This is a genomic window from Geomonas diazotrophica, assembly GCF_018919385.1.
Classification (GTDB): domain Bacteria; phylum Desulfobacterota; class Desulfuromonadia; order Geobacterales; family Geobacteraceae; genus Geomonas; species Geomonas diazotrophica.
Genome location: NZ_JAHLMF010000019.1, coordinates 1 through 57,671, shown reverse-complemented (window position 1 = coordinate 57,671; position 57,671 = coordinate 1). Strand labels below are relative to the sequence as shown.

At 63.7% G+C, this 57,671-nt stretch carries 44 protein-coding genes and 1 tRNA gene (1 of these 45 running past the window's edge); 27 read left to right on the top strand and 18 right to left on the bottom strand.

Going from position 1 to position 57,671, the window contains the following annotated elements; genetic code table 11:
- Positions 1–2,448 carry the 3' portion of a PocR ligand-binding domain-containing protein gene (locus KOM00_RS18655; RefSeq protein ID WP_216500526.1) on the top strand. It extends 720 nt beyond the left edge of the window, so 2,448 of the gene's 3,168 nt are visible here — the last part of the coding sequence; its start codon lies beyond the left edge, outside the window; it ends in the stop codon at positions 2,446–2,448.
- A 24-nt stretch (positions 2,449–2,472) separates the two neighbouring features.
- Here the strand turns inward: KOM00_RS18655 and KOM00_RS18650 are convergent, their stop codons facing one another.
- Positions 2,473–2,799: a hypothetical protein gene (locus KOM00_RS18650; protein ID WP_216500525.1), complete on the bottom strand. Its 327-nt coding sequence runs from the start codon at positions 2,797–2,799 to the stop codon at positions 2,473–2,475.
- A 190-nt stretch (positions 2,800–2,989) separates the two neighbouring features.
- Here KOM00_RS18650 and KOM00_RS18645 point away from each other — a divergent pair, with 190 nt between their 5' ends.
- Together KOM00_RS18645 and KOM00_RS18640 are read left to right on the top strand one after the other, a co-directional pair.
- Entirely contained in the window at positions 2,990–3,712 is a 723-nt protein-coding gene (locus KOM00_RS18645) for a YkgJ family cysteine cluster protein (RefSeq protein ID WP_216500524.1), read from the top strand.
- Positions 3,713–3,768: 56 nt separating this feature from the next.
- On the top strand, positions 3,769–4,119 hold the full coding sequence (locus KOM00_RS18640; RefSeq protein WP_216500523.1) for a toxin: 351 nt from the start codon (positions 3,769–3,771) through the stop codon (positions 4,117–4,119).
- A gap of 63 nt (positions 4,120–4,182) precedes the next feature.
- Here KOM00_RS18640 and KOM00_RS18635 read toward each other — a convergent pair whose 3' ends face one another.
- Both KOM00_RS18635 and KOM00_RS20765 read right to left on the bottom strand, forming a co-directional pair.
- On the bottom strand, positions 4,183–6,801 hold the full coding sequence (locus KOM00_RS18635) for a CHASE domain-containing protein (protein WP_216500522.1): 2,619 nt from the start codon (positions 6,799–6,801) through the stop codon (positions 4,183–4,185).
- A gap of 123 nt (positions 6,802–6,924) precedes the next feature.
- Positions 6,925–9,534, bottom strand: coding sequence for a response regulator (locus KOM00_RS20765; protein WP_236027073.1), 2,610 nt, complete (start codon positions 9,532–9,534; stop codon positions 6,925–6,927).
- 289 nt (positions 9,535–9,823) lie between these two features.
- Here KOM00_RS20765 and KOM00_RS18620 point away from each other — a divergent pair, with 289 nt between their 5' ends.
- The 3 genes from KOM00_RS18620 to KOM00_RS18610 all read left to right on the top strand — a co-directional run bounded on the left by KOM00_RS18620 (position 9,824) and on the right by KOM00_RS18610 (position 11,569).
- A complete protein-coding gene (locus KOM00_RS18620; protein WP_216500521.1) occupies positions 9,824–10,306 on the top strand; it encodes a VOC family protein in 483 nt (160 codons plus the stop codon).
- Positions 10,307–10,386: 80 nt separating this feature from the next.
- On the top strand, positions 10,387–10,692 hold the full coding sequence (locus tag KOM00_RS18615) for a hypothetical protein (protein ID WP_216500520.1): 306 nt from the start codon (positions 10,387–10,389) through the stop codon (positions 10,690–10,692).
- 37 nt (positions 10,693–10,729) lie between these two features.
- Positions 10,730–11,569, top strand: a complete 840-nt coding sequence (locus tag KOM00_RS18610) for an SDR family NAD(P)-dependent oxidoreductase (RefSeq protein WP_216500519.1) — start codon at positions 10,730–10,732, stop codon at positions 11,567–11,569.
- 9 nt (positions 11,570–11,578) lie between these two features.
- Here the strand turns inward: KOM00_RS18610 and KOM00_RS18605 are convergent, their stop codons facing one another.
- The 6 genes from KOM00_RS18605 to KOM00_RS18580 form a co-directional block, all read right to left on the bottom strand.
- On the bottom strand, positions 11,579–11,833 hold the full coding sequence (locus tag KOM00_RS18605; RefSeq protein WP_216500518.1) for a DUF6504 family protein: 255 nt from the start codon (positions 11,831–11,833) through the stop codon (positions 11,579–11,581).
- A gap of 3 nt (positions 11,834–11,836) precedes the next feature.
- Positions 11,837–12,274 carry a phosphate-starvation-inducible PsiE family protein gene (locus KOM00_RS18600; protein ID WP_216500517.1) on the bottom strand — a complete coding sequence of 146 codons (438 nt, stop codon included), beginning with the start codon at positions 12,272–12,274 and terminating at the stop codon, positions 11,837–11,839.
- 70 nt (positions 12,275–12,344) lie between these two features.
- On the bottom strand, positions 12,345–12,851 hold the full coding sequence (locus KOM00_RS18595) for a peroxiredoxin family protein (RefSeq protein WP_216500515.1): 507 nt from the start codon (positions 12,849–12,851) through the stop codon (positions 12,345–12,347).
- 139 nt (positions 12,852–12,990) lie between these two features.
- Positions 12,991–13,572, bottom strand: coding sequence for a PEP-CTERM sorting domain-containing protein (locus KOM00_RS18590; protein WP_216500513.1), 582 nt, complete (start codon positions 13,570–13,572; stop codon positions 12,991–12,993).
- 173 nt (positions 13,573–13,745) lie between these two features.
- Positions 13,746–15,191 carry a lipase maturation factor family protein gene (locus KOM00_RS18585; RefSeq protein ID WP_216500511.1) on the bottom strand — a complete coding sequence of 482 codons (1,446 nt, stop codon included), beginning with the start codon at positions 15,189–15,191 and terminating at the stop codon, positions 13,746–13,748.
- 150 nt (positions 15,192–15,341) lie between these two features.
- Positions 15,342–16,766, bottom strand: a complete 1,425-nt coding sequence (locus KOM00_RS18580; RefSeq protein WP_216500509.1) for a phytoene desaturase family protein — start codon at positions 16,764–16,766, stop codon at positions 15,342–15,344.
- Between the two features lie 682 nt (positions 16,767–17,448).
- Here KOM00_RS18580 and KOM00_RS18575 point away from each other — a divergent pair.
- From KOM00_RS18575 to KOM00_RS18565, 3 genes are all read left to right on the top strand, one after another.
- The gene (locus tag KOM00_RS18575) at positions 17,449–18,213 is read left to right on the top strand and encodes a PDDEXK-like family protein (RefSeq protein WP_216500508.1); all 765 of its coding nucleotides are present in this window, start codon (positions 17,449–17,451) and stop codon (positions 18,211–18,213) included.
- Positions 18,214–18,221: 8 nt separating this feature from the next.
- Entirely contained in the window at positions 18,222–18,851 is a 630-nt protein-coding gene (locus KOM00_RS18570) for a hypothetical protein (protein WP_216500507.1), read from the top strand.
- 214 nt (positions 18,852–19,065) lie between these two features.
- Positions 19,066–19,938, top strand: coding sequence for an FtsZ/tubulin family protein (locus KOM00_RS18565; RefSeq protein ID WP_216500506.1), 873 nt, complete (start codon positions 19,066–19,068; stop codon positions 19,936–19,938).
- A 163-nt stretch (positions 19,939–20,101) separates the two neighbouring features.
- On the opposite strand, the gene KOM00_RS18560 is transcribed toward KOM00_RS18565, so the two are convergent.
- The 3 genes from KOM00_RS18560 to KOM00_RS20850 all read right to left on the bottom strand — a co-directional run bounded on the left by KOM00_RS18560 (position 20,102) and on the right by KOM00_RS20850 (position 24,677).
- Positions 20,102–20,398, bottom strand: a complete 297-nt coding sequence (locus KOM00_RS18560; RefSeq protein WP_216500505.1) for a MoaD/ThiS family protein — start codon at positions 20,396–20,398, stop codon at positions 20,102–20,104.
- A 274-nt stretch (positions 20,399–20,672) separates the two neighbouring features.
- Positions 20,673–23,570 carry an FAD-binding and (Fe-S)-binding domain-containing protein gene (locus KOM00_RS18555; RefSeq protein WP_216500504.1) on the bottom strand — a complete coding sequence of 966 codons (2,898 nt, stop codon included), beginning with the start codon at positions 23,568–23,570 and terminating at the stop codon, positions 20,673–20,675.
- 18 nt (positions 23,571–23,588) lie between these two features.
- Entirely contained in the window at positions 23,589–24,677 is a 1,089-nt protein-coding gene (locus tag KOM00_RS20850; protein ID WP_216500503.1) for an enolase C-terminal domain-like protein, read from the bottom strand.
- A gap of 361 nt (positions 24,678–25,038) precedes the next feature.
- On the opposite strand from KOM00_RS20850, the gene KOM00_RS18545 reads away from it, so the two are divergent.
- From KOM00_RS18545 to KOM00_RS18525, 5 genes are all read left to right on the top strand, one after another.
- Positions 25,039–25,719 carry a response regulator gene (locus KOM00_RS18545; protein WP_216500501.1) on the top strand — a complete coding sequence of 227 codons (681 nt, stop codon included), beginning with the start codon at positions 25,039–25,041 and terminating at the stop codon, positions 25,717–25,719.
- On the top strand, positions 25,716–27,467 hold the full coding sequence (pnpS, locus tag KOM00_RS18540; RefSeq protein ID WP_216500499.1) for a two-component system histidine kinase PnpS: 1,752 nt from the start codon (positions 25,716–25,718) through the stop codon (positions 27,465–27,467). Before KOM00_RS18545 ends, pnpS begins: the two co-directional genes overlap by 4 nt.
- Before the next feature lie 132 nt (positions 27,468–27,599).
- Positions 27,600–30,452: a cation-translocating P-type ATPase gene (locus KOM00_RS18535; protein WP_216500498.1), complete on the top strand. Its 2,853-nt coding sequence runs from the start codon at positions 27,600–27,602 to the stop codon at positions 30,450–30,452.
- Complete coding sequence (locus tag KOM00_RS18530) at positions 30,449–31,099, top strand: potassium channel family protein (protein WP_216500496.1); 651 nt, start codon at positions 30,449–30,451, stop codon at positions 31,097–31,099. Before KOM00_RS18535 ends, KOM00_RS18530 begins: the two co-directional genes overlap by 4 nt.
- Before the next feature lie 12 nt (positions 31,100–31,111).
- Positions 31,112–31,786, top strand: a complete 675-nt coding sequence (locus KOM00_RS18525) for a potassium channel family protein (protein ID WP_216500494.1) — start codon at positions 31,112–31,114, stop codon at positions 31,784–31,786.
- Here the strand turns inward: KOM00_RS18525 and KOM00_RS18520 are convergent.
- A complete protein-coding gene (locus tag KOM00_RS18520; protein WP_216500493.1) occupies positions 31,783–34,797 on the bottom strand; it encodes an ABC transporter substrate-binding protein in 3,015 nt (1,004 codons plus the stop codon). The genes KOM00_RS18525 and KOM00_RS18520 overlap by 4 nt on opposite strands.
- Positions 34,798–34,842: 45 nt before the next feature.
- Positions 34,843–35,235 carry a PilZ domain-containing protein gene (locus KOM00_RS18515; RefSeq protein WP_216500491.1) on the bottom strand — a complete coding sequence of 131 codons (393 nt, stop codon included), beginning with the start codon at positions 35,233–35,235 and terminating at the stop codon, positions 34,843–34,845.
- 429 nt (positions 35,236–35,664) lie between these two features.
- Between KOM00_RS18515 and KOM00_RS18510 the strand changes: the two genes are divergently transcribed.
- The 10 genes from KOM00_RS18510 to KOM00_RS18465 all read left to right on the top strand — a co-directional run bounded on the left by KOM00_RS18510 (position 35,665) and on the right by KOM00_RS18465 (position 53,573).
- Positions 35,665–36,042, top strand: a complete 378-nt coding sequence (locus KOM00_RS18510) for a DUF1294 domain-containing protein (protein WP_216500490.1) — start codon at positions 35,665–35,667, stop codon at positions 36,040–36,042.
- Positions 36,043–36,129: 87 nt separating this feature from the next.
- On the top strand, positions 36,130–37,773 hold the full coding sequence (locus tag KOM00_RS18505) for a PAS domain-containing sensor histidine kinase (RefSeq protein ID WP_328758788.1): 1,644 nt from the start codon (positions 36,130–36,132) through the stop codon (positions 37,771–37,773).
- 298 nt (positions 37,774–38,071) lie between these two features.
- Positions 38,072–39,967, top strand: a complete 1,896-nt coding sequence (locus KOM00_RS18500) for a methyl-accepting chemotaxis protein (RefSeq protein WP_216500488.1) — start codon at positions 38,072–38,074, stop codon at positions 39,965–39,967.
- Between the two features lie 158 nt (positions 39,968–40,125).
- Complete coding sequence (locus KOM00_RS18495; RefSeq protein ID WP_216500487.1) at positions 40,126–41,739, top strand: ammonia-forming cytochrome c nitrite reductase subunit c552; 1,614 nt, start codon at positions 40,126–40,128, stop codon at positions 41,737–41,739.
- Positions 41,740–42,018: 279 nt separating this feature from the next.
- Entirely contained in the window at positions 42,019–42,627 is a 609-nt protein-coding gene (locus KOM00_RS18490) for a CheR family methyltransferase (RefSeq protein WP_216500485.1), read from the top strand.
- A 3-nt stretch (positions 42,628–42,630) separates the two neighbouring features.
- On the top strand, positions 42,631–43,227 hold the full coding sequence (locus KOM00_RS18485) for an MBL fold metallo-hydrolase (protein ID WP_216500483.1): 597 nt from the start codon (positions 42,631–42,633) through the stop codon (positions 43,225–43,227).
- A 75-nt stretch (positions 43,228–43,302) separates the two neighbouring features.
- Positions 43,303–47,004: an MCP four helix bundle domain-containing protein gene (locus tag KOM00_RS20945; RefSeq protein ID WP_216790995.1), complete on the top strand. Its 3,702-nt coding sequence runs from the start codon at positions 43,303–43,305 to the stop codon at positions 47,002–47,004.
- A gap of 57 nt (positions 47,005–47,061) precedes the next feature.
- Complete coding sequence (locus KOM00_RS18475) at positions 47,062–47,424, top strand: STAS domain-containing protein (RefSeq protein WP_216500480.1); 363 nt, start codon at positions 47,062–47,064, stop codon at positions 47,422–47,424.
- The gene (locus KOM00_RS18470) at positions 47,421–49,532 is read left to right on the top strand and encodes a chemotaxis protein CheA (RefSeq protein WP_216500478.1); all 2,112 of its coding nucleotides are present in this window, start codon (positions 47,421–47,423) and stop codon (positions 49,530–49,532) included. Before KOM00_RS18475 ends, KOM00_RS18470 begins: the two co-directional genes overlap by 4 nt.
- A 174-nt stretch (positions 49,533–49,706) precedes the next feature.
- Entirely contained in the window at positions 49,707–53,573 is a 3,867-nt protein-coding gene (locus KOM00_RS18465; RefSeq protein WP_328758781.1) for a PocR ligand-binding domain-containing protein, read from the top strand.
- Positions 53,574–53,720: 147 nt separating this feature from the next.
- Here KOM00_RS18465 and KOM00_RS18460 read toward each other — a convergent pair whose 3' ends face one another.
- Both KOM00_RS18460 and KOM00_RS18455 read right to left on the bottom strand, forming a co-directional pair.
- Positions 53,721–54,683, bottom strand: coding sequence for a Tim44 domain-containing protein (locus KOM00_RS18460; RefSeq protein ID WP_216500476.1), 963 nt, complete (start codon positions 54,681–54,683; stop codon positions 53,721–53,723).
- Positions 54,684–54,711: 28 nt separating this feature from the next.
- Positions 54,712–54,987, bottom strand: a complete 276-nt coding sequence (locus tag KOM00_RS18455) for a ribbon-helix-helix protein, CopG family (protein ID WP_216500474.1) — start codon at positions 54,985–54,987, stop codon at positions 54,712–54,714.
- A 418-nt stretch (positions 54,988–55,405) separates the two neighbouring features.
- Here KOM00_RS18455 and KOM00_RS18450 point away from each other — a divergent pair, with 418 nt between their 5' ends.
- The 3 genes from KOM00_RS18450 to KOM00_RS18440 all read left to right on the top strand — a co-directional run bounded on the left by KOM00_RS18450 (position 55,406) and on the right by KOM00_RS18440 (position 56,648).
- A complete protein-coding gene (locus KOM00_RS18450) occupies positions 55,406–55,951 on the top strand; it encodes a class I SAM-dependent methyltransferase (RefSeq protein WP_216500472.1) in 546 nt (181 codons plus the stop codon).
- 95 nt (positions 55,952–56,046) lie between these two features.
- Complete coding sequence (locus tag KOM00_RS18445) at positions 56,047–56,424, top strand: response regulator (protein ID WP_216500471.1); 378 nt, start codon at positions 56,047–56,049, stop codon at positions 56,422–56,424.
- Between the two features lie 149 nt (positions 56,425–56,573).
- Positions 56,574–56,648, top strand: a tRNA-Gly gene (locus KOM00_RS18440).
- Positions 56,649–56,928: 280 nt separating this feature from the next.
- On the opposite strand, the gene KOM00_RS20845 is transcribed toward KOM00_RS18440, so the two are convergent.
- Both KOM00_RS20845 and KOM00_RS18435 read right to left on the bottom strand, forming a co-directional pair.
- Positions 56,929–57,054, bottom strand: coding sequence for a hypothetical protein (locus tag KOM00_RS20845; protein ID WP_268899015.1), 126 nt, complete (start codon positions 57,052–57,054; stop codon positions 56,929–56,931).
- Between the two features lie 153 nt (positions 57,055–57,207).
- Positions 57,208–57,348, bottom strand: coding sequence for a hypothetical protein (locus KOM00_RS18435; RefSeq protein ID WP_216500470.1), 141 nt, complete (start codon positions 57,346–57,348; stop codon positions 57,208–57,210).
- Positions 57,349–57,671: the final 323 nt, after the last annotated feature.

Here is a 57,671-nt window from a genome sequence, read left to right as displayed (position 1 = left end):
CTGTACCAGAAGTGGTTCGGCGTCTACGAAACCAAGGAGCCGACCTTCCAGGACGTGTTGAAGTACCTGCTTCCCTTCGCGCTCCTGGTAGCGTGCCTCGCCACCTATTTCTTCTACAGGCGCAGCTGCGAACGCAAAGCGTCCGAGGCCGCCTTGCGCGAGAGCAAGCTGCGCCTGGACACCATCCTCGACAACGTCGGCGCCTACATCTTCATAAAGGACACCCAGTACCGCTACACCTACGCGAACCGCCAGGTCTGCGAACTGTTCGGCCAACCCGAAGACAGGATCGTGGGGAAGACCGACGCCGCGTTCTTCTCCCCGGAATCGGTCCGGGAGATAATCGTCAGCGATCGGCCGGTGCTCGAGGAGGGGCTCACGGTCAAAAGGGAAGAGACCAACCTGGCAGCCGAAAACGAGCAGCCGCGCAGCTATTGGACCGTCAAGCTCCCGCTTAAGGACGAGGAGGGGGCCGTATACGGCCTTTGCGGCATATCCACCGACATCACGGAACTCAAGCATCTCGAGGACGAGCTGAAGAAGAAGAGCGTCGAGCTCGAAGAGCAACTGCAGGAGCGGGAGATCGCCCAGGAATCGCTGCAGGAGCAGACGGCGCTCCTCGAGGAGCAGACCGCGATGCTGGAGGAGGAGGTCGAGGAACGCAGAAGGGCCGAGGTGGCGCTCAAACAGAGCGAGGAGACCGTCCGGCACAAACTGAAGGCGATCCTGGAACCGGAAGGTGACATCGGCACCCTGGAGCTCTCGGATATCATCGACTGCGACATGCTCAAGGCCATGATGGAGGATTTCTACAGGATAACCGGGATGCTGGGTGCGGTCCTCGACGTCTCCGGCAAGGTGCTGGTCGCGGTAGGGTGGCAGGACATCTGCACCAAGTTCCACAGGGTCCATCCCGATGCCTGCAAAAACTGCCTGGAAAGCGACACCGTTCTTTCGGCGGGGGTGCCCGTGGGGACTTACAGACGCTATCGCTGCAAGAACAACATGTGGGACATGGTGACCCCTATCGAGGTGGGGGGAAGGCATGTCGGCAACGTCTTCATCGGGCAGTTCTTCTACCAGGACGAGCCGCCCGACGTGGAGCTTTTCCGCGAGCAGGCCAGGCGCTTCGGGTTCGACGAGACGGAGTACCTGGCCGCCCTTGACCGGGTGCCCCGTTTCACGCGCGAAGCGGCTGACGCGGGGATGAAATTCTACGCCGAACTCACCAAGATGGTTTCCACGCTCAGTTTCACCTCGATAAAGGTCTCCAGGATGCTTGCCGAGCGCATCCACCTCGAAGAGCAGCTCCGTCAGTCGCAGAAGATGGAAGCGGTGGGGCAGCTGGCCGGCGGCGTCGCCCACGACTTCAACAACATCCTGCAGGTGATCACCGGCTACGGGAACATGCTCAGGATGAACGAAAGCCTCGGCAAGGCAGAGCAGGATTGGGTAGACCATATCCTGTCGGCGTCCGAACGAGCGGCACAACTTACCAAGGGATTGCTGGCGTTCAGCCGCAAGCAGGTCATCCACCTGGAACCTGTGGACTTGAACGAGGTCATCGAGAACTTCAAGAAATTCATCCTCAGGGTCATCGGGGAGGACATACACCTGAAGACGGTAACTTACGGAGACCAGCTCATCGTGCACGCCGACGTGGGGCAGCTCGAGCAGGTGCTGATAAACCTGGCGACCAATGCCCGCGATTCCATGCCCAAGGGGGGACTGCTGACCATCGAGACGGGGCTGCAGGCGGTGGAGTCACCCTTCGACCACGAGTCTGGGCGGGCCGAATCGGGAAGCTACGCCGTGGTAACGGTGTCGGACAGCGGCGGCGGCATGGACGAGGAGACCCGCAAGAGGATCTACGAACCGTTTTTCACCACCAAGGAGGTCGGCAAGGGGACCGGCCTCGGCATGGCGATCGTCTACGGCATCGTCAAGCAGCATAGCGGGATCATCAACGTCTACAGTGAGCCCGGGCACGGGACCACCTTCAGGATTTACCTGCCGGTGAAGGAGGCCGGACCGGGCGAGGCGGATGACCAGGTAGTGCATGGGCAGGCCCCGACGGGGGGGAGCGAAACCATCCTGCTGGCCGAGGACGATTCCGAAGTCCGCAGGCTCGTGGTATCCATCCTTAGCCAGTACGGTTACCAGGTGATAGAGGCGGTGGACGGGCAGGACGTCGTCGAGCAGTTCGCTGCAAACAGGGAAAAGGTGGCCATGATCCTCATGGACATGATCATGCCGAAAAAGAACGGCAAGGAGGCCTACGAGGAGATCTCGCTGCTGCAGCCGGGGGTGAAGGTGCTGTATTCCAGCGGATATACCGCGGACTTCATCCAGAACAGAGGGGTGTCGGAAGAGGGGATCGAACTGATCATGAAACCGGTGCAGCCGATGGAGCTGCTGCGCAAGGTCAGGGAGATACTGGACCACTGAGCAGGCGAAAGGGGGCTGGCCGCGTCAGCGGGGTGACGGGTGTCGATGAAGCACGCTGCCCTGCTCAGCTGCGCGCCTGGCGGCACGGTCCTTCGTCATTTCCCTCTCCTTCTCCGCCTTGGCGTCGTGGAGCTGCTCGTATGCGGTGGCGCAGGTGTAAAAACAGTTCGTCGAACCGCCGTGGATATACCTCTCCTTGAGCCTTTCATACTGCTCCATTTTTGCCTGAATCTCACTCACGGGCATGGTCATCAGTTGCTGGTACTCGATGGGCCGACAGTCGCAGTCGTCGGCACGCGCAGGTCCGTGCCAAAACAGCAGCAGCAACATCGACAGAGCCACTTTTTTCATAACGTCCCCCCCGTAGCGAAACGACCTTTAATATTAACTACTGCAAATGTTAGCAGACGCCAGCGGTATCGCAAGAGGGTGTTCACGCCACTTGCCCAATCTGCCACGATATGCTATGAGCTGAAGCTCTGCGGCAATGTCCGCGGCAGAAGCAGATGTTCTGCCAGTATGGCGACAACGAAGGGATGCTATGACTGTCACAAGCGAAACCTTGACCCAACTGCTCGACCAGGCAAAGCAACAGCAGATGTTCCTGGAAATGTTCGTCCGCTCCTGGGTTGACGACTACCGCTCCGGCGGGGGCAGCGTCTACTGCGGCAAGGGATGCCGCAACTGCTGCAGCCTCGCGGTGCACACCGGTTTCGCCGAGGCGCTGGCCGTGGCCAGGCACCTGGATGAGGAACAGGGGAAGGAGGTCGAGAAGTACGCCGTGACGTTGCGCGACCTCGTGCAGGGGGTACGGGAACTGCCGCAGTACCTGCGCCTGCACCGGGACGAGATGGGGTTCTGTCCCCTGCTGAACGCCGAGGGGGGGTGCAGCGTTTACCCGGTTCGTCCCCTGACCTGCCGCTCGCTCATCTCCACCCGCGAAAGCGCCTGGTGCGGCGCCGATTTTGCGAAGATCGCCCCGGGGGAGCGGGAGGCATTTCTCGCCGGCCTGGATCGGAAGGTGGTCTCGTTCCCGAGCCACTACGTCGGCGTGCTCCAGGAAAGCGGCAAGGAGTTGGAGGAGGCGGGGGCGCAGCAGATGCGCACCCGCCTCGGGTTCGCTCTCTACGGCAACCTCGGGGTCCTGGTGCACCTGTGCCGAAAGCATGATCTGGCCGGGGCCGCGCTGCAGGGAAGCGCCCAGGCCCTTCGCGTCATTTCCGACGCGGGCTTCGATCATCCGCTGCTCGTGACCATGACCTAGCTTTTTGCCTTCAGATCCAAAATAAACGACCGGCACCCCCGCCGGTAGAGGAGATCATGCCTCCCTTTTCCTTTTTTCCTACCCCCGGCTTCGCGGCCAAGATGGACAAGATTCAAAAACATGACCCCCCCGGCCACGACCGAATTCTTCACGTCATCGACCGGCTCCTGGACAACCCCGGCGACGCCGACGGGTGGATGCACGGGGAGTACCAGGGGAAGCTCAAGAAGTACGTCGGGCGCCGTGACTACCGGCTCATCTCCCATTGGTGCGAACAGTGCAGGAAGGAGGGGAAGAAGCTGGAGGATAAATGCGGCTTCTGCCGGGAGGTCGGGGACAACAGCGTGATCTTCTTCGATGTCTATCACAAGAACGAGGCGAACCGGGTCAAGCAACCCAGGGGGTGAGCCTCGCCGGCGCACCGGCGGCCTACGAGAAGGGCATTTGCAGCACCCCCATTCGATGTTGCACTATGGGGCTTTCCGCATCACTTCCCTCAACACTTTCAGCGTGTACGGCTTCTGGATGAAGCCGACCAAGCCCTTGCCGTCGAACTTCTGCACCACGTCCTGCTGGCTGAAGCCGCTGGACATGACCACCCGCACCTTCGGGTCGATGAGCTGCAGCTGCCGGAACGCCTCCTCCCCATCCATCCCGGGCATGGTGAGGTCGAGGAGGACCGCCTTTATGTCGGGATTCTCCCGGTAAAGCGACAACGCTTCTTCCCCGCCCGAGGCCGTCAACGGGGTGAAACCCAACTCCCTCAACATCCGGATGCCGATGCTGCGCACCGTCTCCTCGTCGTCCACGAGCAGGATCTTCCCTTCACCCCTCCAGTCGTCAAGGACCGGTTCCGCCGCGACCGCTTCGGCGGCCTCGGTGGCAGGCAACAGCACCTTGAAGGTGGTGCCCCTTCCCGGTTCGCTGTAGATCCGGATCCCCCCCTGGTGCCCGCGGGCGATGCCGTGGACCGCGGCGAGGCCGAGACCGCGGCCGGTGAACTTGGTGGTGAAGAAGGGATCGAAGATCTTTTTCAGCACCTCTTCTTCCATGCCGGCACCTGTGTCGAACACCTCGAGGAAGACGTAGCGCCCCTCCGCCATGCTCTCCCCGAGGATAAGGTTCTTCAGACTCTCCTGGTCCAGAATCGCGGAACCGGTGCGGATGATGATCTCTCCCTTTTGGTCCCCTATCGCCTCGGCGGCGTTTTGTACGAGGTTCATCAGTATCTGGCGTATCTGGTTCTGGTCCGCCTCAACCGCGGGGAGCGGCCGCGCCAGGTCCAGCTTCAATTCGGCATTGGGGGCGGCGGTTTCCAGCACGTGGCGCAGCTCCTCGATCAGCCGGTTCAGGTCCGTCTGCTCGATCATGAACCTCCCCTTTCCGGAGTAGGCCAACATCTGCTTGGCGAGGTAGGCGGCGCGGTTTGCGGCCGTTTCTATGTTGCGCAGGTTTTCAGCGACGGGTGACTCCTCGGGAAGTTTCATCAGCGACAGGTCGACGTTGCCGATGATCGCCATGAGGATGTTGTTGAAGTCGTGGGCGATGCCGCCGGCGAGGACGCCGAGGCTTTCCATCTTCTGGGCGTGCAGCAACTGCTGTTCGTAACGGAGGCGTTCCTCTTCGGCCTTCTTGCGCTCGGTGATGTCCTGGCCGACCGCCTGTACCTCGGCGAGCCTTCCCTGCTCGTCGAAGATCCCCCTGTTGGTCCATTGATGCCAGATGACGCCGCCGCCGGGGCCGAAGATGGCGAGTTCCATGGTCTCGGTCGGCTGTTCCGGGGTCAGGTCGTTCAGGGCTTCCTGTACCGGCAAGCGGTACTCCGGGAGCAGGAAATCCAGGAAGTTTCTTCCTTCCAGGTCAGCCTGGGCCCTGCGTGCATTTTTGGCGAGCGCCGGGTTCACGTAGGTGAGCGTGCAGTCGGGTAGAAAGGTGCAGATGTAGGCGGGGCTGTCCTCGGAGATCTTGCGGTAGCGCTCCTGGCTTTCCCTCAGGGCCTGCGCAGCCCTGATGGCGCTGGTGTGGGCGTTGCGGAGCATGAAGGCGATCACGGTCAAAAGGGCGCTGACGACGAGCCCGCCCGCGAGGTAGCTGCGGGACTGATCTTTCCCCTGCTCCAGCGCGAAGTTCGGGAGTGACTGGAAGGTGAAGAGCCATTCGCGGCCGAACTTTTTCACGGTGTGGCTGGCCCGGAAATCCGGGCGGTAGTTCCGGGGGAGGTTCACCTTCCAGTCCGAGACGCTGTCGAAAAGCATGGCCGAGGCCGTGGCCCTGCTCTCGGTGTAGATCCGGAAGCCGATGTCCTGCGGCGGCCTTGGGAAGGTGGCCCACATGAAGTCCCTGATGCGGATCGGGCTGTAGGCGTAACCCTTCAGCGCGTCCCTGCGCTGTTCCAAGGTGGCGGTCGGCAGCATCCGGTCATACACCGGGAGGTACATCAGCACCCCTTTTTGGCGGTCCCGCTCCGTTTCCTGCACCAGGAATACCGGGTTGGTCAGCGCCGCATCACCGGTGTCGCATGCCATGACCATGGCATCATGGCGGTTGGGCTCGGAGAACATGTCGTAGCCGAAGGCCCGCTGGTTGCGCCAGTCGAACGGTTCCAGGTAGACGATGGCGGTGTAGACCGGCCGTTTCCCTTCGGGCCAGATCCGGTAGCTGGGAAAACCTTCCGCCTGCATGCGCCGGATATGGCGCTCCCTGTCCTTGGGATGCACCACTTCCGAGAAGCCGAGCCCCTGCAGGCCGGGGTAGTTCCGTTCCAGGGAGAGCGATATGGCGTAGCGGTGCCATTCATCGCGGGTGACCTGGTCGCTGGCGTTGAAGAGACCGACGGCTCCCCGCAGGACCTGCTCGTTATCGATCATCCGGTTCAGGAACCGGGCCATGATCTCCTCGGTTCTATCCTGGAAGGCGGTCTGGAAACGGGAAGTGAGGCTGCGGTCGTATTGGCGCCAGAAGAACAAGGTCATGAGCAGGGACAGGGTCAGGACCAGGTAGGGGAGCAGGTTCACCGCTTTGCCCCAGGAGGCCCCCCCCTGAAGCGACGCGACTGCACTTTCCTTTGGCTGGATGCTGTCTGTCGGCATCTGTGTTCCCCGGTTCGCTGAGGTGCGCTCCCGGCCCGGCGGGCTGGATGATTAACTTTACAGAAATTATTGCCGAATTCAATGCGCGCGGAAGAGGCAGGCGCGATTCGGACGCGGAGGCCGTCACGCAGGCCCCTCCCCAGGGGAGGCGGCCCTTAAGACCTCGCGCAGCGAGGAGAGCTTGTAAGGTTTTTGGATCAGCCCGGCCAACCCCTTGCCCGCGAATTTCTGCGACACCTCGTGCTCGCTGAACCCGCTGGACATGATGACCCGTACCGCCGGGTCTACCTGGCGCAGCTCACGGAAACACTGCTCGCCGTCCATGTGAGGCATGGTGAGATCCAAGAGCACCAGCGCGATGGCCGGGTGGTTGCGGTAGATCTCCAGCGCCTCGCAGCCGTCGGCGGCAGTGATCACCTCGAAGCCGAGCTCGCGCAAGAGCTCGCTGCCGGTGCTCCGGATGCTCTCCTCGTCGTCCACGAGGAGCACGACCCCTTCGCCCCGCCAGAGGACCGGCTCCGCTTCCACGACGCCCTCCGAGGGCTCCCCTGCCGCCGCCGGAAGCAGCACCTTGAAACAGGTTCCCTTCCCCGGTTCGCTGTAAACCTTGATGGCACCCTTGTGGCTGCGGATGATGCCGAGCACCGCCGCCATCCCGAGGCCGCGGCCGGTGAACTTGGTGGTGAAGAAGGGATCGAATATCCTGGCCAGGGTCTCCTTGTCCATGCCGCAGCCGGTATCGGAGACCTCGAGGGAGACGTAGGAGCCTTCAGGGATCGGGTCTATCAGCCAGGCGTCCTTTAGGTACTCCTCCCTGCATTCCAGGCAGCCGGTCGAGACGGCGATGACGCCGTCGTGGTCGCCGATGGCCTCGGAGGCGTTGATGACCAGGTTCATGACGATCTGCCTGATCTGGGTGGCGTCCACCTCTATCGCCGGCAGTTGTTCCGCCAGGTGGTACTGCAGCACGACCTTCTTCGAGATGGCGACGTGCAGCATGTGTCCCATCTCCTGGAGCAGGCGGTTCAGGTCGATGGACTCGATGACGAACCTTCCCTTGCCCGAATAGGCAAGCATCTGCCGGGCCAGGTCGGCGGCGCGCACGGCCGACGCCTCGATGCGCTGCAGGTTTTCCAGGGCGGGAGATGACGGACCGAGGCGGAGATGGGCCAGCTCCGCGTTTCCGATGATGGAGGTGAGGATGTTGTTGAAATCGTGCGCTATTCCGCCGGCGAGGACGCCGAGGCTTTCCAGCTTCTGGGCGTGCAGCAGCTGCTGTTCGAGCCTGATGCGCTCCTCCTCGGCTTTCTTTCGCTCCGATATGTTCCTGGCCACACCGATGACGGCGGGACGGTTGTCGAACTCGATCCGCCTCACCTTCACCTCAGCCGGGAAGGTGGTCCCGTCGCTGCGGCGGTGCACGGTCTCGAAGGTGACCGGCGCGGACGCGGGGAAAGCCTTGATCTGGTCGGCCACCTTGTCGGCGTCGCAGTTGACAGCATCGAGGTCGCCGACGTTCATGGCGAGCAGTTGTTCGTGCGAGAAGCCGTGCTCGAGGCTCGCCTGGTCGTTGGCGGCCAGGATCTTCCCGGTCTGGTCGGCGATGTAGACGGGGTCGGCCACGTTCTGGAACAGCTGTCGGAAGCGCAACTCGCTCGCGGCGACCGCCTGCTCGGACCTGGTCCGCTCCGCGATCTCCCTTTCGAGGTCCGCGGTGCGCGAGCGGACCCGGTCCTCGAGCTCTACCGACAAGGCTTTCAAGGCCTCTTCCGCCTTTTTCCGTTCGCCGAGCTCCTCCTGCAGCGACGCGGTCCTGCTGCGTACCACCTTCTTCAGCGCGTAGTTGGCCCAGGCGGCTGCGGCAAGGAGCAGGGCGAGCAGGGCCGCGACGACTCCGATGACGAAGGTCCTGCTGGGGGCCCAGTGCAGGTCGTCGACATAGAGCCACTTTTGCAGGGCGCCGCTGCGCTCTTCCTTGCCGATGGCGGCGAGCCCCTTGTTGAGAATTCCCTGCAGTTCCGGCCAGTCCTTGCGTATCCCGATCCCCCAGCGGTAGTCGAAATCGGTCTTCCCGGCCAGTTGCAGGTTGGTGATGCCGGCCTGCTGGGCATAGAAGGTGGCGTTGGCCATGTTCTCCACGTAGAAATCGACCATGCCCAGGGAGGTCTTGGCCAAGGCGGTGGAGACATCGGGAACCACTTCGAGCCTGATGTCCGGGAACCTGGTGCGGAGTATGTCGTGGGAGGCGTAATTGGAAACGACGGCGACCTTTTTCCCCTTGAGGTCGGCGAGGGTGAGGTTGGTCCGCGAGCCGCTGCGGGCGAAGATGCCACCCGGGACGGCGACCAGTGTGTCGGTGAACAGGGCGAACTTCTCCCGGTTCGGGGTCCGCACCATGGCACCCAGGAGGTCCACCTGGTGAGCCTTGAATTTCTCCAGCACCTCGTCCCAGTTGCTCAGGTGGACCACGGTGATGGTGATGCCGAGCTTTCGTTCCAGGAGCCGGATCATGTCGGCGGAGGCGCCCTGGTACTGGCCATTTTCGTCGAAGAACTCGATCGGTTTGAAGTCGGGGTCGGGGGCGAGTTTTATGATGGGATGCCGCTGGAGCCACTGCTGCTCCTCGGCGGTCAGTGCGACGCCCGTTTCGGCTTGTCCCGCGGTGCAGATGAGCGTCGACAGGACTGTTACGAGCAGAAAGGCAGCTGTTACAACCAATCGGATACAAGTCATCTCGCCATCCTTAATCGGGTGATAGATGCGTCAACTGGGGCGGGTAACAGTTAATAACTTTTCGGCAGATGCCGGTCAACCTTTATATATGATTTGGCGGGTGGGTTAGTTGCGGCCGTGTCGTAGTGAACTGCCGGAAGCGGTACCGGATCCGGAGCCGCCCCGGCGCACGGCAAACGGGGACGGTGCAGTCTGGACCAGGGGGGCTCGGCTATTGACATCGCCTGGGCCGAATCCTATGCTGAGAGGGTCGGGTAGGTGGAAATACCTGACAGATAGGAGGTTTATCATGATAAGACCCATTCCGGAAGGATTTAACAGTGTCACAGCGATGTTCATGTTCAAGGACTGCCGCAAGGCGATCGACTTTTACCGGAACGCCTTCGGAGCCGTGGAGAGATACGCCATGCCGGGACCGGACGGGGAGGGGATCATGCACGCCGAACTCCTCATCGGGGACTCCATCATCATGATGGGGGACGAGTGTCCCGGTGAAAACTGCAAGAGTGCGGAAACCCTGGGAAGTTCGCCGATCAGCTTCTATCTCTACGTGGAGAACGTCGACGCGGCCTTCAGGCGCGCGCTTGAAGCGGGAGCCACCGAGAAGATGGCGGTCCAGGAAATGTTCTGGGGAGACCGGGCCGGAGCGCTGCAGGACCCGTTCGGCTACAACTGGATGCTGGCGACCCACACCAGGGACCTGAGCCCCGAGGAGATCAGGGAAGGCGCCAGGGCAGCTTTCGCGCAGATGCCCAAGGAAATCAAATCGTAACACATGTGCTTCCGGCGCCCCGGGGGCGCGGATTGCTGCGCCGCCGCGGGTGCCGGAAGCGACAGGAAAGGTTGTGAATCATGAAGAGCATGTTACGGATACTCGCCATCACCGCGCTCCTGGGAGTGCAACTCGCCGCTGCCGAAACGACGTGGTACGTGGGGGACGAACGCTGCCGGCCTCCCAAGGACGACGGCACCTATTCGGCACCCTACGATGCCAGGGAGCACCCCGGCGACTTTCCGACCTTTCCCGGCGCCGACAAGCCGGGATGGTTTTGCAGCTACCAGCGGGAGGACGGGGTCCTGGTCCAGCACGGCAACAGCCTGACGCCGCAGCAGCAGTGGCTGGCGGTCTGGGCGGCCGGCGCCAACGCCATGAATTGAGAGCGGGAGAACAGTAGGCCTTACGAGGAGGTCCGCCATGAAGGACCTGGAAGGATACGTCATACTGATCACGGGCGCGACCGACGGCCTTGGTGAAAAGGTCGCCACCGATTTTGCCCCCCTCGGGGCGACGCTGTTATTGCACGGCAGGGACCCGGAGAAAGGGCGCCGGGTGGTCGCCGCCATCAGAGAGACTACCGGCAGCGACCGGCTGCACTATTACAACGCCGACCTCTCCTCGCTGGGCGAGGTCGAGGCTCTGGCAGACTCGATCGCCGCCGACTGGCGCGGGCTCGACGTACTGATCAACAACGCCGGGGTGGGGGCAGGGCCCGAACCGAGGCGGCGCGAGCTGAGCGCCGACGGCTTCGAGCTCCGCTTCGCGGTCAACTACCTGGCGCCGTTTCTGCTCACGTACCGGCTTTTGCCGCTGCTGCGGCGGCGGGCGGACGAGGTCGGCTGCGCGCGGGTCGTCAACGTGGCCTCGGTCGCGCAGCAGGAGCTGGTGTTCGACGACGTGATGCTGGAGAAGGGGTATGACGGCATGCGCGCCTACGCCCAGAGCAAACTGGCGCTGATCATGTTCAGCTTCGACCTGGCGCACGAGCTGGCCGGGACCGGCATCACGGTCAACGCAATGCATCCCGCGTCGCTGATGAATACCAAGATGGTGCGGGAGTGGTTCGGAGCGGCGAGGACCACGGTCGAGGAGGGGGCGCGCTACCTGGAACGGCTGGCGGTGGACGACGAGCTGCAGGGGAAGAGCGGGCTCTACTTCGACCAGGGGAGCCCGAAACGGGCGGCGGAGCAGGCCTACGATGAAGAGGCGCGCAGGCGGCTTAGGGAGCTGAGCTTGAAATGTATAAGCCGGAGATGACGGGGAACGTCATTCGTCACGGGGCGGCAACAACTCCCAACGGTCGTCATTCAGGTCGTGCCTCAACTGGTGCTGCCCACCATCTTCAACCTGCACTTTGAAGTAATTGCCGTCTCGGTCGTACCAACGATCGAGGATCCCGGTGACGGTGAAGGTCCGGTCCCGCCACGTGAACGCGGTGGGACGCTCGTCTGCCTTGTAGCCGGCATAGCAGCTGACTTTTACCGGCTCTCCCCTGCGCTTGACGTTCGGTTCCTCTCCCATCCGCTACAGCTCCCTGCGTGCGCCCGCCGGCGAAAACCTTACCGCCACGATCCGGATCAAGGCCAGGGAAAGCACCAGGGCGATGGTCATGGCAACTTCCTGCCAGTCGATCTCCTTGTACCAGAAAGCCATCACTTCGGTCAGCACGGTGACGATGACGGTGTCGATGATATAGGTCACCTTCACCCGCCCTTCGGTGGAATAGGCGAGCGCGGTGCGCAGCACTTCGATGATGGCGAGCACGGTCAAAAGGTCGACCATGATCTGCTTCGAGGCGCCGTGAAAGTCCTCCTGGAAGACCAGGCGCAGATCATAGAGCGTGCACCCCACACCGGCTACGATGGCAAGCAGGATGGCGATGATCAGCAGGCACAGCACCGCGCGAGCGGACATCTCGTAAAACCGGTTCAGCTTCAGGTCGACACTGTTTTCTCTCCACATAAGTCAATCTCCTCTGGTTACGTTTGCGGCGAACATACCAGAGGGAGGTTACAGGCTTTTGTGCCCAATTCTACAATCGCGTGACATCCCCTTCTTCCTGCAGCTTGGCAAGCCGCTCCAGAAGCTTGGCGGTGTCGGGAAAGCCCCGATGGATGTAACGGATCACGCCGCTCTTGTCGATGACGAAGGTGGCGCGCCCCGCACCGTAAAGCTTCTGCAGGTCGCCCTTTTCATCGGACAGCAGGGGGAAGGAGAGGCCGTGCTCCCGGGCGAACTCCCGGTGTGTTGCCAACGTGTCACTGCTCACGCCCAGGACCTGGGCGTCCTGCTTCTCAAAAAGCGGCAACTCCTTTTGAAAAGCCTGCATCTCGCTGGTTCAAACCGGGGTGAAATCCGCGTAGTAAAAGGCGAGGAGCACGTGCTTTTTCCCCGCGAAGTCGGCGAGTTTTACCGCCCCCTCGGTGGAGTCCGCTTCGAACTCCGGCGCCTGCTCGTCTATCCTCGGCAGCCGGGAGCCGATACTCCCTATGGCGGCGAGCGCCGAGGTCGCCATGCTTCCCAAAATCGATCGTCTCATCTCAAAACCCTCCCCGTGAAATGCCGGACAGCGCGCCGGGCGACGGCGCCACCACGCGAGTGTACCAGAAAACACAAAAAAACCAGCTTCCCCGGAGGGAAACTGGTCAGAAACTACTTCGGTTTCGTCGCGGACTTTTTCAGCGCGTGCTTTCTCTGCGCCACCAGGTGGCCCCGCACATCCCGGCCACGCCTGCGGCCATCATCAGTGCCGTGGAGGGTTCGGGGACGGGACTGGGGTCGCCGCACTTCACGGACACGGTCCAGGTCCCGTCGTTGAAATTCCGGCCGAAATCAGCACCGTTCATGCCGATGTCGTAGGAGCCGTCCGGGGAATTCTCGGAGTACACGGTGTTGCCGACGGCGCGCAGGTCGTCTTCCAGCCAGATCCACCAGCCGATGGGGGTCCCGTCAACTTTGAGTCCGTCGAAGATCTGCAGCTCCGAGCTGCAGTCGTCGCTAAGCTTCAGGGTCTGGTAGCCGTCCGACATGATGAAGGAGATCATCTCCGAGCTCTGGTTTTCGGCGAAACCCCGCTCGCCATAGCTCAGGGGATGGTCGGTGAGAAGCGAGATGGTGACGTGGTTGGCGGGGCTGTAGGTGGTTCCGCCGAACCAGTCGAAGGGGACGCCCACGTACTCGTAATCGTAGAGATGGGCCTGCGAGGATACCGGCAAAAGCAACAGCATCAGAACTGCCGCGGCGAGAATTCCGGTCCTCATCGATGACCTCCTTTGCTGCCGTCAGTCGTGCACCGATAAGGTGATTATATTTTGTTAATACAACGCCGGCAACGGCTAAGGCATTAGCCGGTAACATTTTCTGCGCTACAAGAGAGGCCGGGTCCAGGGGAGATCACCCCCCGTGCAACTTGGCGGTTGCAGCGAGCCGGCGGCTAGCTTTCCAGCCTTCTTCGATACCTTTCAAGCACCTGCTTCAAAACCGGGTGCTCCAGGGAAACCGGCACCAGGTATTCTCCGACCAGTTCCCGGTCCCACCACTGCCTGTCACCGAAGCTGTAGCGGTAGTAAAGGGCGCGGATGAAACGCGGCGGCGCCTCCGGAAAGGGGTTGTGTCGCAGGAGCCCCAGGGTCTGCGGGTCCCCCTGGAGCAGCTTGATGACCAACTGCACGAACCAGCGCGAGTGCCCCCCTTGCGACGGCATCGCCTCGAACCACATCAGCCAATCCAGGCGCAGGTGGTATGGTGCCACGAACGGCGGCATGCGGGATGGGGCGCCGGGCTTACCGCGGAACTCGTAGGGCCGCCACTGCGACTCCTCCCGGGCGTCTTCCGCTGCGGTCCCCTCCAGCACGATCTCGTAGCGTTCCTTGGTGATGCTGCCGAAGGCGCCGTAGGTATTGACCAGGTGGAAGGGGTCGAAGGAGGTGTTCATGATCTGCCGCCTGGAGAAGAGGTTGCGGGCCGGCTGCACGCTCTTCGCCGCGACCAGGAGCACGAGCCCCCAGGTGAGCGCCTGGAACAGCGGCGGCTGGGGGAGAAGCGGAGGGGGGCGCACCGCGAGGAGGGTTGCGATGAGGGAGCCGTCCAGGGGAGTGAGGCAGATGACGGCGGTAAGCCAGTTGAGCCAGGCAAAGTTGCCGCTCACGATGATGGAGAGGAGAAAGAGGAGCGAGCCTGCCGCGGCGATCCCGGCGACGGGTTGGGGGGCGAAGAAGAGAAAGGGGAGGATCAGCTCGGCCAGGTGGTTGAAGAGCACCCCCGCCTTGTGCACGGGGGGAGGGAGGCGGTGGAAGAGCCGGCTGAGCGGGTTGGGCATGGGCTGCGTCTCGAAATGGTAATCGAGGCAGGTGAGGTCGTGCCAGCAGCTGTCCCCTCTCATCTTGATCATCCCCGCGCCGAACATGACGCGGAAGGCGAGCCAGCGGTAGAGCCAGATCACCGCCCACCCCGGCTCGACTCTGGAGGGGCCGAGGAAGGCGGCCAGAAACCCTGCTTCCAGGAGCAGCGATTCCCAGCCGAAGGCGTAAAAGGTCTGCCCGATGTTCACGAAGGAAAGGTAGATGCCCCAGAGCAGTAACCAGACCGCCATGGACCAGACGGTGCCGCCGGCCTCGGAGATGCCGGTCACCGCGAGCAGCGACAGGAAAACGCCGAGCAGCGAGAAGAGGAGGTAGGCGCGGTCGCCGCGCAGGAAGTAGAAGAGGCTCGGCGCTTCGCGGAAGGGGACCAGGCGCATGAAGGGGAGCGCCGGTTCCAGGCCGCGGTCGCCGCACAGGGCGCGGAACTGGTTCAAGGCTGCCAGGAAACCCATCAGGTAGATGACGCCCAGTCCCCGCTGCAGCATGAGCCGGATGATCCAGTAACCGTCGTCACTCATAAGTCCTCCGCGGGAGGAAAGAAACCAGAAGCGGTTGCGCAAAGAACACGGAGTATCCGCAAAGCACGCGGAGAAAAATCCTTCGCGAGGAACTGCAAAACCTGCCGGTTTCGCCTTTCTTTTGGCGCTCTTCGCGTAACCGCTTTCGGGTTACTTCAAATCCGCGAGAGCGAGGCGCGCTGCATGGTAGCCGCACATGCCGTGCACGCCTCCGCCGGGGGGCGTTCCCGAGGAGCAGAGGTAAACGCCGGGAAGCGGCGTCCGATACGGCGCCAGGAGCGTGGGGCGGGCCAGGAACTGGCGCAGGTCCTGTACCCCGCCGTTGATGTCCCCTCCTATGATGTTGGCATTGTATGTTTCATACTCCAGGCAGTTGCGGGTGTGGCGCCCGAGGATGAGGTCCCGGAATCCGGGTGCGAAGCGCTCCACCTGGGACTCGATGCGGTCGCTCATGTCGAAGGTGGAGCCGTGGGGGACGTGGCAGTAGGCCCAGGCGGTGTGTTTTCCGTCCGGCGCGCGCGAGGGGTCCACCAGGGTGGGCTGTGCCACCAGCACGAACGGTTGCTCGGGATGGATCCCCCGCCAGATCTCTTTCTCGCCACGGGCGACCTCCTCCTCGGTCCCGCCGACGTGGACGGTGGCAGAGCGCCGGCAGCCGGCCGCCGTCCAGGGGATCGCCCCGTCCAGTGCCCAGTCGATCTTGAAGACGCCGGGGCCGTAGCGGTAGCGCTGCAGCCTGCGACGGTAGCCGGCCGGAAGGCGTGACCCGGCGATGGATTCCAACTGGCGCTCGCTGACGTCGAAAAGGACGATGCGGGCCGCGGGGAGGTCGGCGAGGCTTTTGATCGGGCAGCCGGTGACGATCACACCCCCGAGCGTGCGGAGGCAGGAGGCCAGGGCGGCGGCGATGCTCTGCGAGCCCCCCTTGGCGACCGGCCAGCCGGACACGTGCCCGAGCGTCCCGAGGATCAGGCCGAAGGCCGCCGAGAGCGGTTGCTGCAGCGGCAGAAATGCGTGGGCGGACATCCCGGCGAAGAGGGCGCGGGCGGGGGGATCCTTGAAGGCGAGCCGGGCCAGCAGCTGCGCGGGGAGGAGCGCCTTCATGCCGAAGAGCGCGAAGGGGACGGGGTACCGGGGGACGTGCAAGGGGGCCAGCAGGTCCGGGGCAAGGTCGTCCCAGCGCTCGATGAGCGGTGCGAACAGCCGGCGGTAGGAAGAGCCGTCCCGTCCCAAGAGGGAGGCGGTCTCGTCGAGGTCCCAAAACAGCAGGGCGGCCTCCCCGTCGGGGAGGGGGTGGGCGAGCTGCACCTGCGGGTATATCCATTCCAGGCCGTGTTCGGACAGGGGAAGCGACTTGAAGAAGGGGGAGGCGACGCCGAGGGGATGGATTGCGGAACAGACGTCGTGCAGGAAACCGGGAAGGGTGAGTTCCTCGCTGCGGGTTCCCCCGCCGATGGTGGCGGATCCCTCGACGACGGTGACCGAGAGGCCGGCTTTGGCCAGGGTCAGGGCAGCGGCCAGACCGTTCGGCCCGGAGCCCACCACGACGGCATCCATCTCGCTACCCTTGGGCATGTCGGCACCTCATGCGACCGGAATCAAAAACACGAGGTTCAAGTCTAGCAAAGGGAGAACCGTTGGCCAACGGAGAAAATCGCAAGGTTGCGGGGTTCCGCTTGGGCACGACTGACAGAAAATCCGGGGAAGTCACCAAAACAGCGGATTAATGGGGAAGTCTTCTCAGAAAAAGGAGGCAGGGGGCAGAGGATCAGCGGACGGCGAGGAGGGTCTCGCTGATGAAGGTCTCACAATGGTTGCGGTTAGCCGGTATTCCTTGGGGAGGCAGGTGGGACAGATGAGATGCGGGACAAGAAACGTCTTCATGGGCAGCAACGGTACCACAACACGGCGAACGATCAAAGACGCAAACCATTAGCCACGGAGAAAATCCGGGGAAATCTGCAAGTCTAGCAAACCGAAAACCGTTGGCCACGGAGAGAATCTGAGGAAATCCGGCGAGGCCACATGCATCCGTCGCGGTCCCGCCATCACTACTTGAGGAGCGGGTGGGACGGATGAGATAACGCAGAGCATTTCATAGATGGCAGAGACCTAACCTTATCAAGCCACTGACCTTTTTCCGCAGGAGGCAGGGCTAGAATAAAAGTTAAGCCGTTCGGGTGATGAGACGATGAGATAGTGACCGGCACCCTGCCTCGTGACAAAGCCGCCTCAGCCTGCAATTCATGGAGGGTCAATGATTCAAGCGGACCTCACTGTTTTCCTCGATCAATGGAAATCACCGCGGCAAAAAGATGATCTTTATTCCAGCCTATCGAACTTTGTGGAACAGTGGAACTCGTGTCAGCGACGGCACTTGGATGCACCAGTCAGACCGCTGAACATGGCTGCTCTAAAAAGCTTTTTCTCAGATTTTGCACCCCTCTTAAGGGAACTTCAGGTCCAACGAAGGGATGGCAAGGCTGCTAACGTGTGGGAAGCCGCAGGCCTTGGGGCTGACGAGGTGCGTGTCAGTTCGGTTCTGGCTTGGTTTCTCGACTGTCATGCAGCGCACGGACAAGGCAACCAGTTGCTCTCTCTTATACTTGATGCCGTTGTTGATATGCCTGCCGGGTTCCCTTCTTCAGAGAAGGTCCGTGCAAAACCGTATTGGGTGCATGTGGAATCATGTGCGTCCGGCGACCGCACCAGCAGGGTGGACATAGAAATTGAGGGGGAAGCTTTCCTCCTGTTTATTGAGGTAAAGGTTTACGCTGCAGAGACTAACGACCAGTTGAAGCGTTACCTCAAAATCGCGCGACAAAAAGGAGGAGGGCGCCCTTACGGAGTGTTGTTTTTGACTCTGCCAGGGAAACGGGCCAGTATCCAAGACCCATTCCTAGTCAATATCACCTGGCAAGATGTTGCGCATGTCTTTAGGGCACAGGCGAGGTTGCTTACCCCTGGCAGCAATTCAAGGTCATTACTTTCCCAGTTTGCACAACATATTACCGGATTCTAGGAGGTCCCATGGGCAGCAAAGAAGCTGGAAGTCTCATCATTAAGAGCATGTTTGTCTTTGAAGAGGTCTTTCGCGAATATTTAGACAGTGTCGGACCAGCGGTTTATTCTGAGATCAGCGCCCTGATCGAAAAGCCCGCCCAGCATGAAAAGTGGACGGGTAGTTTCGACCTCTGGGAGGAAGATGAGGTGTGGTTCGCTCCGCTGGAGTGGGCGGAGGATGGAACCAAGGAAGACTTCAAAGCTTATTACTGCCTTGACTATATTAACGATGGGAAAGTGCTCGATGAATACCTGTACCACATTTCTCCGATTTTGGGGATAACGGCGACGCAGGCCGGGTTCAGCTTTGCCCTCGAAAGAAAGTACATAGGAAATCCGAAGGTCGGGGACTTGAAGAAATTCTGCCAGAATCATCGGAACTACGACAGCCTGATCGGGATAGGTTTCAGGCAGACGAGCAATGGTAAGTTATTTATACCGTTTAAGGTTGATGCAACGGCCCTGGCTGATGCTTACGCAAATGATACGATCGTAGACGCCTTGCAGCCGATAGCAGATGCCTTGGAAAAGCTGCGCAACGCTCATCCCTTATTTGCTGAACTTGTTGCAGATGCCGAGAGGAGTTTTCTCAAGTAGCGCCGGCTGGGGTCCGGTCCCTCTGGGTTCCCAGCGCAACTGGTGGCTCTATGCTAGCCCAGTTATCAAAAAGAAGCGTCCCTCTGGGAGCCGTTGTAGCTCCTGCTGCGGGGATAGTGACGCTGGGGTTTGGGCGCTCCGCACCTTCGGCGCCTGGTGCGACGTTTCTTGACGTATGGGCAGGATATCCTGATCGTGACAAGGAGGCGTCGAGATGAGGATAGAGCCTGAAACGGAGCTGGGGGCACGCGTCGGGGTGGCCGCAGCGGGGCCCAGCGGCCTACGGATGATCGGCAGATTGATGCAACGGCTCCCACTCCTGGAGCCGTTGTCGTACCTCGCGGCTGAGGAGCGGGCCATGCCGCCGGTGGACCTGGTCGTGGTGGTGAGCGGGATGGATGATGTCACTGTCGCCGGTGATACCCTGCGTGCCGCAACCGTCGCACGTGGGTTGTCCTCTGTGCGCTTGTGCGTGGCCGTGGTGCCCAGATCTTCTCTGGCTTCCACTCCGGAGGTGTTGGGAACCCTGCGGGAGGTGGGGCAACTGGTCGATGCGCTGTTCCTCGTTTCGCACCGGAATCTGAAACCGCTGTACCCGGATGCCCCCCGGATGATGGCGGAGCTTGCCCTGGAGGAGTTTTTGTCAACCACCATGATCGAGGACTTAACGCGGATCATCACCGAGCGCGGCTTGATCTGCATCGACTTTGCGGATGTGGTGGCGATACTGCGCGACGGCAGCAGCGAGACTTGCCTCGGTGTGGGACTGGCCGGCGGGAAAGGGGGGGCGGCACTGGCTGCAGAAAAGGCCGTGCAAAGTATCCGGGAACAGGGGGGGGAGCCGAGCCAGCACGGCGCTTTTCTGGTCTGCGTGAAAGGTTCCACCAATATCACCATGGACGATTTCGACGATGCCTCGAGAGTGGTGCACGAGAATGTCCATCCCGACGCCAACATCATCATAGGGCTGCTGCTGGACGATGATCTGGGCTCCAACGTCAGGGTGTTGATCATGGCGAAGAAGGATGCCGTTCCGGTCGCTCCCGTGGTTGACGAGCGGGTGCGCCGCTTCCTCGGGCAGACATGACTGCTTGCGCCGGGAAGATCGATGAATCTACCGGGGGGGTGGATGAACCGCGGGAGATGTCGCAAGCAGTGGCTGTGAAAAGAATCGGAGATGAAAGAAGGGGGCGGCCGCGATTGCTTTCGGCGCCCCCTGTCAAGAGAAGCGGATGTGACTGGGGAGTGAGCTAGTTCTGCTGGGCGTGGCGGATGCCGAGCATCATGCGGCCGGGGCCGGGGACTCCGGTGGGGACGAAGGCAACCTGGTCGCCCGGATGCACCTCGTGCTCCAGGCTGTAGGCCTTGTGGTTAACGAAGACCGCCTCGATCTTCTCCATGGGAAGCCCGAGGTCGCGGGCTATCGCCTCCGCCGGACATCCCTCCTCGGGAACCGTCACCTCGGCCTGGGAAGGAAGACCGCGGTCTTTCCTGAAGGTGTGCAGCAGGCCGAACATCCTTACCGTCGTGTTTGCTTTCGATGGCATGACTTACTCCTCTCTTTCGTTGTGACATTGCGGGCGGGTGCTTCACCGTTTCATGCTGCAACTGCCGGGAGTGAGGCATCAGTCCTTTAGTGGCCGAACGATCGTTCGGTAGAAAAAAGTTTACACTATAAATGGGGTGATGGGAAGCATGAGAATCGTGACATGGGAAGAATGGGAAGAATGGGAAGAATGGGTAATGGAGACGGGGAATCGATAAGGTGGACGGGAATAGGGGAGGATGCGGACCGCACGGCCCGCATCCCAGGTGGGGCGGTTACCGGCGGCGGTTTAGGGCGAGAAGAAGCAACTCGGCCAGGTGCAGCGGCTTTCGCTCGGTCGCCTGCAGAATCTGGGTGCGGCAGCTGAAACCGTCGGCAACGATGTAGTCGCCGGACGAGGCCTGCCTGACTGCGGGGAGAAGCCCCATCTCGGCGATGCGCATGGAGATGTCATACTTCCCTTTCTCGAAGCCGAACGAGCCCGCCATGCCACAACACCCCTGCTGCGGCTCGACCACGGTAAGCCCCATCTGTTTGAACAGCTCGTGGGCGGCCTCCGGTTTCAACAGCGCCTTCTGGTGACAGTGGGCCTGGTACACGATGGTCCCGGAAAGCCTGGGCGGGGTGAGACTTTCCTTCTTCATGAACTCCGAGAGGGTGACGGTGAGGCCGGTGACCCGCTTGCCATCCTCGTGCTGCGGGTAGAGCTCGGACAGCTCGTCCCGGAACACGGCGGCCGTGCTCGGCTCCAGGATCAGAACCGGGATCCCCTGGCGCACGTAGGGGCTCAGCAGTCGCACCGCCTCGAGGATCTTCTTCCCGGCGTAGGCCAGCATGCCGTAGTCGATGGGGGGGCGCACGACGGGGGGGCGCTTTTTCGGGACGATTACCTGGTACCCGTAGCGGGTCAAAACCTCGAAGGCCGCCTTGAGGGTCTCGGGAAAGAAGCAGTCGTTGAAGATGTCGGGGTAGAGGACGACGCGCCGCCCCTCGCTGCGGCCGCCGTGTCTGCCGCTTTTGTACCAGGAGGTGAAGCTTTCATCTGCAAAGCGGGGCATGCTCCGCTCCGGGGCGATGCCGCCCAACGCCTTGGTAATGCCCGAGAGCACCGGTGTCTGTCCCATGAAGTTGGCGAGCGCCGGCATCTTCGCGCCCAGGGAGCCCCAGATGCCGAAGAGCCCCATGGAGTAGGCGGGGAGCGGGCGGAGCCGGTGCCGGTAGTGGTGGTGCAGGAACTCCGCCTTGTAGGTGGCCATGTCGACGTTGACCGGGCAGTCGGTCTTGCACCCCTTGCAGGAAAGGCAGAATTCCAGGGATTCGAGCACTTCCCTGCTGTGCCAGCCGTCGGCCACGAAGTCCCCCCGGAACATCTCGAAGAGCAGGTGCGCACGCCCCCGGGTGGTGTGCTTCTCCTCCAGGGTGGCCAGAAAGCTCGGGCACATGAAGGCGTCGTGGGTGCGGCGGCATTTGCCCACCCCCACGCAGCGCAGAACCGCGCGGGGGAAACTGCCGTCGTCGTTGGGGAAGCGGAAGCGGGTCTCCGGCTGCCAGGGGTTGTATTCGGGGCCCAGCCGCAGGTTCTGGTCGGGACGGAAGGGCTCCACCACCTTGCCCGGGTTCATCTTCCACTCCGGGTCCCAGAGCTCCTTGAAGCGCCGGAACGCCTCCAGGAGTTCGGGGCCGTACATCTTCTCCAGGTACATCGCCTTGGACTGTCCGTCGCCGTGCTCGGCGGAGAAGGAGCCGCCGTAGCGGACCACGAGGTCGGTCGCCTTGTCCAGAAAGCCCAAGTAGTTCTGCACCCCCTGGTGCGTGAAGAGATCGAAGGAAATGCGGCAGTGGATGCAGCCGTCGCCGAAGTGGCCGTAGAGCGAGGCGATCAGGCCGTGCTCCTGCAACAGGGCGTGGAAATCGCGCAGGTACGGCCCCACCTTTTCCGGCGGGACGGCGGCGTCCTCCCATCCCGGCCACCCAAGCGGCACCCCCGGGACGTTGGCCGTGGCGCCGAGTCCCGATTCCCGCACCTCCCAGACCATCTTCTCCTCCTTGCTGTCGGAAAAGAGCTTCATGCTGGGAGGGTCGTCCCGCTTGCCGATCTTCTTCATGGCCTGGCGCGCCTTGCGGTCTGATTCCTCCCTGGTGTCGCCGCCGAACTCCGCCAGGAGCCAACCCTTCCCCGGGGGGAGGAGCTCGATGTCCTCGGGGTGCAGTTTCTTCTTCTTCATGAACTTGATGAGGAGCTCGTCCAGCCCCTCCAGACCGACCGGTGCGAATTCCATCAGGGCCCCGATGTCGTCGGCGGCGCTGTAGACGTCCGGGTACCCCAAAACGAGCAGGGTGCGCGACGGCGGGCTGTGCACCAGGCGCACGGTCGCCTCCAGCACGGTGACGCAGGTCCCCTCGGTTCCCACCAGCGCCCGCGCCACGTTGAACCCGTTTTCGGGGAGGAGGTCGTCCAGGTTGAAGCCGGAAACGCGGCGCGGGATCCTGGGGTAACGGCGGCGGATATCCCTGGCGTAGCGGTCGCGGATCTCGCGCAGACCGGCGTAGATCTCCCCCCGCCTCCCCCCCTCTGCGATGATCCTTTCCAGCTCCTCTTCGCTGGTGGGGCCGACGGTCATGCGCACCCCGTCGTAGGTGACCAGGTCCAACTCCAGCACGTTGTCCGCCGTGCGCCCCGCCATCACCGAGTGGATGCCGCAGGAGTTGTTGCCGATCATGCCGCCGAAGGTGTTGTGGTCGTGGGTGGCGGGGTCGGGCCCGTAGGTCAGGTGGAACTTCTCGGTCTCGTCGCGCAACTGGTCGAGGACCACGCCCGGCTGCACCCGTGCGATCCTCTTTTGCGGGTCGATCTCGAGGATGCCGCGCAGGTACTTCGAGTGGTCGATCACCACGGCGACGTTGCAGGTCTGGCCGCACAGGGCGGTGCCGCCGCCGCGCGAGACCACCGGGGCGCCGTGCCTGCGGCAGACCTCGATGGTCTTGACCACGGCGTCGGTGGTCCTCGGTAGCACCACGCCGACCGGTACCTGGCGGTAGTTGGAGGCATCGGTCGCGTAGAGGGCGCGGCTCGTGCTGTCGAAACGGACTTCGCCATCAACCGCGGCGCGCAGGTCGGCCTCGAGCGCCTTCGCGTTCAGCATCTGGTCTCCCTTTCTTTCTGCTTCGCTCATCGCTCCTCCTCTGGGGCGTCAGATCTCGAACCTCTCGGCCTCCGCCACCCTGAGCGCGAGGCCGTGGCCCGGCCGCTCCAGGTCGGGCGCCAGCGTGCCGTGCCACGGCTCGATCACCCCGTCGAAAAGCATCCGCTCGATGCGGACATGATCGTGGAAGTATTCCAGGTGGCGAATGGGGGGCGCGGCGCAGCAAAGGTGCAGGTGCAGGGCCGGCGCGCAATGGGACGACATGGGGAGGCCCCAGGCGCTGCAGAGGGCGGCCGCCTCCAGGAACCCGGTCACCCCGCAACGGGTGGCGTCGGCCTGGAGCACGTCGACGCAGCCGTCCCGCAGGATGTCCAGGAAGTAGCGGAGGTCGAAGCCGTACTCCCCCGACGAGATCTCCATCCCCTCCGGCGCCAGGTCGCGCACCAGGCGCAGCCCCTCCCGGTCCCGGTGCGGCACCGGCTCCTCGAACCAGGTCACCCCGTCGGCGGCGAAGCCTGCGGCGAGGGCGAGGGCCTGTTTGCGGCTGTAGCCGCCGTTGGCGTCCACCATGAGCTCCGCCTCCGCCCCGATCGCCTGTCGGGCCGCCCTCACCCGTTCCGGGTCCGCCTTGGCGTCGCGCCCCACCTTCATCTTGACCCGGGAGATCCCCTGTCCCACCCAGCCCGATAGCTGCCGCTGCAGCTTGTCGACGGGATACGAGGTGAAGCCGCCGCTGCCGTAGACCGGCACCCGCTCGCGCGCCTCCCCCAGGAGGGAGACCAGCGGCACCCCGAGGAGCCGGGCCTTCAAATCCCAGAGGGCGGCGTCGAGTGCCGAGACCGCCAGCATGCCGATGCCGGACTGGCCCAGGTTGCGCAGCGCCCCGGTCAGGGCGACCCAGCAGCCGGCGATGTCCAGCGCGTTGCGCCCGCGCAGCAGGTCGGCCAGCTTGTCCTTGATCAGGGTGGCCACCGCGGGGGAGGCGTAACTGTAGCCGAACCCCTTCTCCCCCCCGGAGTACAGGTGGGTCGCGACCAGGACGGTATCCTCCCAGCGGTAGGTCCCGTCGGATTCGCGCTCCTCGGTGGGGATGCGATAGCAGTTGACCTCGATCCGTTTCACGCTCGCCTGTTTCATGCCGGGTCCTCCAGATCTCACGCTCCTTGCGCCGCGGCGGTGCCGCGAGCCGGTTGGCTCTGGCGCTGCGGTTCTCCCTGGAGCCGCCAGTCGTACTCCGCGTACTCGATGCCGAACGATTCCGGGCTCATGGGCAGCCTCGCTCGGAAAAACACATTGGTGCAGTATAACCGAGCAAAATTAAAAATCACCAATTTAACCGCGGGCGCCGGATCCCACGCGGGGGACCCGGCCCCTCCCGAGGGGGCTTTCTCAGCTTCCTCCGCGCTCCATGGGTGCATAATCGTTGACATCCCGTGCGGAGTCGTTAAATATGCTGCTGTCTGCCAATTCACATGAGAGCCCGCGAGAGGAACCACGCATGCCGACAGTACTGGTGATAGAGGACGAGAGGGACCTGGCCGAACTGGTGGCCTTCCACCTGGAACAGGAGGGGTACACCTGCCTGATCGCGGGGGACGGGAACTCCGGGCTCAACGAGGCACGCCGCCACAGGCCCGACCTGATCCTGCTCGACCTGATGCTTCCGGGGATGCTGGGGACCGAGGTCTGCCGCCTGCTCAAGGGGGGGGAGCAGACCGGCTCCATCCCCATCATCATGCTCACCGCGAAGGGGGAGGAGATCGACCGGGTGGTCGGTTTCGAGATGGGGGCCGACGACTACGTGGTGAAGCCCTTTTCCACCCGGGAGCTGATGCTCAGGGTGCGCGCCGTGCTGCGCCGCAGCAGCGAGCAGGCCCCCAAGTCGGCGCAGCTCACGCTGGGCGTGCTCCACATCGATACCGAGGGGCACCGGGTCGAGGTCGCGGGCGAGGAGGTGCAGCTCACCTCCACCGAGTTCAAGCTCCTCATGAACCTGGCCGAGCGGCTGGGGAGGGTGCAGAGCCGGGAGCTCCTGTTGCAGAACGTCTGGGGCTACAACTACCTGGGAGACACCCGCACCGTCGACACCCACATGACCCGACTGCGCACCAAGCTCGGGGCGGCCGGCGAGATGATCAAGACCGTGCGCGGCTTCGGCTACAAGCTGGAGGAGGCATGAGAGGGGGCTTCCGCTGGAAGCTGATGGCGTCCTACCTGGCCCTCGTGTTTTTCCTGGGCGCGGGGCTCTACCTCTACCTCTCCGGGAGCCTGGAACGCTCCATGACCAAGGACACCCGGGAGCACCTCCAGGACCAGGCGCGGGTCGCTTCGCTCATGGCGCTCAAGGAGATCCGCGACCTCGACCGCGATGCGCCGGCCCTGACGACGTCGCTGGCCAAGGCGATCCGATCCCGCGTCACGGTGATCGCCGGCGACGGGCGCGTGGTGGCCGATTCCGGGCTCGAGCCCGGCCAGTGGTCCGGGCTGGAGAACCACGGGCACCGCCCCGAGGTGATGGCGGCCTTCCGGGAAGGGATCGGCAGCGCCGTGCGCTACTCGGCGACCCTGCACATCGACATGCTCTACGTCGCCGCGTCCTTCGGCGACCAGGGGGTGATCCGCCTGGCGCTGCCGCTCTCGGAGCTGGAGCTGGCCAAGGAGCGCCTGAGAAGGAGCCTCGGCGCAACCCTGGCGGTGGCGGTGCTGGCCTCCCTGCTCTTCTCCTATTTCCTCTCCAACATCAACTCCCGCAAGCTCACGAAGCTCGCCGCCGGCGCCAACCGGATCGGGCGCGGCGAGTTCGGCACCCGGATCGCCATCAGCAGCAACGACGAGTTGGGCGAACTGGCGCGGGTCATGAACGAGATGTCGGGCAGGATCAGGCAGCAACTGGAACAGATCTCCTCGGAGAAAGGGCGCCTGGACGCCATCCTGGAGGGAATGGGGGAGGGGGTGATGGTGACCGACCCGGATGCGGTGGTCACCCTGGTGAACCCTGCCTTTCGCGCCCTGTTCGGCACCGGGGAGCAGGTGCAGGGGAGGCCGCTGCTGGAGATCAGCCGGCACCCGGACCTGCACGCCGCCTGCAGGGAGGTCCTCTCCGAGCGGCGGGAGCGGCACCAGGAGATCTCGCTTCCCGGCGGGAGGGAAACCCTGGTCCACTGGGTGCCGCTGCTCGACGAGGGGGAGCTTGCGGGCGCGGTGGCGGTCTTCCATGACATCAGCGCCCTGAAGCGCGTGGAGCGGATCCGCCGCGACTTCGTCGCCAACGTCTCGCACGAATTGAGAACGCCGGTCACGGTGATCAAGGGGTACGCCGAGACCCTCCTCTCGGGTGCCCTGGCCAGCGACCCGGCGCGGGGGGAGCGCTTCCTGCAGATCATCCTGAACCACGCCGAGCGGCTCTCCGACCTGGTGCGCGACCTACTGGCCCTCTCGGAGCTGGAGAGCGGCGAGGTGGCCCTTAAGCCCGAGCGGATCGCGGTGGCGGACGCGGCGCGGCACGCCATGCTCCTCGTGGCGCAGCGCGGCGAGGAAAAGGGGGTGGCGCTGGGCTACTCGGATGTGGCGGAGGGGCTGCAGGTGCAGGCCGACCGTGCCCGGCTGGAGCAGGTCCTCATCAACCTGCTCGACAACGCCATCAAGTACAGCGAGGCGGGAGGGAAGGTGGAGCTTTCCGCCTCCCGCGAGGGGGACCTGGTGCGCATCTCGGTGCGAGACAGCGGCATCGGCATCCCGGAGAAGGACCTGCCGCGCCTCTTCGAGCGCTTCTACCGGGTGGACGAGGCGAGAAGCCGCGACAACGGCGGCACCGGCCTCGGGCTTTCCATCGTGAAGCACATCGTGCAGGCCCACGGCGGCACGGTGCGGGTGGAGAGCGAGCAGGGGAAGGGATCGGTGTTCAGCTTTACCCTCCCCGCGCCCTGAGAGGAGGCGCCCCTTTCACATGAAAGCCCATTTGACTCCCCTCTAATTGCCATTACAGTTGAAGCGTCCGCTTTCTTTCTGACATGTCCCTGTGATCTCGGCCCCGGAACGGCGGTGGGCCGGGGCGTGACGATGAACGGCGCTCAAGACAAGCTTCCCGAAAAACTCCCCGACAACCTCCCCGACAACCTCCCCTGGCACGAGCTCGCGGTGCCGGAGCTTTTCGCCGCCCTCGGCACTTCCGCCGCCGGGCTCTCCTCGCAGGAGGCCGCGGCGAGGCTCGTGCGCTACGGCCCCAACGCGATCCGCGCCGCCGCGGCAAAACCCCTCTACCTGAAACTTCTCTCCAATTTCACCCACCTGATGGCGCTGCTCCTTTGGGGGGGCGGCGTCATGGCCTACCTGGGCGGCATGCCGCAGCTCGCCTTTGCCATCTGGGCGGTCATCTTCATCAACGCGGTATTCTCGTTCTGGCAGGAGCACCGCGCCGAGCAGGCGGTGGAGGCGTTGAAAAGACTCCTGCCGGCCCAGGCGAACGTGCTGCGTGACGGTGAGGAACGCCAGATACCGGCGGCGGAGCTGGTCCCGGGGGACCTGGTGCGGGTGATCCAGGGGGACCGCATCTCGGCCGACGCGAGGCTGGTCGAGGAGTGGGACCTGCGCGTGGACCAGTCCACCCTCTCGGGCGAGGCGCATCCCGCCAGGAAGACCGCGGACCCGATTACCGGGCAGCCCCTTTCCCGCACCGAACTCCCCAACCTGGTCTTCGCCGGCACCTCCGCCGTCGCCGGGACGGGTAGCGCCGTGGTATGCGCCACCGGGATGAGCACCGAGTTCGGCCGCATCGCCCACCTCGCCACCACGACCTCGGACACCCCCTCGCCGCTGCAGGTCGAGATCGACCGGATGACCCGCGTGGTCACCGCGCTGGCGCTTGCCGTCGGCACGCTCTTCTTCGTGCTCTCGGTCGCGGTGCTTGGGCGCGAGCTGCACACCTGCTTCATCTTCGCGGTCGGCATGGTGGTCGCTTTCGTGCCGGAAGGGCTCCTCCCCACGGTCTCGCTTTCCCTGGCCATGGCCGTGCAGCGCATGGCCAAGCGCAATGCCCTGGTGAAGAAGCTCTCCTCCGTCGAGGCCCTTGGCTGCTGCACCGTGATCTGCACCGACAAGACCGGGACCCTGACCCAGAACGAGATGACCGTGCGGGAACTCTGGGTGGACGCAGCGGTGCAGGAGGTCTCCGGGGTGGGGTACGCCCCGCGGGGGGAGATCGGCGGGGGCGGCGCCCCCTCCGCAGGCCTCAAGCGCCTGCTCACCGCCGCGGCCCTTTGCAGCGACGCCCGCCTGGTCGAGCCGAAGGAGGCGTCGGAGCCCTGGTGCATCATCGGCGATCCCACCGAGGGGGCCCTCATCGTCGCCGCCCGCAAGGGAGGGATCGATCCCGAGGCGCAGGGGGCGCTCCTCCCCCGGCTGCGCGAGCTTCCGTTTGATTCCGTGCGCAAGAGGATGACCAGCGTGCACCGCGAGGGGGAGGGGGAGACCGCCTTTGTGAAGGGGGCGCCGGCCGAGGTGGCGGCCCTTTGCAGTTCGTTGGCCCGGGACGGGGCAACGCTCCCCCTGGAGCCTCCCCTGTTGCGGGAGGTGCTCGGGCAGGTGGATGCCTACGCACGCCAGGGGTACCGCGTGCTGGCCGTCGCCGAGCGGAGCCTGCCGGGGGACCTCACGGATTACACGGCGCAGAGCGTGGAAAGGGAGCTCACCCTGCTGGGGCTGGTCGCCATGAACGATCCTCCCCGCCCCGAGGTGGCCAGCGCGGTGCAGAAGTGCCACAGCGCCGGGATCAGGGTCGTGATGGTGACCGGCGACTACGGCCTTACCGCGGAGAGCGTGGCTCGGCGCATCGGCGTGCTCGGGCGGGACGAAACCTGTCGGCTGGTGAGCGGAGTCGAGCTGGACGCCATGGACCAGGGCGCCCTGGACCAGGTCCTCGCCGGGGAGGTGATCTTCGCCCGCGTCTCCCCCGAGCACAAGCTGCGCGTGGTGAGCGCGCTGCAGCAAAGGGGCGAGATCGTGGCGGTTACCGGCGACGGTGTCAACGATGCCCCGGCCCTCAAGAAGGCGGACATCGGCGTCGCCATGGGACTTTCCGGGTCGGACGTCGCCAAGGAGGCGGCCGACATGATCCTCCTCGACGACAACTTCGCCTCCATCGTCAACACCATCGAGGAAGGGCGGGCCGTCTATTCCAACATCAGGAAGTTCGTCACCTACATCTTCACCAGCAACATGGTCGAGGCCTGGCCCTTCATCCTGCAGATCACGCTCAACGTGCCCCTCGCCCTCACCGTGATGCAGGTGCTCGCCATCGACCTTGGGGCCGATCTCCTCCCGGCCCTCGCCCTCGGCACGGAGCCCCCGGAGCCGGGGATCATGGAGCGGCCGCCGCGCCCTCGCAGCGAGAGGCTGGTGAACCGGGCGCTGCTGCTGCGGGCCCTCGTCTGGCTCGGGTCGCTGATGGCCCTGTTCTGCTTCACCGGCTTCTTCCTGCTGTACGGGAGCTACGATTATAGCGATCTGAGTCACCTGCCGCGTCTGGATCTCGTCCCCTACCATGAGCGCCTCGCCTCCCACGACGGCAGGGTCTACGTGCTGGCCGGCACCATGTTCTTCGCCGGGGTGATCGGGGCGCAGGCGGGGAACGCCTACTGCTGTCGCAGCGAGCGGTTCTCCGTGTTCCGCATCGGCCTGTTCGGCAACCGCTTCCTGCTGGCGGGGATCGCGTTCCAGCTTCTATTCTGCCTTGCCCTGGTCTACCTTCCCCCGCTGCAGCGCCTCTTCGAGGTGGCGGCGCTTCCCCCCCGCTTCTGGGGGGTGATCGCCTGTTACCCCCTGCTCCTCTTCCTCGCCGAGGAGGGACGCAAATGGTGGCTAAGAAGCAGGGAGGCGAGGCGTGCGGCCAAGGGGACACCTGGAGGTGCAACATGAAAATGATAGTGATCGGCTGCGGCAGGCTGGGGGGTGCGCTCGCCGAGGCGCTCTCCCGGCGCGGGGACGAGGTGGCGGTGGTGGACCGCGACGAGGCGGCCTTCGAGAGGCTGCCCCCCTCCTTCGACGGGACCAGGGTCGTCGGGGCGGGGTTCGACCGGGAGGTGCTGCTGCGTGCGGGGATCGAGAGGGCCGACGCCCTGGCCGCGCTCACGGCAAGCGACGAGGTGAACGTGGTGAGCGCGCGGGCGGCGCGCCTCTTGTTCAAGGTCCCCCGGGTGGTGGCGCGCCTGTACGACCCGGGGAAGGCCGAAGCCTACCGGCGCCTGGGGCTCCCCACCATCTCGCACGTCACCTGGGGGGTGAGCCGCATCGTCGAGCTCCTCTGCTACTCGCCGGTCGAACCGGTGCAGAGCCTGGGAGGGGGGGAGGTGGAGCTGGTGCAGGTCGACCTGCCGCCGCTTCTGGCGGGTCGCAGCGTCCGGGAACTGGCCCTCGTGGGGGAGATCCTGGTCGTCGCCGTCACCAGGGAAGGGAGGACGCTCATCCCAACCCCGGGGACCCTGTTCCAGCATGGGGACCGGGTGCACCTGGCCCTGCTCACCTCGTCGTCGGGGAGGTTGAAGCACCTGCTCGGCCTGCCGTAAAAGGAGGGGACCATGTTCGTGATCATCGTTGGGGGTGGCAAGGTGGGGGCGCACCTGGCGCGGCTGCTGGCCCGGGGGGGGAAGAGGGTGTGCCTTGTCGAGGAACGGCGCGAGCTGATACCTGCGCTGACGCGTGCGCTCGAAGGGGTGCAACTGTTCGAGGGGAGCGGCAGCAACCCGCGCACCCTGGAACAGGCGGGGGTGCGGGAGGCGGACGTGGTGGCCGCGGTGACCGGCAGCGACGACGCGAACCTGGTCGTGGCCGGGCTCGCCCGCGCGGAGTTCAAGGTGAGGCGGGTGATCGCACGGGTGAACGACCCGGAGCACCTCTGGCTCTTCACACCGCAGATGGGCGTGGACGTGGCGCTGAACCAGGCGGACATCCTCTCCCACCTGATCGCGGAGGAGCTGTCGCTGGGGGAGATGACCACCCTCTTGAAACTGAGGACGGGGGAGTACTCCCTGGTGGAGGAGAAGGTGCACCCCCGCTCGGGTGCGGCGGGGCGGGCGATCATGGCGCTCCCGCTTCCGGCCGAGAGCGTGATCGCCGCGGTGATCAGGGGGGGGAGGCTGATCGTGCCGCGCGGCAACCTGGTGCTCGAGCCGGGGGACGAGGTGCTGGCTCTGGTGCACGCCCGGGAGATGGGGAGGCTCTCGGCGCTTCTGGGGGCGCCGGAGGGGGGCTAGCCGCCGGCGGGGATCACCCCCGTCAGCACCCGCGCGATCTCCTTCACCGTGTAGGGCTTCTCCAGGGTGGCGCTGAAGCCGTGCTTTTTGTAGTCGGACATGATCGGGTCGTTGGAATAGCCGCTCGACACGATCAGGCGGGCCTCGGGATCCAGTTCCAGGATCCGCTGCGCCGCCTCCTTCCCCCCCATCCCCCCCGGGATGGTCAGGTCCATGATCACCGCATCGTAGCCCTCCCCCCTCTCAAGCGCCGCCCGGTACAGTTCCACCGCTTCGGCCCCGTCGCAGCAGGCGGTGGCGTGGTAGCCGAGCTGGACCAGCATGGCGCAGGCGAGATCGCGGATCAGCTCCTCGTCGTCCATCACCACCACGCTCCCCCCCCCGGCAGGGCTCTCCCCCGTCTCCTGCTCCCGGACCAGGTCGGCGGCGCTCTCCCCCAGTGAAGGGAGGTAGATGGTGAAGGTGGCGCCCCGTCCCGGGGTCGAGTCCACCAGGATCACCCCGCCGTGCCGGGTGACGATGGAGTGGGTCGAGGCGAGTCCCAGCCCGGTGCCGCTGGCCTTGGTGGTGAAGTAGGGGTCGAAGATCTTCTTCTGGTCTATCTCCGAGATGCCGCACCCCTCGTCCCTGAAATCGAGCCGCACGTAGTGCCCCGGCGCGAGCCCCAGCCGGTTCTCCGGCTCCATGAGCTCGTTTCTTCCCGTTACGGTCAGGGTGCCGCCGCCGGGCATGGCGTGCACCGCGTTGATGATGAGGTTGTTGAAGGCCTGGTTCATCTGCCCCTCGTCCGCCTCCACGATGTCGAGCGTGTCCGGGATCTCGATCCTCCCCTTGACGTTGGTCCCCCGCAGCACCAGGGAGAGCGATTCGCCGGCGAGCTGCTTCACGGAGAAAACCTTCTTGATCGGCTGCCCGCCGCGGGCGAAGGTGAGGAGCTGCCCGGCCAGCTCCGCCGCCCTCTGGCACGCCTTCTCCGCCTTGTCCAGCGGCCCCTTCGCCTTGTGCGCCTGCTCCAGCACCATCTGGGCGAAGCTTATGTTCCCCACGATGCCGGTCAGGATGTTGTTGAAGTCATGGGCGATGCCCCCCGCCAGGACCCCCAGGCTCTCCAGCTTCTGCATGTTGAGCATCTGGGTCTCTATGCGCTTGTTCTCGCGGTCCAGGCGCTTCTCCTCGGTCATGTCCTGCACCAGGAGCAGCAGGTGGTGGCGCTGCTCCACGTCGAAGCGGGCCAGCTGGAAGCGCAGGGTGACCTCCCGGCCATGCGTAGTGGTGACGTCGCTTTCCAGCGGGCACGGTTGCCCGTCGGCGAGGACCCGTTCCGCCGCCTCGACGATCCCCGCCTCGCGCAGGGGGACGACCTTCCGGAAGTTCTGCCGCAGCAGCTCCTCGACCGTGCCGCCGGTTATGTCGGCGACCGCCTGGTTCGCCCTGACGCAGTCGCCGCTTTCCCCGTCATAGACCAGGATCCCCAGCGGCGACTGCGCCAGCAGCGTCTCCACCAGCATGAGCGCTTTGCCGCGCGCCTCCTCGGCCTCGATCCGGTCCGAGATGTCGGAGATGATCCCCACCAGCGCCCGCAGCTCTCCGTCCGGCGCCTCGAGCCTTCTGCCGGAGAGGTACCCCCAGAATCCCCCCCCCTTGCCGCACAGGTAGTGGCGCTCGGTGGTGATCCCCTTCAGCTCGCCGGTCATTATGCGGCGCATCAGCTCGCTCCCCGTCTCCAGCTGGTCGGGGTGGAGGTGGCTCGTGTAGCCGGAGCCGATCAGCTCCTCCATGCGGCAGCCGAACATTTCCGCCATGCGGTTATTGGCGAAGCGGATGATCCCCTGCGGGTCGACCAGGATGATCCCGGCCTGCGAGGTGTCGAAGATCACCCTCAGCTGCTCCTCGCTCTCCTTTAGCGCCGCCTCGGCCGCCTTGCGCTCCCTCACCTCACCCTTGAGCACCGCGTTCAGTTGCCGGAACTTCATCACGATGACAAAGAGGACGGCGATCACCGCGGTGCAGATCAGTAGCGCCCCCCAAAGGAGCGTGTGGCTCGCACCGGGTCCCGGTTCGTAGATGATTCCCGACGGGTCGAACCCCTCGGGGAGCATCCCGATGCTGGAGAAGGTGTCGGCGATGTGGCGCCAGCGGGTGGGGCTCTGGTAGCCGAGCTCGACCAGGGTGGGCTGGATCAGCGTCTCCATCTGGTTCGCCTCGAACAGGAGCCAGTCGCGGCTCCGCTCGCGTGAGTACTTGGCGAGGATGAGGTCGGCGATCTCCTCCTTGTGCGACAGGGCGTAGCGCCATCCCTTGAGGGTCGCCTCCCGGAAGCCCCTGACCAGCGCGGGGCGGGAGGTGAGGTTGGCGCGGGTGGTGAAGAAGTTGTCCCCGTAGAAGTCGATGCCGTAGGTGAGCGGGGAGAAGGTCAGGTAGGGCTCGCCCGCCTGCTCCAGGATGTAGGGCTCGTTGAAGCTGTAGGCCATCATCACGTCGGCCCTGCCGGCGACGAGGTCGCGGGCGTCGCCTCGGTGCTCCACCTTGACGATGTCCTTCTCCTCGATGCCGTTCTTCTTGAGGAGGGCGAGCATGTCGCCGTGCTGGTTCGAGTACATGAAGCGGCGACCCTTCATGTCGGCCACCTTCTGTATTCCGGTCTTGCGGGGGGTGAGCAGGATGGCGGGGGAATGCTGGAAGATCTGGCCGAGCACCACGAGGTCGTCGCCGTGGGCCCGGTGCAGCAAAAGCGCCGAGGTCCCGACGCCGAAGTCGGCGCGTCCCGAGGTGACCGCGTCCTCGACCTCGACGTCGGGGCCCCCCTCGCGGATGGTGACGTCGAGCCCGGCTTCCCGGTAGAACCCCTTGTCCAGCGCCGCGTAGTAGCCGGCGAACTGGAAGTGGTGCAGCCACTTGAGCTGGATGGTGGCGTGCTCCAGCGCCAGGGCGGGGTGCGCGAGCGCCAGGGAGAAGGCCAGCGCGAGCAGGGTGCCCCACCCCTTGCGTCTGGCTGCTTGGGCAGGTTTCATGGTGCGCTCCTCGTAGGGTAGCGTGACAAAGCGTCCTGCGCGGGGTCAGGGGGTGTTGCAGTAGTCGGCGAGGTAGCCGCGGATGCGGTCCAGGTCATTCCGGTCCTGGTCAGGTTCTTCCCGCATAAGTTCCATCAGGAGCGCGATGCAGTCGCTGCCGTCCACGTCGTGGTCCACGAACTTCACGCCCAGGAGGTCGTCGTAGCCGTGCACCACCTCGGTCCAGATCTGCAGGGGGGGACGGGGCTCGGGGTCGGGGTCGAGATGAATGCGCAAGAGGCACCCCGTCCCGCCGGGAAGCCCGGGCGAGTGGCACAGGTGGAGCAGAGCGCCGTTGAACGAGATGTTCTCCAGGATCCCGCTGAGGCACTCGCCGTGGTGCACCAACTCCACCTTCTTCGATGATGGGGCCCGATAAAACTGTCGCAGCTCTGTCATAGGATGCAGACCTTTGGCAAACAGGATGAAGTGTTTAGTTTCATCATCGGAAGGAACGCTCCGTCCTTGAGAACTTTTCGCGGAACCTTCTTCGTCGCACCGTGAGAACTTCAGTCAAGAAAATCACCAGGACATGGGGAGGCATTATGCCATGCATTGGAGTTTTTTAGCTATTGGAATTTTATCTAACCCGGACGGGGAACCACGCTTCTCCTTTTTTCATAGGTGAAGAACTCCTTCAATAGTGCTTGAAAGTGGTGGTGCCATCTTGTATAAGTAGCGTGACCTGTCTATCTCTCCCACAGCGTGGCAGGCTCCCCGTTTTCACCCACCTTCGTCCGACGCAACCGACTGCGGACGCCTCATGACCGGAAACACGTTTGATTGACGGCTCTGCCGCAGGTGCGGCTGCAGCCTGGAGCACCGTCGATGGGATACGCCGAGGCAAAAGAGCACCGGAAGCCACCCTCCTACCTGTGGGGCCCCTCCTTCTTGCTGCTGCTTTGCGCGCTGGTCCGGCTGGAGCTCCTCCCGGCGCCGCTTCTTAGCGCCTACCTGTTGTCGAGCCTGGCCGCCTTTTTTCTCTACGCCGCGGACAAAAGTGCCGCCATACGGGGGGCGCGCAGGATCAGCGAGCGTACCCTGCACCTGGCCGGGCTCTTCGGGGGGTGGCCGGGCGCGCTCCTGGCGCAGCGCCTCTTGCACCACAAGTCGCAAAAGGGTTCCTTCCAGTTGGCGTTCCGGTTCACGGTAATGGCCAACTCCGCGGCGCTCGCCCTCTACGCCTATGGGCGGCCGGGAGGGTAACGCGGGATTTTCTCTGTTCCATTCGGGTGCCGACGCAGGCGCCCTGCCTTTGTACTTCAATGAAATGAAGGTCGTCGTGGAGGGATAGTGCCAGGTTCTGATCAGCAGGGGATGGAATACGGGATGTTCTCGTACCCGGTGCACGGGGAGGCGCGGTCGCTGTACCAGGAACTGGTGCTGGTGAACCGGACGCTGGAGCAGAAGGTCCAGGAGCTGAACCGGGCGCAGCAGCGGCTCATGGAGTACCGCAAGGTGTTCGAGTGCACCGGCGACCTCATCTACGTCTTCGACCGCGACTACCGCTACCTCATGGCCAACGAGGCCTACCTCGAGTGCCGCAGGAGCCGCTTTCCCGACCTGATCGGCCGCACCCTCCCGGAGGTGATCGGGGAGGAGACCTTCGCCCGGATAAAGCCGCAGATCGACGCCTGTTTCGCCGGCAATGAGCTAAGCTACGAGGACAGCCACCACTACGCGGACAAGGGAAAGCGCCACCTGCTGGTCACCTTCTCCCCCGTCTTCGACGGCGACCGCGTGGAGCGGGTGGCCTGCCTCATCAAGGACGTGAGCGAGCGCAAGCTTTTGGAGGAGCAACTGCGCCAGTCGCAGAAGATGGAGGCGGTCGGCACCCTGGCCGGCGGAATCGCACACGACTTCAACAACATCCTGACCGTCATCGCCGGATACGCCTCGCTGATCCAGATCAACACGGAGGAAAGCGAGACCGCCGCCATGGCCGGCGAGATCATGATCTCGGTGGAGCGGGCCGCGGAGATGACCCGGAGCCTTCTCGCCTTCAGCAGAAAGCAGGAGGTGCACCTGGAGACGGTGGACCTGAACCAGGTGGTGGCGGAACTGCACAAGAGCCTGTCGCGGCTGATCAGCGAGGAGATCGAGCTCGTGGTGCGGGTCTGCGGGGAGGAACTCTGCTGCCTGGCCGACCGCGGCCAGCTGGAGCAGGTACTCATAAACCTGGCGGTGAACGCCCGCGACGCCATGCCCGGGGGAGGGGTGCTCGACATCTCCACCGGCGTCGCCGAGCCGGAGGGGGAGGACCTTCCCGCCGGCCGCTGCGCCGTGATCACCGTCTCGGACAACGGCACCGGGATGGACAAGGAGGTGCAGGAGCGGGTCTTCGAGCCGTTCTTCACCACCAAGGAGGTGGGGAAGGGGACCGGGCTCGGGCTCTCCTCAAGCTACGGCATCATAAAGAAGCACAACGGGGCGATCCGCATGCAGAGCGCGCCCGGTGCCGGCACAAGCTTCAGCATCTACCTCCCCCTGTCCGGCGAGCGCCCCTGCCGGGAACGCGGGGACGCCGGGGGGCGCTGCGGCGCGGGGAGCGGCACCGTGCTCCTGGTCGAGGACGAGGAGACGGTGCGCAACATGACCCGGCTGCTTTTGGAGCGGCACGGCTACCGCGTGCTGACGGCCTGCAACGGCCAGGAGGCCCTGGAGCTGTTCCGGCAAAACCTGGGGAGCGTGCAACTGATGCTAAGCGACGTGGTCATGCCGCGCATGAACGGGAGGGAACTCTGCGAGCGGGTGCGGCAGCTCGCCCCGGGCCTTCCCGTGATTTTCATGAGCGGTTATCCCGCCGACGTCATGTCCGAGAAGGGGATCGGCGGCGGCGGCGCCTACCTGCAAAAGCCGGTCAAGCCCGAAGAGTTGCTGGGGGCGCTGCGACAGGCGCTGATCCCCGCAGGGGGGAGGCTGGCGCCGCCAGGATGATCCCTTCTGCCCCTGCGGTCCGCCCCCCCTGTCCGGCCCCTTCCCGTCTGCCCGGTATCCCTTCCCTTGCGCGTTGGTTCCTGCTAACTTCTAAAGCCGCAGATACTGGTACAAGCCCGTCACTCACCGTCTCAGTCCCACCTCTTTTTATCATTACCCCCAGCGCCGCGGCATAATGCCGTGTTGCATCTGACCATTCCACCGCTAAATCTGAATGCGTTCTCAAGTAACAGACCCTCCAACCGATAGGGCACTAGGTTAACTCCTTCATCGCAATCCGTCCAAACAAGGAGAGGTCATGAACCTTAGAACGAAAGTGAACCTAACGGTGGTCGCTGTATTCGCCATTGCCATCACGTCTCTTGTCGCGGCAGCTTTTGTCAGTTCCAGCCGGATCATGTCCCAGATGCTGCAGGACAAGATGATCGTGCTGGCCCGGGAGAACGCGGCCAACCTGGACACTTGGATCCAGGCAAAGCTCGCGGTGGTGGAAGCCGGTGCCAAGGACCTGGCCCGCCACCCTGCCGACCCCGCCTACATCTCGAACGTCATCAAGACCAACAACGCCGCCGGCGGCTTCTCCAAGACCCACCCCGGGTACGAGGACGGCACCGTGATCTACTCCGACGACTGGAAGCCCCCCGCCGACTACGATCCGCGCAAGCGCCCCTGGTACATGGAGGGGAAAAAGAAGCTGAAGACGGGCCTGACTGAGCCTTACATCGCAGCCTCGACCGGCAAGGGGATCATCACCTTCATAAGCCCCATGGTGGAAGGGGGCACCCTGGTCGGGGTCTACGGCTCCGACGTCACCCTGGACTTCATCACCAAGACCGTTCTCGGCGTCAAGTTCGGGGAGACCGGGTACGCCTTTCTTTCCGACGCGGCGGGAAGGATCCTCGCGCACCCAAGCCCCGACTACGCCATGAAGAAGAAGCTGCAGGAGCTCTCCCCCGACTTTTCCAACATCGAGAAGGAGTTCGGCGGCAAGGCGACAGGGGAGCTCTCCTACCGCCTGAACGGCAAGAAGATGGTGATGTCCTTCGCCCGGGTCCCGGCCACCGGCTGGTATCTCTGCGTGGCAATGGATCACGAGGAGGTGGCAGCGCCGGTGCGGCGCCAGTTCGCGGTGCTGGCCCTGATCGGCGCACTCTTCCTGGTGGTCGGCCTGGCGGTGATGGTGGTGTTCCTGAAAAGGCTCCTTGCCCCGCTTGGACTCCTCTGCCAGCGGGTGTCGGAACTCGCCGAAGGGGAAGGGGATCTCACCGCGAGGATCGACGTGGGGGCGAGGCGCGACGAGCTCGGGGAACTCGCCGCGAAGCTCAACACCTTCATAGCCAGCGTGCGGGGGATCATCCAGCAGATCGCAGACGCCTCGGGGCGCCTCGCCGGGGGGGCCGTCACGCTGACCGAGACGGCCGGCTCCATCTCGCTGGCAGTGGAGGAGGCTGCGGCTCAGAGCGTCGGCGTGGCCACGGCGAGCGAGGAGATGGCCGCCACCGCCTCGGACATCGCCCGCAACTGCCATCTTGCCGCCCAGAGCTCCAGGGAGGCCACCGGCACCACCCGGCAGGGGTTCTCGGTCTTGACGGCCACCGTGCACGGGATCAGGGAGCGCGGCGAGCTGACCCGGAGCAACGCGGAGGCGATCTCCTCGCTCGGGGAGCGTTCCGAGCAGATCGGCGCCATCGTGGCCACCATCGAGGACATCGCGGACCAGACCAACCTGCTGGCCCTGAACGCCGCCATCGAGGCGGCCCGCGCCGGGGAGCAGGGGAGGGGGTTTGCCGTGGTGGCGGACGAGGTGCGGGCCCTGGCGGAGCGCACCACCCGCGCCACCAAGGAGATCTCCGAGATGATCCGGGCCATGCAGACCGAGACACGCACGGCGATCCTCTCCATGGAACAGGGGGTGGAGCAGACCGAGCGCGGGGTCGAGGAAGCGGCGCAGCTCGAGGAGGCGCTCAGGCGGATCCTCGAGCAGGTCGACGCGGTCACCGGGCAGGTGAACCAGATCGCGACCGCGGCCGAGGAGCAGACGGCGACCACGGGCGAGATCAGCTCCAACATCCACAACGTCACAGCGGTCGTGCAGCAGGCGGCCCGCGGATCGCAGCAGAGCGCCGACACCGCCGGCCAGCTGGCCAACGTCGCCCGCGATCTGCAGGGGATCGTGGGAAGATTCAAACTTTAACGGGAGGCGTCCGAGGGTTTTTGCGGAAAATTGACTTCCGTCAAATATTTTCCCCACCATTTCGTGCATGAATGGGGCGCGTTTTTGCGGTGCGGGCCATGAGGGGCTGTAATCGGTGCAGGCGGCCGGAAACCCATACACTACTGAAGGAGGAAACGATGCTCAAGAAGAATGTGGCTGTGACGGCGGCAATCGCCGGGGCGATCGCTTTGTTGTCGATCCCCGCCCTGACCACCGCGGCGAAAACCAAGCCGGTGCAGGTGGCCAACGACGGCAGGGCCAAGTGCTACGACTGTCACGACGAGGTGAAGGCGCTCAAGGAAGGGTCCAAGCACGCCAAGCTCTCCTGCAAGGTGTGCCACGACAAGCTGGACGCCCACATGAGCGACCCGGAGAAGAACAAGCCGGTCACCGTCATAGACGCAACGCTGTGCGGCAAGTGCCACAAGGCACAGTACGACAGCTTCTTCGAGGTGAACTACGAGGCGGCGGCGAGGAAGGAGAAGGGAACCCCCACCGGCCGCTCCCCGATGCAGGACAAACTCCTCGCCGGGCACGGCTTCACCATCGAGCATAACGAGCCGCGCGGCCACGCCTTCATGGTCATCGACCAGTTCGTGGTGGACCGTTTCCAGGGTGGGCGCTTCCAGTTCAAGGAGGGGTGGAAAGGGGTGACCTCCACCGGCAAGACCTGGGACGTCTTGACCGACACCGGGAAGAAGCTCCCGGAGACCGCCATGGCCGGCAACCCGACCTGCATCCAGTGCAAGACCTCCGACCACCTCCTGAAGTGGAAGTTCATGGGTGACAAGGATCCCAAGGCGAAGTGGGACCGCACCTCCAACATCGTCGACGTCGCCAAGGACACCAACAACCCGGTCGGTTGCGTGCACTGCCACGACCCGCACGGCACCCAGCCGCGCGTGGTGCGCGACGCCCTGATCCAGGCGGTCGAGAAGGACCCCAAGGGGAACATCTTCGCCAAGAACGGCGCCACCGACCTGAAGGTGATCGACTTCCGCGGCTTCAGGAAGATCGGCGTGATGCAAAAGACCGACTCCAGGATGATGTGCGCGCAGTGCCACGTCGAGTACAACTGCAACGCCGGCACCCAGTGGAGCGACGGCAAGCCGGTGAAGTACGACGACCTGCGCACCAACCACTTCCCGCTCAAGAACTCGCTGCAGCTTTTAAAGCACTACCAGGATCTCAACTTCTTCGACTTCAAGCACGCCGTGACCGGCGCGCGCCTGATCAAGTTCCAGCACCCCGAGGCCGAGACCTACGCGGGGAGCGTGCACGACAAGGCGGGCGTTCAGTGCCACCAGTGCCACATGCCGCAGAAGAAGGACAAAAACGGCAAGAAGTTCTCCTCCCACGGCGTGATCCGTCCCAAGAACCACGTCAAGGAGGCGTGCCTTGGCTGCCACCCCAAAGACAGCGTGGCCAAGAAGGCTTACGAGATCGACGCGGTGCAGAACTACGTGAAGGGTAAGATGCGCAAGGCCGAGTACTGGCTCGGGCAGCTGATCGACACCTACGCCGCCGCGCAGCGTATGGGGGTTGCCCCGACCGTCCTGGACCAGGCGCGCGCGAAGCACGAGGAGGCGCACGTCCTCTGGGAATACTGGACCGCCGAGAACTCCGACGGCTTCCACAACCCCGACCTCGCCCGCGAATCGCTGACCGGCTCCATCGCCGCCTCCAAGGCGGGGGTCAAGGTCCTCACCGACGCCATGGCGGCAGCCAAGAAGGAAGAGCCCAAGAAATAGCGGCGAAGACAACCGCGGCAAAAAAGGAAAGCCCCGCCTCCGCATGGAGACGGGGCTTTTTTCATGTATCGGACCGCCCGGCGACAGTCACAGGCGGTTTTTTTCTGTCACTGGTTGCGGTTTCCATGCGAAAACCGGCCTTCTGTCAGTGCGATTAGAAAAAAATAACCGAAAAGTGTAAACACAACATTCAAGGAATAGAACCGGGTTCCGATAAATGACACTGATGGGAGTTATGGTAGCGGTCGTTTCGCTAACCTTTATAGTCAGGAGCGTTCCATGGCATTCACGTTCTTCATGCGCGACCAGCCCACACTTGAGCACGCGGCCGACCACATGATCGGCTACGCGATGGGGCGAAGCCGCATCAAGGTCTGGGACGCCGGCTGCGCGCTGGGGCAGGAAACCTACACCATAGCCATGATCTTCGCCCAGAAGATGAACTCCTTCGGCTTCAAGAACCTGCGCATCGACGCTACCGACTATGACAGCGCCAACAACTTCGGCGACGTGGTGAACGCGGCGACCTATCCCTACGAAGAACTGCAGCGCACCCCGGTGGAACTCTTCGAAAAGTACTTCGAACCAGCGGACAAGCCGGGCCATCACCGGGTGGTGCCGCTTTTGCGCGACCGGATCAACTTCCAGTACCACGACCTCCTCTCACTCAAAGCCCCCGGCAGCGACTACTGCCTCGTGGTGTGCAAGAACGTGCTGCTCCATTTCCAGTACCGGGAGCGAGTCGAGGTCTTCAAGATGTTCCACGAAGCCCTCGCCCCCGGCGCCTACCTCGCCACCGAAAACACCCAGAAGCTCCCCCAGGAAGTCGCTCATCTCTTCGAACAGGTGGTGCCGGACGCCCAGCTGTTCAAGAAGGTCGGGGGCTAGCCGATGAAGATCGTCCCCCTGAAGAAGAGTCCCGCGACCTACAGCTGCAACTCGTACCTCATCCTGGGGGACTGGAACCGGATCGAGGACGTCAATACCCTGATCGATCCCGGGGTGGACGATTTCATCCTGGCCGAGATCCGGGAGCTCTCCACGGGGTTCGGCAAGGAGCCGGTGCAGCAGGTGGTTCTCACCCACAACCACTTCGACCACACGGCCGGGGTCGCCGCGCTGAAGGAGGCGTTCGGTTGCAGGGTCCTGGCCTACGGTCACGGTCCCCTGGTTGATGAGGTGCTCCACGACCGGCAGTTCATCAAGGCGGGGGATGACTTCCTCGAGGTGCTGCATACTCCTGGACACTCGGACGATTCCGTCTGCCTCTACGCCCGCTCGCTCCAGGCGCTGTTCTCAGGCGATACCCTGATAAGGGTGCTGGCGGCGGGGGGGAGCTACTGCCGGGAGTACATCGAGGCCCTGAAGAGGCTCACCGCGCTGAAGATACAGAGGATATATTCCGGTCACGACCAGCCGGTAGTGGAGGGGGCGCACGAGATGCTGCGCAAGAGCCTGGAGTTCGTGCTGGGGGCGGAGATGAACTGAGACGACGGCCCCTCCGCGCTGGCGGGGGACACCATTGGGATCTGTGAAATAACGCAAGGCACAAGGGAGGTAGGCATGAAGTGGTTCTACGATTTGAAGCTGGGCGCCAAGTTGATGACGGGCTTTATCGCGGTCGCCATCGTAGCGGGCGTGGTAGGGTACTTCGGCATCAGGGAAATCCGGGTGATCGAGCAGGCCGACGCCAAGCTGTACGAGAAGGTCACCGTTCCGATGGCACACCTGCAGGACATCTCCACTTCCTTCCAGAGGATGCGGGTGAATCTCAGGGACATGATGGACACGACCGGCACGGAGCAGCAGGAGAAGATCGGGCGTATCGCGAAGTTCCGCGAAGAGATCAACACCGTCTCGGCGGAGTTCGAGAAGACCATTATGACGGACGAGGGACGCAAGCTCTTCGAGGAATTCAAGCGCACCCGCTCGGTCTACGGCCCCATGGTGGACCAGATGATCGCGCTGGCCAAGGCGGGGAAGATCCCTGAGGCCCAGGCGGTCATGAGGGGAGCGGGGAGCAAGGCCTCGCGTGAGGAGCAAAACGCAATCGAGGCCCTGGTAGACGCCAAGCTCAAGCAGGGCAAAGCGACCGCCGCCGGCAACGCCGAGGTGGCGGCAACCGCCACGACCACCATGCTGATCTTCATCGCCGTCGGCATACTGCTCGCCGTCGGTCTCGGACTCTTCATCACCAGGATCGTCCAGAAGCAGCTGGGGGCCGACCCGAAAGAGGTGGGCGAGGTGGCCAACCGCGTCGCCGCGGGCGACATGAGCGTCGCCATCGACCTCAAGGGGGTCTCCAGCGATTCAGTCATGGCCGCCATGCAGAAGATGGTCGATTCCATCAAGGCCCTGGTCGCCGACGCCTCCATGCTCTCCGACGCGGCCATCGCTGGAAAGCTCGCCACCCGCGCCGACGCCGGCAAGCACCAGGGAGACTTCCAGAAGGTGGTGGCGGGGGTGAACGACACCCTGGACGCCGTGATCGGCCCGCTGAACGTGGCCGCGGAGTACGTGGATCGCATCTCCAAGGGGGACGTGCCGCCGAAGATCACCGACAGCTACAACGGCGACTTCAACGAGATCAAGAACAACCTGAACGTCTGCATCGACGCGGTGAACGCCCTCGTTGCCGACGCCGCGATGCTCTCGCAGGCGGCGGTGGACGGAAAACTCGCCACCCGCGCCGACGCCACCAGGCACCAGGGCGACTTCAGGAGGATCGTCTCGGGGGTGAACGACACCCTGGATGCGGTGATCGGGCCGCTTAACGTTGCGGCCGAGTACGTGGACCGCATCTCCAAGGGGGACATCCCGCCCAGGATCACCGACAGCTACAACGGCGACTTCAACGAGATCAAGAACAACCTCAACGTCTGCATCGACACGCTGGATGCGCTGATCGCAGACATGAACAACATGTCCAAACAGCACGACCTGGGCGACATCGACGCGCAGATCGCCGCCGGCAACTACCAGGGGGTCTACCGCGACATGGCGGCGGGCGTGAACAACATGGTGAACGGCCACATCGCGGTGAAGAAGAAGGCGATGGCCTGCATCGCCGAGTTCGGGCGCGGCAACTTCGAGGCGGAGTTGGAGAAGTTCCCGGGCAAGAAGGCGTTCATCAACGACACCATCGAGCAGGTGCGCACGAACCTGAAGGCGCTCATCGCCGACGCGGACATGCTGGTGCAGGCGGCCGTGGCCGGGAAACTCGCCACCCGCGCCGACGCGACCAAGCACCAGGGTGATTTCCGCAAGATCGTGGCCGGGGTGAACGAGACCCTGGACGCGGTGATCGGGCCGCTGAACGTGGCGGCGGAGTACGTGGACCGCATCTCCAAGGGGGACATCCCCCCCAGGATCACCGACAACTACAACGGCGACTTCAACGAGATCAAGCTGAACCTCAACAACTGCATCGACATCATGAACAACCTGCTGATCGAGGCGAACAAGGTGGTGAAGGCGGCGGCCGACGGGCAGCTTGACGAGCGTGCCAACGCCGAGCTCTTCATCGGCGGCTGGAAGGAGCTGGTCATGGGGGTGAACAACATCGTCACCAACATCGTGAACCCGCTCATGGTGACCGCCGACTACGTAGACAAGGTTGCCAAGGGTGTCATTCCCCCCGCCATCGTGACCGAGTACAAGGGGCAGTACAACATCATCAAGGAGAACCTGAACGCGGTGGTGAAGATGATGAACGAGCTATTGCAGCAGACCGACATCATCATCCAGGCGGCGGCAGAGGGGAGGCTGGACCAGCGAGCCGACGCCACGCTCTTCGTCGGGGGGTGGCACAAGCTGGTTTCCGGCGTCAACGACACGGTCACCAACATCGTGAACCCTCTCATGGTGACCGCCGACTACGTGGACAAGGTTGCCAAGGGTGTCATTCCCCCCGCCATCGTGACCGAGTACAAGGGGCAGTACAACATCATCAAGGAGAACCTGAACGCGGTGGTGAAGATGATGAACGAGCTATTGCAGCAGACCGACATCATCATCCAGGCGGCGGCAGAGGGGAGGCTGGACCAGCGAGCCGACGCCACGCTCTTCGTCGGGGGGTGGCACAAGCTGGTCTCCGGCGTCAACGACACGGTCACCAACATCGTCAACCCGCTCATGGTGACTGCGGACTACGTGGACCGCATCGCCAAGGGTGACATGCCCCCGGCCATCGTGACCGAGTACAAGGGGCAGTACAACCTGATCAAAACCAACCTGAACGTGCTGATCGAGGCGATCAACAAGATCACCGACGCTGCCAAGGAGGTCTCCAACGGCAACCTGATGGTCTCCCTCAAGGAGCGGAGCGCCCAGGACGAGCTGATCCACGCGCTCTCCGCCATGGTCGGCAAGATCACCGAGGTGGTGACCGAGGTGAAGGTGGCGGCGGACAACGTCGCCAGCGGCAGCGTCCAGCTCTCCGCCAACGCCCAGTCCATGTCGCAGGGGGCATCGCAGCAAGCGGCCGCGGCCGAAGAGGCGTCCTCCTCCATGGAGGAGATGAGTGCCAACATAAGGCAGAACGCGGACAACGCGCAGCAGACCGAAAAGATCGCGGTGAAATCCGCCGACGACGCCAAGGAAGGTGGCAAGGCGGTCGCCGAGACGGTGCAGGCGATGAAGGACATCGCCGGGAAGATCTCCATCATCGAGGAGATCGCGCGCCAGACCAACATGCTGGCCTTGAACGCTGCGATCGAGGCGGCCCGCGCCGGGGAGCACGGCAAAGGGTTCGCGGTGGTGGCTTCCGAGGTGAGAAAGCTCGCCGAGAGGAGCCAGGTCGCCGCGGGCGAGATCTCCGAGCTCTCCGTGTCGAGCGTCGAGGTCGCCGAGCGGGCCGGCGAGATGCTCTCCGCCATCCTCCCGGACATCCAGAAGACGGCCGAGCTGGTGCAGGAGATCAACGCCTCCAGCAAGGAGCAGGACACCGGCGCCCAGCAGATCAACAAGGCGATCCAGCAGCTGGACCAGGTGATCCAGCAGAACGCCTCGTCCAGCGAGGAGATGGCCTCCACCGCCGAGGAACTCTCCTCGCAGTCGGAGCAGCTGCAGTCGACCATCTCCTTCTTCAAGGTCGACATGGCGGCGCGGGAGCACCATGCGGCGCCCAAGCAGCTCACCAGGTCGGCGGCGAAGAGCGAGGTGAAGCAGCTGAAGCAGAGGTCGGGCGCGCAGGCCAAGAAGGCCATGGGGCACGACCTGGTCCTGGCCGACATGGACGGCGACAGCGACTTCGAGAGGTTCTAGCAGCGACAATCCCCGGGCGGCCCGAACAGGCCGCCCGGGACTTTGGGTGAGGATGCTATGGAAGCGGCACAAGTGAAGATCTTCAAGAAGAAGGAGCGCACCCTGGTCACCTTCTCCGGGGAGATGACCATAGCCAATGTCGGCGAGCTCAGGGAGCGGCTGCTGCAGGCGTTTGCGGCGGGAAAGACGGTGGAACTTTCCCTGGTGGGGCTCACCGCCATCGACGTGACCGGTCTGCAGCTTTTGTGCAGTTGCCACAGGACCTCGGTGGCGCAGGGGATCCCCTACCTGTTGACCGGCCGCAACGAGGCCCTCGCGGCCATAGCCGAGGTGGCGGGGCTGCCCCGGCTCAAGGGGTGCGTCCAGGACGTGGACGGGACCTGCATCTGGCGCATCGATACGGACAAGGTGACGGTATGAGTGATGCTTTTGCCCAGGCGTTCAAGGACGAGGCCAGGGAGCTGTTGGCGGACCTGGAGGAGGCCCTTCTCGAGATGGAGGAGAACCCGGACGATCTCGGCATCGTCGGCCGCGTCTTCAGGACCATGCACACCATCAAGGGGTCGGGGGCCATGTTCGGCTTCGACGACGTCGCCTCTTTCACCCACAACGTCGAGACCGTGTACGACCTGGTACGCAACGGCGAACTGGCGGTGAGCAAGGAACTGGTCAACCTGAGCCTCGCCGCCCGGGACTGCATCCTGGACATGCTGGAGTCCGCCGAAAGCGGCACACCGGCGGATTTGCAGCGTAACGACGAGGTGATCAGAGGCTTTCGCGCCCTGGTTCCGGAGCAGGAGGACGCGGAGCCGAAGCCGGGGCGGCAGGGCCCGCCTGAGGAGCAAGCCGACCCGCCGGCGCCGACGGTCACCTACCGCATCCGCTTCCGCCCCGAGCCGGAGATCTTCACAAGCGGCGGGAACCCGCTGACCCTGTTGCGCGAACTGCAGGAGCTCGGGCCGTGCAACATAGTCGCCAACACCTGCGAGATGCGGCCCCTGGACGCCTTGGACCCGGAACTCTGCTACATGTACTGGGACGTGATCCTCAGCACCAGCGCCGGCAGGAACGCGATCGACGACGTCTTCATCTTCATGGCAGACTCCTGCGAGCTGAGCGTCGCCGTCATCGACGACGGCACCGGCGTCGAGCCGGAGGCGGGGTACAAGAAGCTGGGCGAGATCCTGGTCGAGCGCGGCGACCTGACAAAACAGCAGATGCAGCACCTGCTGGGGAAACAGAAGAAATTCGGAGAGCTTGCGCTCGAGGCGGGGATGGTGGACGCGGCAACCATCACCTCGGCCCTGGTCGAACAGCAGCACGTCAAGGAGATCCGCCAGGAGCGCCATGCCCAGACCCAGACCCAGGAGGCCGCCTCCAGCATCCGGGTCAGCGCCGACAAGCTCGACCTCCTGGTGAACCTGGTGGGCGAACTGGTGACGGTGCAGGCGCGCCTGAGCCTGGTGGCCCAGGAGCTGAAACGACATACCGAGCTGGTCTCGGTGGCCGAGGAGGTGGAGCGGCTCACCAACGACCTGAGGGACAACGCCCTCGACATCAGGATGCTCCCCATCGGCGCCACCTTCTCCAAGTTCAAGCGGCTGGTCAGGGATCTCTCCGCGGAGCTCGGCAAGGAGATCGAGCTGACCACCGAGGGGGCCGACACCGAGCTGGACAAGACCGTCATCGAGAAGCTGAACGATCCCTTGGTGCACATCATTCGCAACAGCATCGACCATGGCGTCGAGACGCCGGAACAGCGCCTGGCCAAGGGAAAACCGAGGGTCGGCAGCCTCCACCTCGCCGCGGTACACTCCGGCGACAGCGTGCTGATCACCATCCGCGACGACGGCGCCGGGTTGAACGTCGACGCGATCCGGGCCAAGGCGATGGAGCGCAAGATCATCCCCGCCGGCGCGGAGCTGTCCGACCGGGAGATCTGGCAGCTCATCTTCGCCCCCGGCTTCTCGACTGCGGCCAAGGTCACCAGCGTCTCGGGGCGCGGCGTCGGCATGGACGTTGTGAAGCAGGCCATCGAGGGGCTGCGCGGCAGCATCGACGTGAAGAGCGAACCGGACCGGGGCACCTCCATCACGCTGAAGATACCGCTCACGCTGGCCATCATCGAGAGCCTGCTGGTGCAGATCGGCAAGGACCGCTTCGTGATGCCGCTGGCCATGGTGGACGAGTGCATCCTCCTCACCGAGAAGGAGATAGAGCAGGGGCACGGGCGGGACATACTGCTCGTGCGCGAGAAGCTGGTCCCCTACGTCCCGCTCCGGAAGATGTTCCGCATCGAGGGGAAGGCCCCGGCCATCCAGCAGGTGGTGATCTGCCAGTTGGAGGGGAAACGCGTGGGGCTCGTGGTGGACTGGGTGATCGGGGAGCACCAGACGGTGATCAAGTCCCTGGGGCGGATGTACCAGCAGGTCGAGGGTATGTCCGGCGCCACCATCCTGGGGGACGGGTCGGTGGCCCTCATCCTCGACATCCCCGCCATCTTCAAGTCGGCCGAAGAGGCGCCCTGACGGCGCCCCGGGCGAGGGGCGGGGAGCGGGGAGCGACAACGCTCTCCCTTTGGACAACCGACCCGGCGCCGTTGTATGATCGCTTCGCCCTAAGTAGCCGGTTTCCCTTGTGACGGGAGGGAGGCCGGGACCGCAGTCCTTCCGTCTCGTGGCATCGGTTACTCCGGAGTTCGTGTGCAGTTCGTTACCCGACGCTTTTTCATCCTCCTTGCCGCGTGCCTGTTCGGCATGCTCTCCCTCCAGATCCGCCTTGCCGCCGCTACCCAGCAGACGGTGCGCGTCGCCGCGTTCAACTTCTACCCCGGCATCTTCCAGGCCAAGGATGGCAGCATCCAGGGCTTCTACGTCGACACCCTTGCCGAAATCGCGCGCAGGGAGGGGTGGCGCATCCAATACGTCTACGGCGACTGGGCCGAGGGGATCTCCCGCATCAAAAACGGCGAGGTCGACCTCTTGACCAGCGTCGCCTGGACCAGCGAGCGGACCCAGTTCCTCGACTACGGCAAGGTGCCGCTGCTCACCGTCTGGGGGGAACTCTACGTCCCGCGCAGGGCGAACCTGAACAGCATCAAGGACGTCGAGGGGAAGCAGATCGCCGTGATGAAGCGTGACTTCAACGGGGCGAGCTTTCGCAACATGGTGGAGAAGTTCGGCATCAACTGCCGCTTCGTTGAGTACGGCAACTTCGAGGAGATCTTCCAGGCGGTGGCCGCCGGTCGGGTCGATGCCGGCGTCGTCAACAACACCTTCGGCGCCGCCAAGCAGTACCAGTACGGCCTGGTTTCCTCCGGCATCATCTTCAACCCCTTCGACATCTTCCTCGCCACGGGGAAGGGGCGCAACGCCGACCTCCTCGCCACACTGGACCGTTACCTGACGGGATGGCGCGGCACCGAGGGCTCTCCCTACCACAAGGCCCTGGATCGCTGGTCTCACGGCGACGCCGCTTCCCTCCACGTGGTGCCCGGCTGGCTGACCCCGACCCTTACCGGCCTGATCCTGTTCCTTGCCGCTGCCGGCGTCTTCATCGTGCTGCTCCGCCTCCAGGTGCGGAAAAAGACGGCCGAGCTCGTCAAGCAGGCGGCGGACCGGAAGATGATCGAGGAGACGCTCTTCTTCATCAACGAGTGCGGCGCCAGACAGCGCGCCGACGAGCTTCTTTACGGCATCAACCGTTACCTGGCCAACTGCCTCGACGTCGACTACGCCTTCGTGGCCCAACTGACCCCGGATGGGGGCTCTGCCCGGACCCACGGCTTCTACGCCCGGTCGGGGGGCGGCAGCGACATCACCTACCGGCTGGCCGGCACCCCCTGCGACAACGTCATGGGGAAGAACGTCTGCGTCTACCCCCGGGAGGTGAGCGCGCTGTTCCCGGAAGACGGGATCCTGCGGGACCTGGCGGTGCAGGGGTACGCGGCGGCTCCGCTTTGGGACGCCCAAGGAAAGGGGATCGGCCTGCTCGGCATCATGAGCCGCTCGCCGCTGCAAAACCCCGCCCTGATCGAGACGCTGCTCGGCATCGCCAGCTCCCGAATGGCCCAGGAGCTGGAGGCGATGAACCACCTCGAGGAATTGAACCTCAAGAAGTTCGCCATGGACAACATGAAGGACGCGGGGTACTGGATCAGCCCCGACGGCAGGATCTGCGAGGTGAACGGGGCCGCGACCGCCATGCTCGGCTACACCGAGGCCGAGTTCCGGTCCATGCGGATCGGCGACCTGCGCCCGGGGTGCGATGCCGAGCGGTGGCGGGAAACCTGGGAGACGCTCAAGGAGCGGGGGAGCCTCCAGTTCGAGGGGACGCACCTGGCCCGGGACGGCCGCCTGGTGCCGGTGGAGGTCACCGCCAACTACTTCAGCTACGCCGGGACCGAGTACGACTACGCGGTCGTGCGCGACATCACGGAACGCAAAAGGATGGAAGAGGCGCTGGAGCACCGGCTGGCCGTGCTCACCGAGCCGATGGTGCACATCGAGGCGATCTCCATGGAGGACCTCTTCGACCTGGACGAGCTGCAGGCGATCCAGGACGCCTTCGCGCAGGCCTCCGGCGTCGCATCGATCATCACCGACGCCGCGGGGCGCCCGGTCACCCGCCCGAGCAACTTCTGCTCCCCGTGCAGCGACATCGTGAGAAAGACCGAGCGCGGCCTCGCCAACTGCACCCGCTCCAGCTGCTATCTCGGCAGCGCCAGCCAGGACGGCCTCGGCATGCAGCCCTGCCTGAGCGCCGGGTTGTGGGACGGCTGCGCCACCATCAGCGTCGGGGGGCACCACGTCGGCAACTGGCTCGTCGGCCAGGTGCTGGACGAGGACGCTGACCTGGAAAAGATGGCCGCCTACGCCGACGAAATCGGGGCCGACCCCGCGGCATACCGGGAGGCGCTCTCCCTGGTGAACCGGATGTCCCGGGAAAAGTTCCGCAAGGTCTGCGAGGCGTTGTACCAGATCGCGGGGCAGCTCTCCCGCATGGCCGTGCAGAACGTGCAGCAGGCGCAGCATATCTCCGAGAAGAAGCGCTCCGAGGAGCGGCTGCTCGAGTACCTGAAGGTGATCGAGTGCTCCCGCGACCTGATCTGTGTCCTGGACCGCGACTACCGCTACCGCATGGCCAACGGCGCCTTCCTGCGCTACCGCAATCTCACCATAGAGCAGGTGGTGGGGCGGACCGTGCTCGACGTCGTGGGCGAGGAGCATTTCGCCCAGATCAAGAACCACCTGGACGCCTGTCTGGCCGGGCAGTCGGTGCGCTTCGAGATGGAGCAGGCCTTCCCGGAACGCGGGGTGCGTTCGGTGACCGTGACCTACACGCCGGTCGAGGACCAGGGGGGCAACACCAGGATCGCCTGCGTGATCAGCGACCAGACCGATAAGAAGCACCTCGAGGAGCAGCTCAGGCAGTCCCAGAAGATGGAGGCCATCGGGCACCTGGCGGGGGGGATCGCCCACGATTTCAACAACATCCTCACCGTCATCGTGGGTTACGGCAACTTCCTGGGGCTGGACGGCTCGCTCAGCACCCAGCAGCACGAGCAGGTGGACCAGATCATCGCGGCCGCCGAGCGGGGCTCGCAGCTCACCCGCGGGCTGCTCACCTTCAGCCGGAAGCAGGTCATGAACCCGCGCACCCTCGATCTGAACGCGCTGGTGGGACAGGTGCAGAAGTTCCTGCTGCGCATCATCGGGGAGGACGTCGAACTGCAGTTCAACCCGGCACAGGAGCAGGTGCACGTCTGCGCCGACGGGAGCCAGCTGGAGCAGGTGCTGATGAATCTCGCCACCAACGCCCGGGACGCCATGCCCGACGGCGGTACCCTCACCATCCAGACCTGCTGGCAGCAGGTGGACGAGGCCTACGCCAGGTCCCAGGGGTACGGGGACCCGGGACGTTACGCCTGCATCATCGTCTCCGATTCCGGCAACGGCATGGACCGGACCACCCGCGACAGGATATTCGAGCCGTTTTTCTCCACCAAGGCGGTCGGCAAGGGGACCGGGCTCGGGATGTCCATCGTGTACGGCATCGTCAAGCAGCACAAGGGATTCATCAACGTCTACAGCGAGCCGGGTGAGGGGACCACGTTCAAGATCTACCTCCCCGAGGCCGCCGCCGAAGCGGGAGCGCTTGCCGGTGAGCCGCATCTGGCTGCGCCGGTGCCGGGGACCGAGACCGTCCTGGTGGCGGAGGATGATGCCAGCGTCAGGGGGCTGGTCGAGTCGCTGCTGAAAAAGTACGGCTACCGGGTGGTGCTGGCGGTGGACGGCGGCGACTGCGTGCAGAAGTTCCTGGAGCACCGCGGCAGGATCGACCTGGTGCTGATGGACGTGATCATGCCGGGGAAAAACGGCAGGGAGGCCTTCGAGGAGATCAGGAGGATCGATCCTGCGGCCAAGGTCCTCTATTCCAGCGGCTACACCGCCGACTTCATGAAAAAGCGCGGCGTCTTCGACGAGAGCGTCGACCTGATCATGAAACCGGTGCAGCCGATGGCGCTGCTGCACAAGGTCAGGGAGGTGTTGGACCGAAATTCAGATTAAGATTTAGATTAAGAGAGACTGGAGTAGCAACATAGCGGAATCGAAAACAGGCAATAGTGTCAAAAATAGAAGGGCGCCCCCGGATGGGGGCGCCCTTTTGCATCTTTGCTCTATCTAAATCTCAATCTTGATCTTATTCTGCTGGCCCTATTTCTGGTTGATCGCCGCGAGGCGCCAGCTGTTGTTGCCCACCGGCCTCGTGAAGGTCCAGTACTCCTCGAACTTGACCGGCTCGGTCTTGCTCCCCTCGAGCACGCTGCCGCGCTCGTCGGTGGTGTAGTCGAGCAGGTTGGCGTAGATGAGGGCGGTGACGTAGTCCTGCCCCGCCTCCTGCCAGACCTCGGCGAGCTCCACGCTGCGCACCGCGATGTTCTCCAGCCGGTTCACCCGCCCCTCGCGCAGCAGACGCTCGATGTCCTCGCGGAAGACCCCCTGCATCTCGGGAGTGAGCAGGGGCGAGAGCGCCTGCAGGTCGCGGTTCATCCACCCCCCCTGGATCTTGAAGAAGTTGTCCATCACCAGGTCCTTGAAGCGCCCCTCGTCGAAGCCGGGGTCCATCTGGCGCAGGTGCGACAGCCCGGTCTGGACGTCGTCCCGGGCCGGTTCCTCCACGCGGTAGGAAGCCGGGACGCTCTGCTGGTAGGCGTCGTACCCCTGGGAGCCGTAGCCTGTCGAGACGCTCTGCAGCTGCGCCTCGCCGCGCCGCCTGCGCACCATGCGGTAGATCAGGTAGCCGATGCCGGCCAGCAGCAGGATGTCGAAGAGCCCGATGCCACCGCCGCCGTATCCCATCCCGCCTGCGCCGGCGAGCCCCCTGAAGAGCATGCCGCCCAAAAGACCGCCCGCGATGCCGCCGGCCATGCTGCGCAGGAAGCCGCCACCTGCGGAGGGTTGCTGCATCTGCGGCTGCTGCATGGGGGAGGGGGTCGACTGCTGGGACGGGGTGGACTGGCGGTACGTGGTACCCGGGGTCGAGTAGCTGCGGGTACCGCGGCTCCCGATGGAGCGTCCTCCGGCTGCGCGGGCATGGGCGCTGGTTTCCAGCACCGTCGAGCTGAGCAGCAATACTGCGGCAAAGAGTGCAAAAGCCTTGGCGATGTTCCGTTTCATGTGGTTATTCTCCTGTGTGTTGGTTGGTTCAGTTGCCGGCCAGTTGCAGCGGCTGCACCGGGATCCTTCCTGCGGTACTGCGGATGCGCCCCTTCGGGAGCCCCTTGGCGAGCCAGAAGCCGATCGCCTCGCGCACCAGGTCCGATACGTTGAGCGAGGTTGCCTTGGTGAGACGCTCCAGCAGGCGCTTCTCCTGGTCACTCACCCTGAGCGACACCACGTTCTTCAGTACCGGCTCCTTGGGCTCCTTTTTCTTCCTGGCGGATTTTTTCTTTACTTGGGTCATGTATTGTTTCTGTTCCATTTTTCCCTCTCCTTTCAGGTCTTTGCCTGTTGCAAAGGGCGCCGTTGCAGCACGGCGGCGCCGTGTGACGATAAAAAAAAAGACCTTTACCCGGGGCGACTGCTCGCTACAGGTAAAGGTCTTGCTGTTATTAAGAATTATCCTCGGGCCCGGGTGTTGCCACCGTCTTGACGAACCAGAAGTCGGCCATTTCTCCGGCCGATAGCTACTCCCCTTTACAGGGCATGATAATAATAACGCGCCGACCGGGTGTCAACCCATTTTTGATAAAAATCGCAAACGGCTCTGCCGCGGAAAAGAAAATTTGAATCGATTAATCTTCTTCCGGATTGCTATACAATTGACCGGGTGAAAAAACGACACCGGCCGCGCAGGTTGCTGGAGTATCGGCAGCTGCGGCCGGTTCCCGGGAGGCGACATGATCAGACCAGCCAGCAGTGTGATCCGATACGCACGCTTCTTCAGGCTCACCCAGGTACGCGGGGTGCTCGACTACGGTGCGGGTCGGCTGCGCAACGCGCTCTATCTCACCGGGGAGGGGTTCCAGGTGTATGCGGCCGATGTCCCTGAGCAGGTGAAGGCGCTCGCGGTCCATCCCGAGGCGGGGAGACTGGCGGGGATTCTGACGGTCGGTGAATTGCCGAGGGCGGGGCTTTGCGTGGACCTGGTGCTCTCCACCTTCGTCTTCAACATCCTCGCCACGCGGAACAGCAGAAAGCAGTACTTGGAAAACGTCGTGGCCAATCTGCGTCAAGGAGGTTTATTCCTCATCGAAGTCAACAGCAGGCATGACGATATAGTTCCTTGTGCATCGCTGCTACAGCATTATTACAGTTGTGACTGCAATGCTAGGAGCTACACCCATGATCAACTCGACAGGGAATTAACGCCCTTCCGTTTCGAGCGCATCTGCCACTATTACTGCAGCCACGCAGTGGCGGCACTGTACCGGCTGACAGATTGAAAAAAAGTGAGACAGCATTTTGACTTTTGACTGTAAAAAAAGTATAAGAGGATGCTAAATAGAAGTGGCTGTGGAATCAGCGTGCGGAGGTCGGCATGGCTTTGAAGGACGTGAGGATTCTCATCGTCGATGACGAAATGTTTTTTCGCCAGGTGTTGCGCGCCGTGCTGGAGAAGATCGGCTTCACCGTAGTCGGGGAGGCCGGTGACGGCGCCGAGGCCCTGGAGAGGTACCGCGCCCTGCGCCCGCACATCGTGATCATGGACATCTACATGCCAGACAAAAACGGCATCGATGCTACCAAGGACCTGCTCGCCCTGGACCCCAACGCCCGGGTTCTGATAGCCAGCGCCTCCGATTTCGATTGCGACACCCAGGCCGCTCTCGATGCGGGAGCCAAGGGTATCCTGATGAAGCCCTTCGTGCCCAAGGAAATCTACGAAAGTATCCGCAAGCTGCTCACCGGCAAGTAGCGCGGTACCGCGAACCCGCCAGGAGAGCCGATCCGCGAAAGATGCCGATGCAGCGGCCTTTTTCCGAGCCGGCGAAAAAAACCGCCCGAAGGCGGAATTTTTGGGTTGACTGCGCAAACCCGTTTTGCTATAAAGCTGATCTCTGCTGAGCGGGAATAACTCAGTGGTAGAGTGCAACCTTGCCAAGGTTGAAGTCGCGGGTTCGAACCCCGTTTCCCGCTCCAATTAACGACAACAGGTTCAGGTGTTTAGAGCGAACCTTTCGAAACTGTCCCCGGTTCCGTCCCAAACGGAATCGGGGATTTGCTTTTCCGGGGTATAACGAAGTCGCGCCCCAGGTAGTCGAAGACTCTCTCCCCGCCCTCTTGCAGCCCTTCCACGTAATTCCCGTACACCTCATAAACCATCTGTTTCAAAGCATGTCCCATCAGCTTGACGAGTCGTAGCGGGTTGATGCCGACTAGGAGGCTCCATGCTGCGAAGGAGATGCGATTTGTATATGGTCTATTTACCTTCGAATCGCGCCCAGTAGGCCGTGCTCTGCTTGGATTGGCGGTCCATCGGCCCCTTGTTCAGGAGGGCGAGGGCCGCGGCACAAAAGACACAGGTAACCACTATTGCGAGGATCATGATTTCTCCTATTGTTATAGACGGTTTGTTACGTGAAGAGCAGGCTGGAGGAGACCCGTTGCGTGTGAAATTCGGAGGGAAGAAGAGCGGCAGCGCGGTGGCTGTCAAGAGGCGGTAAAGTACCGCGGACTGTCGCTGTCTTCGATAACAGTATCAAGACGGACTGTGTACGATCGTGAGCTTTACGCCAGAGGTTTTTTCCTCTTTTTTGAGCCGTTTGTCGGCCTTCTTTTCTTTTTGTGTTTTTGCCGGCTCCTTTTTGGATGATTTCTTGCTGTCTTGGCCTTTACTCATGATGTTACTCCTTGTAGTAAGATTGCATTACGTAAAAGTTCTATTCCTGTTCCATACCACGATTATACGGCAGATGTACTTTTATTACTAGAACGCCCACGGTGCTGAGGTAACGGTTGAATTCCTGAACCGGAAAACGAAAAAGCCCTTGGCGGTACCAAAGGCCTTTTAGGGGGATCACCCCTTCACTGGTTCGAGTTGAAGTGGTTGCGGTTTTTGAGACAGGGTGATAAGCAATGGACCGACCTATTTCCAGAGGAGAGGTTCAATGCCACAACATCGCACCCGTCACAGCGCAGAATTCAAAGCCAAAGTAGCCGTTG

Bases quoted from the DNA above. Each gene is read 5' to 3' on its own strand.
- KOM00_RS18650 (WP_216500525.1), bottom strand. From the start codon at position 2,799: ATGAAAAAAGTGGCTCTGTCGATGTTGCTGCTGCTGTTTTGGCACGGA.
- KOM00_RS18645 (WP_216500524.1), top strand. From the start codon at position 2,990: ATGACTGTCACAAGCGAAACCTTGACCCAACTGCTCGACCAGGCAAAG.
- KOM00_RS18640 (WP_216500523.1), top strand. From the start codon at position 3,769: ATGCCTCCCTTTTCCTTTTTTCCTACCCCCGGCTTCGCGGCCAAGATG.
- KOM00_RS18635 (WP_216500522.1), bottom strand. From the start codon at position 6,801: ATGCCGACAGACAGCATCCAGCCAAAGGAAAGTGCAGTCGCGTCGCTT.
- KOM00_RS20765 (WP_236027073.1), bottom strand. From the start codon at position 9,534: ATGACTTGTATCCGATTGGTTGTAACAGCTGCCTTTCTGCTCGTAACA.
- KOM00_RS18620 (WP_216500521.1), top strand. From the start codon at position 9,824: ATGATAAGACCCATTCCGGAAGGATTTAACAGTGTCACAGCGATGTTC.
- KOM00_RS18615 (WP_216500520.1), top strand. From the start codon at position 10,387: ATGAAGAGCATGTTACGGATACTCGCCATCACCGCGCTCCTGGGAGTG.
- KOM00_RS18610 (WP_216500519.1), top strand. From the start codon at position 10,730: ATGAAGGACCTGGAAGGATACGTCATACTGATCACGGGCGCGACCGAC.
- KOM00_RS18605 (WP_216500518.1), bottom strand. From the start codon at position 11,833: ATGGGAGAGGAACCGAACGTCAAGCGCAGGGGAGAGCCGGTAAAAGTC.
- KOM00_RS18600 (WP_216500517.1), bottom strand. From the start codon at position 12,274: ATGTGGAGAGAAAACAGTGTCGACCTGAAGCTGAACCGGTTTTACGAG.
- KOM00_RS18590 (WP_216500513.1), bottom strand. From the start codon at position 13,572: ATGAGGACCGGAATTCTCGCCGCGGCAGTTCTGATGCTGTTGCTTTTG.
- KOM00_RS18585 (WP_216500511.1), bottom strand. From the start codon at position 15,191: ATGAGTGACGACGGTTACTGGATCATCCGGCTCATGCTGCAGCGGGGA.
- KOM00_RS18580 (WP_216500509.1), bottom strand. From the start codon at position 16,766: ATGCCCAAGGGTAGCGAGATGGATGCCGTCGTGGTGGGCTCCGGGCCG.
- KOM00_RS18575 (WP_216500508.1), top strand. From the start codon at position 17,449: ATGATTCAAGCGGACCTCACTGTTTTCCTCGATCAATGGAAATCACCG.
- KOM00_RS18570 (WP_216500507.1), top strand. From the start codon at position 18,222: ATGGGCAGCAAAGAAGCTGGAAGTCTCATCATTAAGAGCATGTTTGTC.
- KOM00_RS18565 (WP_216500506.1), top strand. From the start codon at position 19,066: ATGAGGATAGAGCCTGAAACGGAGCTGGGGGCACGCGTCGGGGTGGCC.
- KOM00_RS18560 (WP_216500505.1), bottom strand. From the start codon at position 20,398: ATGCCATCGAAAGCAAACACGACGGTAAGGATGTTCGGCCTGCTGCAC.
- KOM00_RS18555 (WP_216500504.1), bottom strand. From the start codon at position 23,570: ATGAGCGAAGCAGAAAGAAAGGGAGACCAGATGCTGAACGCGAAGGCG.
- KOM00_RS20850 (WP_216500503.1), bottom strand. From the start codon at position 24,677: ATGAAACAGGCGAGCGTGAAACGGATCGAGGTCAACTGCTATCGCATC.
- KOM00_RS18545 (WP_216500501.1), top strand. From the start codon at position 25,039: ATGCCGACAGTACTGGTGATAGAGGACGAGAGGGACCTGGCCGAACTG.
- pnpS (WP_216500499.1), top strand. From the start codon at position 25,716: ATGAGAGGGGGCTTCCGCTGGAAGCTGATGGCGTCCTACCTGGCCCTC.
- KOM00_RS18535 (WP_216500498.1), top strand. From the start codon at position 27,600: ATGAACGGCGCTCAAGACAAGCTTCCCGAAAAACTCCCCGACAACCTC.
- KOM00_RS18530 (WP_216500496.1), top strand. From the start codon at position 30,449: ATGAAAATGATAGTGATCGGCTGCGGCAGGCTGGGGGGTGCGCTCGCC.
- KOM00_RS18525 (WP_216500494.1), top strand. From the start codon at position 31,112: ATGTTCGTGATCATCGTTGGGGGTGGCAAGGTGGGGGCGCACCTGGCG.
- KOM00_RS18520 (WP_216500493.1), bottom strand. From the start codon at position 34,797: ATGAAACCTGCCCAAGCAGCCAGACGCAAGGGGTGGGGCACCCTGCTC.
- KOM00_RS18515 (WP_216500491.1), bottom strand. From the start codon at position 35,235: ATGACAGAGCTGCGACAGTTTTATCGGGCCCCATCATCGAAGAAGGTG.
- KOM00_RS18510 (WP_216500490.1), top strand. From the start codon at position 35,665: ATGGGATACGCCGAGGCAAAAGAGCACCGGAAGCCACCCTCCTACCTG.
- KOM00_RS18500 (WP_216500488.1), top strand. From the start codon at position 38,072: ATGAACCTTAGAACGAAAGTGAACCTAACGGTGGTCGCTGTATTCGCC.
- KOM00_RS18495 (WP_216500487.1), top strand. From the start codon at position 40,126: ATGCTCAAGAAGAATGTGGCTGTGACGGCGGCAATCGCCGGGGCGATC.
- KOM00_RS18490 (WP_216500485.1), top strand. From the start codon at position 42,019: ATGGCATTCACGTTCTTCATGCGCGACCAGCCCACACTTGAGCACGCG.
- KOM00_RS18485 (WP_216500483.1), top strand. From the start codon at position 42,631: ATGAAGATCGTCCCCCTGAAGAAGAGTCCCGCGACCTACAGCTGCAAC.
- KOM00_RS20945 (WP_216790995.1), top strand. From the start codon at position 43,303: ATGAAGTGGTTCTACGATTTGAAGCTGGGCGCCAAGTTGATGACGGGC.
- KOM00_RS18475 (WP_216500480.1), top strand. From the start codon at position 47,062: ATGGAAGCGGCACAAGTGAAGATCTTCAAGAAGAAGGAGCGCACCCTG.
- KOM00_RS18470 (WP_216500478.1), top strand. From the start codon at position 47,421: ATGAGTGATGCTTTTGCCCAGGCGTTCAAGGACGAGGCCAGGGAGCTG.
- KOM00_RS18460 (WP_216500476.1), bottom strand. From the start codon at position 54,683: ATGAAACGGAACATCGCCAAGGCTTTTGCACTCTTTGCCGCAGTATTG.
- KOM00_RS18455 (WP_216500474.1), bottom strand. From the start codon at position 54,987: ATGGAACAGAAACAATACATGACCCAAGTAAAGAAAAAATCCGCCAGG.
- KOM00_RS18450 (WP_216500472.1), top strand. From the start codon at position 55,406: ATGATCAGACCAGCCAGCAGTGTGATCCGATACGCACGCTTCTTCAGG.
- KOM00_RS18445 (WP_216500471.1), top strand. From the start codon at position 56,047: ATGGCTTTGAAGGACGTGAGGATTCTCATCGTCGATGACGAAATGTTT.
- KOM00_RS20845 (WP_268899015.1), bottom strand. From the start codon at position 57,054: ATGATCCTCGCAATAGTGGTTACCTGTGTCTTTTGTGCCGCGGCCCTC.
- KOM00_RS18435 (WP_216500470.1), bottom strand. From the start codon at position 57,348: ATGAGTAAAGGCCAAGACAGCAAGAAATCATCCAAAAAGGAGCCGGCA.